At 38.9% G+C, this 57,671-nt stretch carries 49 protein-coding genes and 2 tRNA genes (2 of these 51 cut by a window edge); 30 read left to right on the plus strand and 21 right to left on the minus strand.

Annotated elements, in window-relative coordinates:
• The 3 genes in view from K0B81_00250 to K0B81_00260 are tightly spaced (at most 31 nt apart) and all read right to left on the minus strand, a layout consistent with a single transcriptional unit that may run on beyond the window.
• Window positions 1–124, minus strand: the 5' end (the start) of a protein-coding gene (locus K0B81_00250) for a dihydrofolate reductase (GenBank protein MBW6515030.1). It extends 398 nt beyond the left edge of the window; only the first 124 of its 522 coding nucleotides appear in the window; the start codon lies at window positions 122–124; the stop codon falls past the left edge of the window.
• The gene (locus K0B81_00255; protein ID MBW6515031.1) at window positions 117–722 is read right to left on the minus strand and encodes a molybdopterin-dependent oxidoreductase; all 606 of its coding nucleotides are present in this window, start codon (window positions 720–722) and stop codon (window positions 117–119) included. The genes K0B81_00250 and K0B81_00255 overlap by 8 nt, the downstream gene beginning before the upstream one ends.
• A 31-nt stretch (window positions 723–753) precedes the next feature.
• A complete protein-coding gene (locus tag K0B81_00260; protein MBW6515032.1) occupies window positions 754–3,231 on the minus strand; it encodes a HEAT repeat domain-containing protein in 2,478 nt (825 codons plus the stop codon).
• Window positions 3,232–3,551: 320 nt separating this feature from the next.
• Here K0B81_00260 and K0B81_00265 point away from each other — a divergent pair, with 320 nt between their 5' ends.
• The 7 genes from K0B81_00265 (at window position 3,552) to K0B81_00295 (ending at window position 9,676) form a co-directional block, all read left to right on the plus strand.
• The gene (locus K0B81_00265; protein MBW6515033.1) at window positions 3,552–4,280 is read left to right on the plus strand and encodes a hypothetical protein; all 729 of its coding nucleotides are present in this window, start codon (window positions 3,552–3,554) and stop codon (window positions 4,278–4,280) included.
• 115 nt (window positions 4,281–4,395) lie between these two features.
• Complete coding sequence (locus K0B81_00270; protein ID MBW6515034.1) at window positions 4,396–4,575, plus strand: hypothetical protein; 180 nt, start codon at window positions 4,396–4,398, stop codon at window positions 4,573–4,575.
• Between the two features lie 159 nt (window positions 4,576–4,734).
• Entirely contained in the window at window positions 4,735–4,962 is a 228-nt protein-coding gene (locus tag K0B81_00275; GenBank protein ID MBW6515035.1) for a hypothetical protein, read from the plus strand.
• 408 nt (window positions 4,963–5,370) lie between these two features.
• Window positions 5,371–6,192, plus strand: coding sequence for a 4Fe-4S binding protein (locus K0B81_00280; protein MBW6515036.1), 822 nt, complete (start codon window positions 5,371–5,373; stop codon window positions 6,190–6,192).
• 23 nt (window positions 6,193–6,215) lie between these two features.
• The gene (locus K0B81_00285; protein MBW6515037.1) at window positions 6,216–6,815 is read left to right on the plus strand and encodes a TetR/AcrR family transcriptional regulator; all 600 of its coding nucleotides are present in this window, start codon (window positions 6,216–6,218) and stop codon (window positions 6,813–6,815) included.
• Between the two features lie 21 nt (window positions 6,816–6,836).
• Entirely contained in the window at window positions 6,837–8,453 is a 1,617-nt protein-coding gene (gene hcp, locus K0B81_00290; protein MBW6515038.1) for a hydroxylamine reductase, read from the plus strand.
• Between the two features lie 32 nt (window positions 8,454–8,485).
• Window positions 8,486–9,676: an anaerobic nitric oxide reductase flavorubredoxin gene (locus tag K0B81_00295; GenBank protein ID MBW6515039.1), complete on the plus strand. Its 1,191-nt coding sequence runs from the start codon at window positions 8,486–8,488 to the stop codon at window positions 9,674–9,676.
• 108 nt (window positions 9,677–9,784) lie between these two features.
• Here K0B81_00295 and fetB read toward each other — a convergent pair whose 3' ends face one another.
• The 5 genes from fetB to K0B81_00320 form a co-directional block, all read right to left on the minus strand.
• Entirely contained in the window at window positions 9,785–10,573 is a 789-nt protein-coding gene (fetB, locus tag K0B81_00300; protein MBW6515040.1) for an iron export ABC transporter permease subunit FetB, read from the minus strand.
• Window positions 10,566–11,279 (minus strand): ATP-binding cassette domain-containing protein, encoded by a 714-nt coding sequence (locus K0B81_00305; protein ID MBW6515041.1) that lies wholly within the window; start codon window positions 11,277–11,279, stop codon window positions 10,566–10,568. Before K0B81_00305 ends, fetB begins: the two co-directional genes overlap by 8 nt.
• Window positions 11,280–11,326: 47 nt before the next feature.
• Window positions 11,327–13,081, minus strand: coding sequence for an ABC transporter ATP-binding protein/permease (locus K0B81_00310; GenBank protein ID MBW6515042.1), 1,755 nt, complete (start codon window positions 13,079–13,081; stop codon window positions 11,327–11,329).
• 26 nt (window positions 13,082–13,107) lie between these two features.
• Entirely contained in the window at window positions 13,108–14,868 is a 1,761-nt protein-coding gene (locus K0B81_00315) for an ABC transporter ATP-binding protein/permease (protein MBW6515043.1), read from the minus strand.
• A 248-nt stretch (window positions 14,869–15,116) separates the two neighbouring features.
• A complete protein-coding gene (locus K0B81_00320) occupies window positions 15,117–15,923 on the minus strand; it encodes a mechanosensitive ion channel (protein MBW6515044.1) in 807 nt (268 codons plus the stop codon).
• A gap of 301 nt (window positions 15,924–16,224) precedes the next feature.
• On the opposite strand from K0B81_00320, the gene K0B81_00325 reads away from it, so the two are divergent.
• The 3 genes from K0B81_00325 (at window position 16,225) to K0B81_00335 (ending at window position 20,065) form a co-directional block, all read left to right on the plus strand.
• A complete protein-coding gene (locus tag K0B81_00325) occupies window positions 16,225–16,908 on the plus strand; it encodes a GyrI-like domain-containing protein (GenBank protein MBW6515045.1) in 684 nt (227 codons plus the stop codon).
• A 90-nt stretch (window positions 16,909–16,998) separates the two neighbouring features.
• Window positions 16,999–17,871: a DUF3078 domain-containing protein gene (locus K0B81_00330; GenBank protein MBW6515046.1), complete on the plus strand. Its 873-nt coding sequence runs from the start codon at window positions 16,999–17,001 to the stop codon at window positions 17,869–17,871.
• Window positions 17,872–18,061: 190 nt separating this feature from the next.
• Window positions 18,062–20,065, plus strand: coding sequence for a T9SS type A sorting domain-containing protein (locus K0B81_00335; protein MBW6515047.1), 2,004 nt, complete (start codon window positions 18,062–18,064; stop codon window positions 20,063–20,065).
• 43 nt (window positions 20,066–20,108) lie between these two features.
• Here K0B81_00335 and K0B81_00340 read toward each other — a convergent pair whose 3' ends face one another.
• From K0B81_00340 to K0B81_00350, 3 genes are read right to left on the minus strand one after another with little or no spacing between them, the layout of a single operon-like run.
• A complete protein-coding gene (locus tag K0B81_00340; GenBank protein MBW6515048.1) occupies window positions 20,109–20,612 on the minus strand; it encodes an effector binding domain-containing protein in 504 nt (167 codons plus the stop codon).
• Window positions 20,613–20,643: 31 nt separating this feature from the next.
• Window positions 20,644–20,976, minus strand: coding sequence for a hypothetical protein (locus K0B81_00345; GenBank protein MBW6515049.1), 333 nt, complete (start codon window positions 20,974–20,976; stop codon window positions 20,644–20,646).
• Window positions 20,977–21,016: 40 nt separating this feature from the next.
• Window positions 21,017–21,298: a hypothetical protein gene (locus K0B81_00350; GenBank protein ID MBW6515050.1), complete on the minus strand. Its 282-nt coding sequence runs from the start codon at window positions 21,296–21,298 to the stop codon at window positions 21,017–21,019.
• A gap of 309 nt (window positions 21,299–21,607) precedes the next feature.
• Here K0B81_00350 and bamA point away from each other — a divergent pair, with 309 nt between their 5' ends.
• The 5 genes from bamA to K0B81_00375 all read left to right on the plus strand — a co-directional run bounded on the left by bamA (window position 21,608) and on the right by K0B81_00375 (window position 28,906).
• Complete coding sequence (gene bamA, locus K0B81_00355; GenBank protein ID MBW6515051.1) at window positions 21,608–23,863, plus strand: outer membrane protein assembly factor BamA; 2,256 nt, start codon at window positions 21,608–21,610, stop codon at window positions 23,861–23,863.
• A gap of 123 nt (window positions 23,864–23,986) precedes the next feature.
• A tRNA-Pro gene (locus K0B81_00360) sits at window positions 23,987–24,065 on the plus strand.
• A gap of 13 nt (window positions 24,066–24,078) precedes the next feature.
• Window positions 24,079–24,154 (plus strand) — tRNA-Val (locus K0B81_00365).
• Between the two features lie 303 nt (window positions 24,155–24,457).
• The gene (locus tag K0B81_00370) at window positions 24,458–26,557 is read left to right on the plus strand and encodes a T9SS type A sorting domain-containing protein (protein ID MBW6515052.1); all 2,100 of its coding nucleotides are present in this window, start codon (window positions 24,458–24,460) and stop codon (window positions 26,555–26,557) included.
• Window positions 26,558–26,854: 297 nt separating this feature from the next.
• Window positions 26,855–28,906 (plus strand): fibronectin type III domain-containing protein, encoded by a 2,052-nt coding sequence (locus tag K0B81_00375; GenBank protein MBW6515053.1) that lies wholly within the window; start codon window positions 26,855–26,857, stop codon window positions 28,904–28,906.
• Window positions 28,907–29,231: 325 nt separating this feature from the next.
• Here the strand turns inward: K0B81_00375 and K0B81_00380 are convergent, their stop codons facing one another.
• From K0B81_00380 to K0B81_00410, 7 genes are all read right to left on the minus strand, one after another.
• Window positions 29,232–30,215, minus strand: a complete 984-nt coding sequence (locus tag K0B81_00380) for a DUF3326 domain-containing protein (GenBank protein ID MBW6515054.1) — start codon at window positions 30,213–30,215, stop codon at window positions 29,232–29,234.
• 594 nt (window positions 30,216–30,809) lie between these two features.
• Window positions 30,810–31,262, minus strand: a complete 453-nt coding sequence (locus tag K0B81_00385; GenBank protein ID MBW6515055.1) for a hypothetical protein — start codon at window positions 31,260–31,262, stop codon at window positions 30,810–30,812.
• Between the two features lie 166 nt (window positions 31,263–31,428).
• Complete coding sequence (locus K0B81_00390) at window positions 31,429–32,526, minus strand: 2Fe-2S iron-sulfur cluster binding domain-containing protein (protein ID MBW6515056.1); 1,098 nt, start codon at window positions 32,524–32,526, stop codon at window positions 31,429–31,431.
• Window positions 32,527–32,552: 26 nt separating this feature from the next.
• Entirely contained in the window at window positions 32,553–33,140 is a 588-nt protein-coding gene (locus tag K0B81_00395; protein ID MBW6515057.1) for an NADH:ubiquinone reductase (Na(+)-transporting) subunit E, read from the minus strand.
• An 11-nt stretch (window positions 33,141–33,151) separates the two neighbouring features.
• Window positions 33,152–33,748: an NADH:ubiquinone reductase (Na(+)-transporting) subunit D gene (locus tag K0B81_00400; protein MBW6515058.1), complete on the minus strand. Its 597-nt coding sequence runs from the start codon at window positions 33,746–33,748 to the stop codon at window positions 33,152–33,154.
• Window positions 33,741–34,373, minus strand: coding sequence for an FMN-binding protein (locus K0B81_00405; GenBank protein MBW6515059.1), 633 nt, complete (start codon window positions 34,371–34,373; stop codon window positions 33,741–33,743). The genes K0B81_00400 and K0B81_00405 overlap by 8 nt, the downstream gene beginning before the upstream one ends.
• Before the next feature lie 3 nt (window positions 34,374–34,376).
• Entirely contained in the window at window positions 34,377–35,291 is a 915-nt protein-coding gene (locus K0B81_00410) for an RnfABCDGE type electron transport complex subunit D (protein ID MBW6515060.1), read from the minus strand.
• A 274-nt stretch (window positions 35,292–35,565) separates the two neighbouring features.
• Here K0B81_00410 and K0B81_00415 point away from each other — a divergent pair, with 274 nt between their 5' ends.
• The 9 genes from K0B81_00415 (at window position 35,566) to K0B81_00455 (ending at window position 46,586) form a co-directional block, all read left to right on the plus strand.
• Window positions 35,566–36,669, plus strand: coding sequence for a peptidoglycan DD-metalloendopeptidase family protein (locus tag K0B81_00415; GenBank protein ID MBW6515061.1), 1,104 nt, complete (start codon window positions 35,566–35,568; stop codon window positions 36,667–36,669).
• 89 nt (window positions 36,670–36,758) lie between these two features.
• Window positions 36,759–37,931: a Sua5/YciO/YrdC/YwlC family protein gene (locus tag K0B81_00420; protein ID MBW6515062.1), complete on the plus strand. Its 1,173-nt coding sequence runs from the start codon at window positions 36,759–36,761 to the stop codon at window positions 37,929–37,931.
• Entirely contained in the window at window positions 37,928–40,135 is a 2,208-nt protein-coding gene (gene purL, locus K0B81_00425; GenBank protein MBW6515063.1) for a phosphoribosylformylglycinamidine synthase subunit PurL, read from the plus strand. Before K0B81_00420 ends, purL begins: the two co-directional genes overlap by 4 nt.
• A gap of 326 nt (window positions 40,136–40,461) precedes the next feature.
• Entirely contained in the window at window positions 40,462–41,409 is a 948-nt protein-coding gene (locus K0B81_00430) for a ribonuclease HIII (GenBank protein MBW6515064.1), read from the plus strand.
• 11 nt (window positions 41,410–41,420) lie between these two features.
• Entirely contained in the window at window positions 41,421–41,840 is a 420-nt protein-coding gene (locus tag K0B81_00435; GenBank protein ID MBW6515065.1) for an EamA family transporter, read from the plus strand.
• 12 nt (window positions 41,841–41,852) lie between these two features.
• Window positions 41,853–42,785 carry a hypothetical protein gene (locus K0B81_00440; GenBank protein ID MBW6515066.1) on the plus strand — a complete coding sequence of 311 codons (933 nt, stop codon included), beginning with the start codon at window positions 41,853–41,855 and terminating at the stop codon, window positions 42,783–42,785.
• Between the two features lie 189 nt (window positions 42,786–42,974).
• Window positions 42,975–44,642 (plus strand): glutamate formimidoyltransferase, encoded by a 1,668-nt coding sequence (gene ftcD / locus K0B81_00445; GenBank protein MBW6515067.1) that lies wholly within the window; start codon window positions 42,975–42,977, stop codon window positions 44,640–44,642.
• A 44-nt stretch (window positions 44,643–44,686) separates the two neighbouring features.
• Window positions 44,687–45,418, plus strand: coding sequence for a TrmJ/YjtD family RNA methyltransferase (locus K0B81_00450; protein MBW6515068.1), 732 nt, complete (start codon window positions 44,687–44,689; stop codon window positions 45,416–45,418).
• A gap of 25 nt (window positions 45,419–45,443) precedes the next feature.
• Window positions 45,444–46,586: an acyl-CoA dehydrogenase family protein gene (locus K0B81_00455; GenBank protein MBW6515069.1), complete on the plus strand. Its 1,143-nt coding sequence runs from the start codon at window positions 45,444–45,446 to the stop codon at window positions 46,584–46,586.
• Between the two features lie 372 nt (window positions 46,587–46,958).
• On the opposite strand, the gene K0B81_00460 is transcribed toward K0B81_00455, so the two are convergent.
• A complete protein-coding gene (locus tag K0B81_00460; GenBank protein ID MBW6515070.1) occupies window positions 46,959–47,573 on the minus strand; it encodes a hypothetical protein in 615 nt (204 codons plus the stop codon).
• 241 nt (window positions 47,574–47,814) lie between these two features.
• On the opposite strand from K0B81_00460, the gene gdhA reads away from it, so the two are divergent.
• The 6 genes from gdhA to K0B81_00490 all read left to right on the plus strand — a co-directional run bounded on the left by gdhA (window position 47,815) and on the right by K0B81_00490 (window position 54,485).
• The gene (gdhA, locus tag K0B81_00465) at window positions 47,815–49,149 is read left to right on the plus strand and encodes an NADP-specific glutamate dehydrogenase (GenBank protein MBW6515071.1); all 1,335 of its coding nucleotides are present in this window, start codon (window positions 47,815–47,817) and stop codon (window positions 49,147–49,149) included.
• A gap of 161 nt (window positions 49,150–49,310) precedes the next feature.
• Window positions 49,311–50,072, plus strand: a complete 762-nt coding sequence (locus K0B81_00470) for an N-acetyltransferase (protein MBW6515072.1) — start codon at window positions 49,311–49,313, stop codon at window positions 50,070–50,072.
• 142 nt (window positions 50,073–50,214) lie between these two features.
• The gene (locus tag K0B81_00475; protein ID MBW6515073.1) at window positions 50,215–50,928 is read left to right on the plus strand and encodes a polyprenol monophosphomannose synthase; all 714 of its coding nucleotides are present in this window, start codon (window positions 50,215–50,217) and stop codon (window positions 50,926–50,928) included.
• On the plus strand, window positions 50,925–52,277 hold the full coding sequence (rlmD, locus tag K0B81_00480; protein MBW6515074.1) for a 23S rRNA (uracil(1939)-C(5))-methyltransferase RlmD: 1,353 nt from the start codon (window positions 50,925–50,927) through the stop codon (window positions 52,275–52,277). The genes K0B81_00475 and rlmD overlap by 4 nt, the downstream gene beginning before the upstream one ends.
• A gap of 14 nt (window positions 52,278–52,291) precedes the next feature.
• Window positions 52,292–52,918, plus strand: a complete 627-nt coding sequence (locus K0B81_00485) for a hypothetical protein (GenBank protein ID MBW6515075.1) — start codon at window positions 52,292–52,294, stop codon at window positions 52,916–52,918.
• 232 nt (window positions 52,919–53,150) lie between these two features.
• Window positions 53,151–54,485: a lysine 2,3-aminomutase gene (locus tag K0B81_00490; GenBank protein ID MBW6515076.1), complete on the plus strand. Its 1,335-nt coding sequence runs from the start codon at window positions 53,151–53,153 to the stop codon at window positions 54,483–54,485.
• A 19-nt stretch (window positions 54,486–54,504) separates the two neighbouring features.
• Here the strand turns inward: K0B81_00490 and K0B81_00495 are convergent, their stop codons facing one another.
• Window positions 54,505–55,143 (minus strand): hypothetical protein, encoded by a 639-nt coding sequence (locus K0B81_00495; protein MBW6515077.1) that lies wholly within the window; start codon window positions 55,141–55,143, stop codon window positions 54,505–54,507.
• Window positions 55,136–57,671 carry the 3' portion of a DNA gyrase subunit A gene (gene gyrA, locus K0B81_00500; GenBank protein MBW6515078.1) on the minus strand. It continues 56 nt past the right edge of the window, so 2,536 of the gene's 2,592 nt are visible here — the last part of the coding sequence; its start codon lies beyond the right edge, outside the window — the gene reads right to left on this strand; its stop codon occupies window positions 55,136–55,138. The genes K0B81_00495 and gyrA overlap by 8 nt, the downstream gene beginning before the upstream one ends.

Raw genomic sequence — 57,671 nt, forward strand, 5'->3', positions numbered from 1 at the left:
TACCCCAAGTTAAGTTCTTAAAGTGCTTTAAATCTTCCGGCAAAGACCACGGTATCCTGTTTGCCAAACCAATTACCCTGTTCTTCGCTACGGCTGCAACAATTGATATCTTTAACTCATTCATCTAAAAACCTCTTCACTTCTCCATCCGGTATCTGTCGAAGTTTGAAACCGGAATTAACATCTCTCATGAACCCGGCTGTAATATAGGCATCGTCGGGATATCCCCTTTTTTCCCAGAATCCGGAGACATATTTCTCGGAAAAGATAACTTCTACAACACTCTTTGCCGATTTATAACCCCAAAGATAGGGGCAGAATAATCTCACCGGACCGCCGTAATCCTCTTCCAGCCATTGATCATCAAATTCATAAGCCAACAGAGTTCTCTCCTGCATTGCAATATCGAGAGGTATAGATGTATCATAGAACTTGCCGACTGACCAAAACCTCACAAAGTTAGTCTCCTCATTGATCCCTGCAGCTTCTGCCACATCGGATAATTTAACTCCACCCCAACGACCAAAGACCGAAAAGCGGGTAACACTCGTCAATCTCGCTTCAGCTACTGTTTTTGGCATGTTCATGAGATAATCCCAGTTCAGGACCTGTGGATTTTGACAAGTACCACTGATCTTAATCTCCCACTTCTCTCTCTTTAATCTTCCAGGATGACCTTCAGCCCAGAATATCGGTGTATTAAGTTCTTTTAATCTGCTCATTAGACAGTCCTCTCTAAATAGCTATTTCTGTTTATTCACGCGTTAAAGCCAGTTTAACGGTTGTTCTCACTAAAAATGACCGATCGTTTGCCATGAGGTTCAGATAACTTCTGCTCAAAGGTGTATCGATCTTTTTCAAGCTTCTGGCAGTGATAAATCTCAGATGTTCCGATTTAGATTCGATGAAGGGTATGATCATAGCCAGAACAGTATCGTCAGAAAACTCACCTAACGCCCCAATCAGAGCAGGCAGATATTTTTTCTCTTGGATAAACTTTTCCAGCTTCGGAAGGTATTCTGCTAATTTTAATTCCCCAATCAAACTGATCGTATTTTTTACAGTGAGAGTGTCTTCAGCAGCTAACCCTTTGGCAAGATATTCCTGCATCAATTCCGATTTCTGAGCAAAATCCAGGATAGCCCGGTATTCTAATCCGCTTTTTGTATTCAATTTTTCTGTTAAGATATATTCTGCAGCCTCTTCCTCAAAATCAAGAATGCGAATTCTGGCTCGCCTGACTCGTTCTATGCTGCTTCCAACTTCCCATTCGGAAGCGATCTCAAAAATTTCCGAGACTGTCGTTAAGGTATCGATCTCTACCAAACTTTCATCATCTATCTTGATCTTAACTACTTCTTCCTCTTCTTTTAGCTGCTCGGTATCGATCCCGATCCCATAAACACCTCTTATCCAGAAATCATTGTTTCCCCATGTATCATCAGGGTAGATATCATCACCATCGAGATCCATGAAGATACCTATCCCGCCACTGTCACGAGCTTCATTGGCATAGCCGTAATTAGTAAGGCGGTTTCGTTCATAACGATCATTTCCCTCAACATCAAGAAATATACCGACCGAGTTGGTCAAACCGAGTCCGTTGCCGCCATCTATGGAATAGTGATCATCACCTGCCCTGTCAATAAAGAACCCGACGGCATAGTCGTGACCTGCTCCCTGACCGGGACCGAAACGAGAATAGTAGGTATCATCACCCTCTGCATTATATAGAAAACCGCCGGCAAGATGGATTCCGCTTCCCTGAGCATATTGAACGGCATTGAAGGTATCATTGCCACCACTATCAAGCAGAATACCCAAAGCATACCAGTAACCGACCCCTTGCGCATATACCGCACCTTCATAGCTGTCATTACCCGACTCATCATAAAGGATACCAATACCGCCACCCCAGTCAGGACGAACCCCAAAACCGAATCCTTGAGCCATCGAACGGTAATCATCAGGTCTCAAAGGAGCATGCAAGTATTTGCCACCGGCATAGTAGAGATCATTACCACTATGATCGATCAATAGTCCGGTTCCCAAAGTTCCGCCAAAACCGTGGCTATAACCGGTAGTATAGTAAATATCGTTTCCCTCTTCGTTGATATTGATGGAGAGACCGAAAGTAGCAGCACTGAGAGAATACCGCCCTAAACGGTAAATATCATCTCCGCCACCGTCATAGTGATATTGATAACCGAGGAAAGCAGAGAAAGCCAGATCGTCGCCATAATACCGGTCGTTACCCTCTAAGTCCATCATCCAACCGATACCACCCAAAACACGATTCATTGACCCGGGGGTATCATTCCGCCAGATATCGTCCCCTGCCATATCGATCACTAAGTAATACGGCTGCTTGAAATCCGTATATAGATCCGAATAATAGATATCATTACCTGCCGACTCGATCATAAAGACAAACGGTTCTCTATAAACATCATCTCCTTTAGTACCGATGATAAATCTGCCCCAAGCGGTATCTCTTGTTAGAGGAGATTTGTTAGTAAAATCAATTTTATGTAGGTTTTCTTTCAGTGTTAGTACCCCTTGATTGAATACTCTGACTGCCGTAAAGAGATGCCCCCAATCTATCTTGTCTAATATCTCCTTCAGGTCTTTCATCTCCAGATCTTCATATTCATCTCTGTAAACTTCAGGTTTCAGTTTCTGATATCTCTCTTTGTCTCCAGAGTCCGACCACATCGTATAAGACAACCAAGTTAAAACCCCCATGTCTTTTTCAGTCAAAGCGGCAAAAGCTCTTTTTCTGTAGTTCTCGGTTCGTGCAAAGAGCATTTCTCCATAACTAAAAAGGTCTTTTGGTTGCCTTACTTTTTGAGTAAAATATTGCTGGAAGAATTCATCTGTCTCTTCCACAGTTTTTTGGATAGGTAACGAATAGTCGTCATATTCGAAAATCTTAGGAACAAGAAAGTTTGTCAAACTGATGAGATCGCGGCTTTCTATCAGCGAGTTGAGATCATCTACAAAGCGGGGAAACTCCAGTGGAGTATTGATTACATCAATGATCTGCTTGATCTTAAACTCAGTAGAAAGAGACCAATCCTTCACAAAATTAAGCGAATTTGTCTCTAAATCTGCTCTCACTAACAGAGAGTCGATGAGGGTATATTCATGATCCTTCATTACACCGGCGGCAAGGAGAGTGAGCTGACCTAAGATTACCAATATGACTAACAAATTTTTGACTGATAACATGGTTTTTCCTCATCAGATATATTTCATTTTCACTTTTCGTTCGAGAAGATACGATGTAAAGTTTTTTCCGCAAGAAGATTTATAACCTTTATTCACCTTTCTTATACTTCTAAAAAATATGGTAAAAATGTCCAGTGACATCTTGGTACAGTGGAGCAGCATTACAATACTACTTAACGGTTCTTCAGTTAAAAAAGTGGAGTACTTTTCAATACTGTCGACCTTTCTATGAAAAACGAATGAAACAAGAAACATACCTTAACGTTTTAATTTTATCTGATTAAGTATTAATTCATTCAAAACAAAAGGAGGTTAAGACTATGAAACAAGTTGATTTATATACACCAATATTACATGATTTAGTAAGAAGAGTTTCACCGTGGCACATGTTTGTTGGTGGACCTAGTTTCCCCGAAAAACCCCTTTATAATCCGGACGAAAAATTTGATTCACTAACCAAAACAGAAGTAAAATATAATGATGGTGGACATATTAAATCAATAAGTGGTGTTAATAAAGATGGAGAAGAAGCTTTTATTGAATTTAAAGTTGATGATTCAAATTCAGAATTTATAAAAGTATCAGCGATTCTAAAAAAAAATGATTTAATCCAATTAGAAATTACTGAGTGGCTTATTGACGATACACTTAATCTTACCTTTAGAACTCCACAAAATACAGATTATGATATTGATTTTTATTTTAAACAGTTAGACAATAATCAAGGTAAATATGATATCAAGATAGTAGTTAATGGTAAGACTTTACAAGGTATAGATACAGGAACAACTAAAATTCCTGAAATTGCTTTAGAATTTGCAGAAGAGATATCAGCTATGGACTCTGATCTCACAATAGCTGCCTTAAATACTGTTTTCTCAGGGATACTTGTTATGCATGCATATAGTGAAGACATATTGTATCACACAAGAGATATCTTTAATCTAAATGTGAAAGCAGCCACATACTCAGACATCAAAGGGCCAGTAGTTACTATTGTAGTGTTTATTATAAGCTGTGTATTTATCTATTTTTATTTCAACAGATAATTAGAGGAGATAAAATAGATGAAGTATCTCAAAGTCACCTGAATAAATTAAAACAAAGGGATAAGAAATGGTCAAATTCTATCTGAAGAAGTATGTGTTTAATATAGCATCGACGATGCCATTTATGATAGGTGCACTACTATTATTTGAAGAGATTGGTTATTTAGCTACAATTGGTGTATGTTTGATTGGTCTCAGCGCTGCAACATTTGGATATTATGGAGAACAATTCAATAGCAATGCGATAAAATACTACAAAAAGGCGAAAGATGAGAAAAATGAAAAAGATAAATAGCCAGTTAATATCTTTCTAAGCATGTTCTTAGTTTTAAGAATGCCTCTGTTTTGGAATGGTAGGTGATTTTATGAATCAGAGACTTGTAATATTTTAACAAGAATATCTACCTTAATGCATATTCTACTATGGTCTAGTTGAAAATAATTGGGGGGAGAAATGGTAAAATTCTATTGGAAGAAAGCATTATTTAACATAACTACTGGTTTGATATTTGTAGGTGGGATTTGGATACTTCATCATTCCGGGATGAGTAAGATAGCAATTATAGGAATAGCTTTGATCGGAATAAGTGCTGCAATAGTTGGATATTATGGAAAGCAGTATGGTGGCGACGCACTAAAGTTCTATAAAAAGGATAATAAGGAAAATATAGAGGAAGATTAATACGGCATGTATCAAGAGATCTTGGACATTTACATCCCCCCGTTTTTTACTTACAAATTATGAAGGATGTTATACATGCTTGTATATTTATTAGCTCCTGTTGTTTATAAAGCGAACCAAGTTTTTAAGGAGATCTTTTTTTAAAAAAATAGTTCATCAACTGCTTATAAAGCATTATTCAGTATATCTCGAACAGATAAATTTTTACTTCTATTTTCATTACCTACTTATCGCTTCTAATTTGGCAGAGATCTTCTAAAATCGTATCCTAAGTAACGGTAGTAAGGTCATTCAAGCTCTTTTAATAGAAGCATGCAAAAAAAATGAAAAAAAAATTTTGCTTCGGGGAAAAAGTGTTTAGATTATGTTAGTAAGCGATAACTTAATCGATATTTTAAGGAGTAAAAAATGTTAAGAAAGATCATTGAGATTGATGAAGAAAAGTGTACCGGATGCGGGTTGTGTATTCCCGATTGTCCGGAAGGGGCATTACAGATCATTGATGGAAAGGCGAGATTGATCAGCGATCTATTTTGTGATGGATTGGGTGCCTGCGTCGGTGCTTGTCCCGAAGATGCCATGCATGTAGTCGAAAGAGAGGCAGAGCCGTATAATGAAGAGATCGTGATGGAGAATATCATCAAAGCGGGAGTTAACACTATAAAAGCCCATCTGCAACATCTTAAGGAACATGGTGAGCATGAACTATTTGAAGAGGCAGTAGCAGTGTTAAAGAAAAAGGGATTACCGATTCCTGAGTTGGAAGAAAAAGAGGAAAAGATGGCTTGTGGTTGTCCCGGCTCTCACGTTCGTGAGATCAAACCTCATGAAGAAAAAGAAAGATCAGCACCGGTAAGTACTAAGTCGGAATTACGACAATGGCCTGTACAATTGCATTTGATCAATCCTCAAGCCAAATATCTTGACAATGCCGATATTCTTTTAGCTGCTGATTGTACACCCTTTGCCTATGCTAATTTCCATCAGAGATTCATTAAAGGGAAGATCACCATAACCTTGTGTCCAAAACTCGATCACGGCATGGAGCAGTATTTGGAGAAGCTGGTGACTATCTTAAAAACACACGAGATCAAATCTCTAACTGTGGTTCACATGGAAGTACCTTGCTGTTCCGGGATAGTTCATTTAGCGGAAAGAGCGATCAGAGAATCGGGCAAGAATGTATTGTTTAGAGATTATACCATCTCAGTAGATGGTCAGATATTGTAAGCAGCAAGGAAATGGTTATGGGAATGAAACAGACAAGGTTGCCACAAGACGAAAGACGCGAACAGATCATTAAGACATCGATGCAGATCATAAATGAAGAGGGTTATGCGGCTTTTACTACGAGAAGATTGGCGGAGAAAATCGGGATCAGTGAACCGGCTCTCTACCGACATTTTAATAGTAAGGATGATATTATAATCAAGATACTTGAGAAAATGGGAGAGCTCTGGTCGGATATTAATGAAGAGCTTGATCGGGTTGATGATCTGGAGAAGAAGCTCTGTCACTTCGTTATGATGCACTTTCGATATATCGAAGAAAATCCTGATATATTAGCTGTATTATTTGCTGATGAATATCTTCGTTTAAATGATAATTTAAGAAAGATGCTGTTCCAAGTGACAGATCAAAGATACTATTTTCTCTATAAGCTGTTAAAAGGGGGGATCAAGTCAGGGGAGATCAGAGGTACTAACCCCATTGCTCTGGCGATCATAATCGTAGGAGCTATCAGAACAACTGCCTTGAACTGGCGGAATAGTAATTATAGTTATTCATTGAGTGAATTCGGAGAATATATCTGCACTAATTTAACCAATATGATATTAAGTAGTAAACAATAAAGGAAGAGGAGGATAAGAAAAGTGTTTTGTTATCAATGTCAAGAGACAGTAAAAAATGAGGGTTGTGTTCAGGTAGGTGTTTGTGGCAAGAAATCAGATACAGCAGATTTTCAGGATCTGTTGATTCATGCCTGTAAGAAGTTATCAGAAACTGCTTTAATTGCCGAAAAGAAAGGTGTTGCAACGGATAAAGCGGGGGAGATGTTAATCGAAGCGCTCTTCTATACAATTACCAATGCTAATTTTGATGATGAGAGCATTAAAAAGATGATCATTGATGTATGTGATGTACGTAAAGAACTGGCAGCGCAAGTACAACCGGATGCTAAATATAGAGATCATCCGACCCATGAAGAGATGCTTAAGAGGGCGAAAGAGGTGGGTGTGTTATCGATCAAGGATGACGATATACGATCTCTGACCGAGTTGTTGATCTACGGTTTGAAAGGAATAGCTGCCTATGCAGAGCATAGCTTAGTGTTAGGATATCGATTAGCAGAAGTAGAGAATTTCATGTTCAGAGCTTTAGCGAAAACTCTCGATGAGAACCGGCAACAGGAAGAGATGCTTACACTGGTTATGGAATGTGGTGAGATGGGGGTTAAGGTTATGGCTCTACTCGATGAAGCTAATACCAAGACCTACGGTAAACCGGAACCGACAGCAGTAGATATCGGAGTAGGGAATAATCCGGGAATTCTCATCAGCGGTCATGATTTAAGGGATCTCGCTGATCTACTGGAACAGACCAAGGGAACCGGGGTAGATGTCTATACTCATGGAGAAATGCTGCCGGCAAATGCTTATCCGTGTTTCAAGAAGTACCCGCATTTGAGAGGTAACTATGGTGGTTCTTGGTGGCTTCAGACCAAAGAATTTGCCTCATTCAACGGACCGATCTTGATGACCACAAATTGTCTTGTTCCACCATTCCCGTCGTATAAATCGAGATTATATACTACCGGAGTCGCTGGTTTTGCCGAAGTAAAGCATATTCCTGATAGGAAGAACGGAAAAATGAAAGACTTTTCAGAAATTGTTGAACTGGCAAAGACATGCCCACCCCCGGAAAAAATCGAAGATGGTCATATCTATACCGGCTTTGCTAAGGATGCCTTACTGGCAAACAAAGATCAGATCTTAGACGCAGTAAGTAAGGGTTTGGTGAAGAGATTCGTGGTAATGGCAGGTTGTGATGGCAGAATGAATGACCGTCAGTACTTTACCAATGTTGCTGAAAATCTGCCTGAAGATACGATCATCCTGACAGCCGGTTGTGCTAAATACAGATACAACAAACTTCCTCTCGGAAAGATCGGTGATTTTCCGAGAGTTTTAGATGCTGGACAATGTAACGACTCCTATTCGCTTGCCGTCTTGGCTCTCAATCTCAAGGATACCCTTCAATTAGAAGACATTAACCAGCTTCCCATATCTTTTGATATTGCTTGGTATGAGCAGAAGGCGGTTCTGGTACTTCTTGCTCTGTTGTATTTGGGTTTCAAAAATATTCGATTGGGACCGACTTTACCAGCGTTTCTGTCTCCTAATATAGCAAAATTCTTAGTTGAAAACTTCGATATTAAACCTATCAGTAGTCCTGAAACAGATGTATCAGCAATGATGCAGGGACTCTAAAATCTAAATAAAGACCAAACAAGGAGGTCATAATGAAAATCAAGATAAAGAATAATATCTATTGGGTAGGTAAAACCGATTGGGAATTGAGGAAATTCCATGGGTTTGAGTATTCTACTCATCGAGGTTCCAGTTATAATTCCTATCTGATCATGGAAGATAAGATAGCGCTCATCGATACTGTCTGGTCACCGTTCAGTAAGGAGTATGTTAAGAATCTGGCAAAAGAGATCGACTTGCAGAAGATCGATTATATCATTGCCAATCATGCCGAGATAGACCATAGTGGTGCTCTACCGGAATTAATGGAACGCATACCTGATAAACCGATTTATTGCACTGAAAACGGCATCAAATCTCTCAAGGGGCATTATCATAAGGATTGGAATTTTCAACCGATCAAGACCGGTATGAAATTGAGTCTCGGGAAAAAGGAACTTATCTTTATTGAAGCTCCGATGTTACATTGGCCTGATAGCATGTTTGAATATTTGACAGAAGATAATGTACTGTTTAGTAATGATGCCTTTGGTCAGCATTATGCGACTGAACATCTCTTTAATGATCTGGTAGATCAGAGTGAACTCTTTGCCGAAGCGATCAAATACTATGCAAATATTCTCACCCCATTCAGTCCATTAGTAAAAAAGAAAATAGAGGATTTTGTCGCTCTCAATCTGCCGTTGGATATAATCTGTACCAGCCATGGCGTGGTTTGGCGTGATAATCCTCTACAGATAGTTCAGAAATATCTCGCTTGGGCTCAAGATTATCAAGAAGATCAGATTACCTTGATCTATGACACCATGTGGAACGGAACGAAAAGGATGGCAGAGTATATTGCCAGAGGTATTCAACAGGTTGACCCGAAAGTTACGGTGAAACTCTATAACATCTCTATGACTGATAAGAATGATGTCATTACCGAGATCTTCAAATCAAAAGGGATATTGATGGGTTCTCCGACTATTAACAAAGGTATCTTATCTGCTTTAGCAGGTCTGTTAGAAGAGGCAAGGGGATTGAATTTCAAGAAGAAGAAAGCCGCTGCTTTCGGTACCTACGGATGGAGTGGAGAATCTGTTAAAATGCTGACCGATGGTTTGAAAAATTCCGGCTTTGAGGCAATCAATGACGGCATCAAGGCACTCTGGAATCCTGATGAAAAAGCTTTAGAGGAAGCGGTTCACTTCGGAAGAAGTTTCGCCGAAGCGTTTAAGTAAGATAATACTAATATAACGATATATTGGTATTGTATCAAGGAGAAAAGACGAAAGACTAGTAATAATTTATATTGTAGGGGCGACCGGTGGTCGCCCTTTTCTTAATCACTATTTAATCAGCTCATATCTTAGCTGTTCCCGGTTGTTAAAGACACCTTTTTCTACTAAGAATACGAGCAAAAAGAGTGAAATAGCCGCAGCCGACGAGATCATATACATGATCAGAAGTTGATATTTAACAGATTCAATAGGAGCTACTCCACCGAGGATCTGTCCTGTCATCATACCGGGTAGTTTAACTATTCCGAGAACCATTAAAGCATTTATTGTCGGTATTAAACCTGCCTTGATAGCACTCTTACGAATAACTTCCAAAGATTGACCTTTCTTAGCACCGAGTGAAAGTTTAGCTTCTACTTCATGCCTGCGGAGTCTTAATTCACTGCCAAAGGTATTAAGGCAGATCGAGATGGCGGTCATAGTATTGGAGATCACCATGGCACTTATAGGAATGACATATTGCGGGTTATACCAAGGGGTGATCTGCAATACTATATAGAACATAAAAGCCAGAGGTAGGGCAGTTCCGACAACCATCGAACTCAGACAGCAAAAGAAGGTCTTACTGGGACGGAAATCGATCCTTTTATAACTGTCGTAGGTAGCGAAGGTGATCATGATGCTGATCATTAAAACGGTGAAATACCATTTTTGTAGATCGAATATCCATTCCAGCACATAACCCATAATAGTCAATTGGGCAAAGGAACGAACAGTTCCCAACAGAACACTTTTAGTAATGCCCAGCTTGTTAACCAAGGCAATGATTGCTACTATCAGCATTAATGACACTGATATTATCAAGGAAGTGTTAGAAATAACTATATAATCATTCATATTCACCTGCCATAAATCTCTTTATAATGCTGTTATCGCTCTCTTGTATCCCTTCAGGGCTTCCTTCATAAACTATTGTGCCTTCCCAGATAAAGAATATCCGGTCAGAGACAGATAGAGCATCATTCATATTATGACTAACCATGATGACGGTCTTACCGAAATCTGTTTTTAAAGAGCGGATCAGTTTCAGAACCTTGTTAGCTCTTTGCGGATCAAGAGCAGAGACCGGCTCATCGAGCAGTATTGCTTCCGGGTCGAGGAGCAGAGAGCGAACTATACATATTCGTTGTTGTTCGCCAATTGAGAGCTCATTACCGGTCTTATCCAAATATTTGACCGGTATATCGACCTGCTGAAGTACTTTTATGATCTCATCTCGGCTATAGCTCTTTTTTCTGATCTTAAAACCGAAGACGAGATTATCATAAACGGTACCTTCAAAAATAGTCGGCTTTTGAAAGATCAAGCCAACCTGAGATCTGATCTCGTAAGGATGAAGTTCTGTATGAGGTTTACTATCATAATAGATGGTTCCTGCTTGTGGATCTTCCAGAGCAGCCAGTAGGCGTAACAGAGTTGATTTACCACTGCCGGAAGGTCCTATGATCGTATTAACTGATTTTACTGCAAAGTTAACACTCAAATCATCAAAAACAATATTGTCTTCATAAGCTGCTCTAAGCTTCTCACATCTGATCTCCATTCTTACTGCTCCTGTTCTCTATCTTTCTCAACTCCCCTAAATACTTTCTATTTTGCCTGATAATGCTCCTGTATAAAGCTGGAATATTCCGGATATTGCTGCATTATGTTTCTATGTTCACCTTTGGCGATCAAATAACCGCTGTCAAGGAAGATGACATTATCTACATAACGGAGAGTCGAAAGTCTATGTGAAACTATAAAGCATGTGATATCACCAAACCTTGCAGAGATATCATTCCAAAGACTCTCCTCATTGTCAGCATCTAAACTGGCAGTAATATCATCGAAAATCAAGATCTCCGGTTCTCTGATCAAGGCTCTGGCTATGGCTAATCTCTGCTTCTGACCTCCGGAGAGAGTCAATCCTCTTTGCCCTACTCTCGTCTCATCCCTTTCCTGAAAACTCATGATCTCTTTGTCCATCTGAACTATATCCAAAACAGAACGATAGAACTCTTCAGAGACGCTTTCCCTGCCGAAATGGACATTCTCTCTAATACTGCCGGAAAAAAGGATCGGTTCTTGCGGTACATACCCTATCTTATCACGGAAAGCGGGTAGATCTATCTCATCCAGTGGTATATCATTGATCTTGATCACTCCGCTTTGTGGTCTCAAGAGACCGGTCAAAAGCCCTAAGATCGTACTCTTTCCTGATCCTACCGGACCGATGATGATAACTCTTTCGCCTCGTTTGATGTGAAAAGAGACGTTGTTCAGGATATGTAACTCCTGCTTCTCGTAAGAGAAGTTGACGTTCTCGAAGGTGATCGAATCTACCTTCTCGATACGGTGTTTTAGTACTCTTGGATCTTCCGGTTCAGGGAACTCTCTTATCTCTTCCAGACGGTCAATATTAACAAATGCCTGTTTCCCTGAGACGAAAAGCTGTGGTAGATCGAGAATAGGGAAGATGATCATCGCCAGATAAGTGTAAAAGGCGAAGAAGGTTCCTATTGTTATCTGGTGACTGACCACCATAATCCCACCGAATATGATCACAGCGATCTGGCCAAAATAATCTATAAACTCATAGATCATTCGTAATCTTGTGTTGAGAGTTACTAACCTCATCTCTGTATTATATCGGTTCGTAAGAGCTCTGTCGAAGAATCTCTTGTATTTCTCTTCGCAAACAAACGCCTTGATTATCTTGATCCCTGAAAAGCTCATCTCAAGCTGATTATTGATCTCACTGACCGCCTCCTGATTATGCTTGAAAGAACGGTGTAATTTATTAGAAGTGAAATAGAAAATCACTATCATAAGTGGTAGTGGAATCAATGTCAACAGGGTCAATTGCCAGTTTAAGAGTAACATTGCCACAACACAAAAAGCGATCTTACTAAATGATTCTATAGCACGGAATATACCCGAACACATAAACCAAGCGATCTTAGGCCAATCTGTGATATCGCTTGTTAATCGTGTTACCAGATCACCGGTCCTGAATTTATTAAAGAATTTGAAATCCTTTCTGAGTATGTAAGCAAAATACCTGTTTCTTAATGTATATTCGAATGTCAGGTTCATTAATGCTCGAAAACCGGGGTACGTTGCCGCCAAAAGACGTACCAGTCCAATAACTATAAACACCCAAATTATTTTTTGTAACTCGGGAGTTATTCCGGTCAGTTCTGCTGGGTCACTGAGCATGTTTTGTATTGTATCAAGAAGCTGTTTTATTACATAAGGGTATATCACCGTCACTGCTGCCGAAATCAAAGTCAGAGAGAGCAGTAGCACTATATAGAAAGGGTGCTTTTTCCATTCTCGTAACAGCCATTTTATATTCTTCATTTCTTTTTCCTCAAAATACTACACGATTATCCCGCTTCTTCCTGATGCAGGAATTGTAATTCAACTAACTTTTTGTACTCAGGAGAACTAACTAGTAGTTCATTATGAGAACCCTGATCAATAATTCTTCCGTCTTGGAAGAGCAATATTTTATCGGCATTAACGACTGAAGATAGCCGATGTGCTACGATCACAGCCGTCTTATCGTGTAAGATCGTTTCTATTGCTTTCTGAATTCTCGCTTCAGTACGAATATCAACAGAGGCAGTAGCTTCATCGAGAATGATCAATTCCGGTGAAAAGACCATTGCCCGGGCGAAACTGAGAAGTTGTTTCTCTCCCACAGAAACATTCTGTCCCCGCTCTTTGATCTCCGAATAGATACCATCAGGTTGCTTCTTAAGGAAATCATCAGCCCTTACTATATGTAAGGATTTTTCGATTTCCTGCTCTGATATGTCATCATTATAGATACGGATGTTTTCTCTGATATCACCGGGGAAAAGATAGATATCCTGCAATACTAGACCAATCTTCTGACGCCATTTTTTCATCTCCAGTTCATTCAGATTGATTCCATCAACATAAATACCACCTTGCTGTACCTGGTAAAACTGACAGAGCAAGCTTACTGTTGTCGTTTTTCCGCTCCCGGATGCTCCGACTAAGGCAATTTTCTCACCTTTATTGATCGTGAAGCTTACATCTTTCAGAACCCATTCATCTTCTTTATACTGAAACCAAACATTGCGAAACTCTATTTTCTCATTGAAATGAGGAGTAATTGAGTTCTTTAAGCCATCTGTTTCAGGTAGTAAAGCGAGTATTCCAAAGATCCTCTGTAGCGAGGCAAAAGCACGCTGGATCTGATTAATGTTTTCCGAGATCATTAAGAGAGGCCAAAAGATCCTTTGAGAATACTGGACAAAGACAATCAATGTCCCGATTGTAACTGCACCGATTAGGATCTGTGGTACCATCAAATATACGAGTAGTACTACAATTACCGTTTCTAACAAGAAACCGTATAAACCCCAAAAACTGTATTCGGTAAACATTGCCCGAGCATCAATATTCTTCTTCTCTCGAGCTTTTTCATCTAAGATCTTTGCTACTTTATCCTGACGGTTAAATAACTGTATGATTGATATGCCTTGAATATATTCCGTCATAACACCTGTTATATCGGCGTTTAATTCTCTTACTCTCCTAAAAAAACGACTCAGATAGCGAGCTACGAAGAAAACGCTAACTACTATGATCGAGATAGGGATCATGAGAATGATAGTAATGTTCCAGTTCCTCAGAAACATTACAGTAACCATTCCGGAAAAGAAAAGAAGATTACCCAAGATCATGACAGATAGTTCGGAAAAGAGTTGTCTGACATTCTCACAATCACTTTCTACACGAGCTATTAATTCTCCTACAGGATTATAATCAAAGTACTTCACCGGTAGCTTGAGAAAGTGATCAAAGACCTGAAACTTCAAGCGGGTGATGATCTTTACTCCCATCTTAGCTAAAGTGATGATCTGAAAATAGGTCAAAAGACCGGAAACTACTACTATTCCTACAAATAGTCCGGCATAGAGATAGAGCTCAGATATATTCTTATCAGGAACAATATGATCCAATATATGAGCTATGATCAGCGGATCTAACAACCTGAGCACCGATGTGACTAGCATCATCGAGAGTCCGGCAATAAATAACCACTTCTCTTGCCAAATGTATGGAAATAGCTTCTTAACTATCTTAACATCGAACTTCTTTTTCTTCTCCATTGCTCATTTCTCCCTGTTCAGTGCAAAAAAAAACGCCGCAGGATGGTACCCGCGGCGCTACTAAGTTCTCTTTTCAATTTAATTGGCGATGGGACACCTATTCCTCTGATTAATGATCTTCTGAGTGACAATCAATAATGCTCTATCTTTTCCCATTTCCATCGCAATTAACTCCTCATAATTTTGCAACTAAAAAAAATATCAGGTGTTCAGATGTCAAATGTTTTTTATTTTTTCTTGCTATCTCTTTACTGATTCTTCACATGAACATCCATCTGTGGGAATGGAATGCTGATATTATTCTTATCAAATTCTTCTTTTACCTGTTCGGTAACATCAAAAAAAACTGTCCAATAATCTTCGGTATTTGCCCATGCTCTGACAGTAAAGTTCAAAGAGCTGTCAGCTAATTCTCCCAATCTGATAAATGGTTCGGGGTCTTTATGGATCATTTGATGTCTATCAATAACACCTTTGATGATGCCCTTTACTTTCTTGATGTCAGAATCATAACTTACACCAAATTTGAAATCAACACGTCGCTTCCCTTCGGTTGTGTAATTAGTTATCACACCGCTCATTATTTGTGAATTTGGGATGATGATGGTTTTATTATCAAAAGATTTAAAGACTGTACTAAACATACTAATGCTGTGAACTGCACCTAATACACCGGCAGCTTCTACTGCATCTCCAACTCTGAAGGGTTTAAAAAATATTATCAATAAACCTGCAGCAAAGTTCGCGAGAGTGCCCTGTAAGGCAAAACCAACAGCTAAACCAGCAGCACCAATAACTGCAATGAAAGATGTCGTTTCAATCCCTATCTGCGAAAGTGCTGCCAAGATGACAAACACCCAGAGTATAATATTGATCAAAGATGCAGTAAACGTTATTATAGCTTTTTCAATGAGTCTTTTACCCATGATTTTGATAATTAACTTTCTGATAAACTTGATTACAATACTTCCAACAATCAAGATCACTATTGCCGAAATAAGTCGAATACCGAATGTAGACCCCCACTCCATGATTTGTGGTACTAATTCTTCCATCTTAACCTCCAAATATATTTAATAAATAATTATATTAATTCTCTTTTCTTTTGAGCTATTATGTCAAGCTAATCAGAAAAATCTGTTCTAGATCAATATTACGAGGAAGTACAATTTTCCATGAACCATGAATTGACGCTATTGAATGCCTTTACTTTCAGCTATTCTTCCTAAATATAGGAGATCGATAATTACATCGTTGGTTGATCATTTCATTTTTACTTATAGAGATATTATATTCGTTGACAAATCACCATTTAAATGTTAAAATATACTTTGATAAAATCTTAAGGAGAGAGCTATGAAAATGTTATATGTATTCACAGTAATGGCTTTACTATTGTCGTCTTATGCTCTAATAGCAGAGCAAACATCCTTTACAAAAAGCCACGATAGTAGTCATGATATAATGACAAAAAAGGAAGATATATCAAGTACCAGCCAAATGGAGAAAGATTTTACTGAGCAAGTTGATGAAGCTAAGAAAGTGCGGCTTACTGAGCTTCGAATTAAAGAAATCGAAGAATGCATGATAGTAGGTAAAAGTAGACGGTTTGTTTTTGATCAAGAGAAGGTAAATCCCGTTCCAGCTTTTTGGGCAGAATGTCTTAAAGATGGAACAGTAGAGACTTTAATAGGGTTACCTCAAAACCTACATCCTGATGTGTTAGTTGGATGGTATGGTGATTTCAATTGGGAAGATGATAGTTTGACCTGTATTGTGGGTGTGATTACTGCCATTGATGCTCCTGTTCCTGAAGGGATGACCTCTTTTATGATCCCGACTTCCAGATTTGCAGTCGGAACTATTGTCGGAGTAGAACCTGATTTATATATGATGGCTCACGATCTAACAATGAATAAAATTGAAGAACTCGGAATCGAAATTGACGAGGAAAGATTGTACGAAATAGAGTGGTATGACACAAGATTTCATGTCAGTGCGAATGAAAAATTAATCGATCTATATATACCAGTAAAATAATCATCAAATAATAGTGATATCGATTATTCCTTGACAACTGACTTTAATAAAGTTTTCAATAATATCAGGTTAATAAGATATGGAGGTATTATGAACAAGGCGTTTTATTTGAATTTGATAGTGATTTTTATCACATCAAGCACCCTGATCGCAGAACCGTGGAAAATAACATCGGATGCTAGTATTTCTCTCAGCCAGAGTTCGTATAGTGATAATTGGGCAGGGACTGAATTAGGAAGTATTTCTTGGACAGCATCCAGCAACTCAGCTGCCGAGAAACAATTGTCTGATATTATGCATAATAGAACAACCCTCAAGCTCTCTTTCGGACAAACTCATCAACAGAGAATTACAGATGAGGGGGATAAGGATTGGAGCAAGCCGGAAAAATCAAATGATAAGATTGATTTAGAATCACTCTTAAGATTTACTCTGCAGGTATATGTTGATCCATTTATTGCTGCCCGCTGGGAAAGCCAATTTCTCGATTTAAGTGATCCGACAAAAACAAGGATAATCAACCCGAGCCGCTTTACAGAATCTGCAGGTATTATGCGTAACTTCATCAAAGAAGATGATCATTCACTCTCTGCTCGATTGGGTGCTGCTTTTAGGCAAAATGTGGACCGTGATGCTTTGGTTAATGATACACGAGAAACTGTAACAACGAACGATGGTGGTATTCAGTTTATTGCTGAGTACATGAGAAGATTCCTTCCTCAAGATATACTTTATAATAGCAGATTAGAGGTTTATCAGGCACTCTTCAATTCAGAAGAAGATGAACTGCCCAATGATAACTGGAAAGCTGTTGATGTTTTATGGCAACATTCACTATCTACGAAAATCTGGTCTATCATCAATGCCGGTCTTTTCTTTGAGATGGTCTATGATAAAGAGCAGGTTGATGAACTACAATTCAGACAAACTTTAGGATTAGGAGTATTCTTCCAACTATATTAATCCAAGAGTATTGTTCGAATAATCTTTCTACACAGGGGGAAGCCGAACTCGGTTACCCCTGTTTTTTATTTATAGTAATGAACATAGAAATCATTTGACATTATTTATTATCAATTATATAAGATACAATAAGTAGTAGGGACTAAAAAAAGATCAAGACTTTCATATAGCAATGCAAGGAGGTATATGTATGATATACAGAAGCATTCTTATTAAGGTGTTAATAATCACACTTTTCTTATCAATATCTTTGGTATATGCTCAGAATCAAGCTATAGTGGCGTGGGGGAGAGACAATTATGGTCAAATAACTGATGTTCCTGAAGGTAGCGATTTCATAGCCATAGCAGCTAAAGGTGACCACAGTCTGGCGTTACGACAAAATGGATCTTTAGTTGCTTGGGGACTAAACACCAATGGTCAATGTAATGTGCCTGCCGGAAACAATTATGTCTCTATAGCTACAGGCAATTTTCATAGTCTTGCAATAAGAGATGATGGAACTATTGCTGCTTGGGGACGAGATAATGAGAATCAAGTTTCAGGAGTTCCAACATTTAATGATTTTACTGAAGTTTCCGGAGGTTATTATCATTGTGCGGCTTTAAGGGGAAATGGTACTATAGTCGGATGGGGAGCAAACAGTTATGGTCAAAGCAATCCACCGGCAGGGAATGATTTTGTAGCTGTGGCTGCCGGAGGTTTTCATAATATAGCCCTCAGAGAGAATGGGACAATCATTGCTTGGGGTAGAAATTGGAACGGTGTTTTAAATGTTCCGGCAGGGAATGATTTTGTGCAGATCAGTGCCGGATATTATCAAAACATTGCGTTAAGAGACAACGGAACAGTTGTTGTTTGGGGCAGTAATGAGTACGGTCAGGTAGCCAATACACCGACAACTGACGATTTTATAGCAGTTTCTACAGGTCTAGGACATAGCATGGCTTTGAGAGATGATGGTAGTGTAACATGCTGGGGAGCAGGAGAAGAGGGACAAAGTGGTCTTTTTGATTACGGACAGAGTATAGACCCTGATGGTAATGATTTTGTTAGTATTGCTGCCGGTAGAGTTCATAGTGTTGCACTCATAATGACAGAACCCCCATCTGAGTATACACTCACTATGGAGGTTGAGGGTAATGGAACAACAGACCCTGAACCGGGAGATCATGTTTATGATGTCGGGTTAGAGGTGTTGATAACAGCCATCCCTGATGATGATTGGCTTTTCGGCAGGTGGTTTATCAATGGGGAAGAGTTTTTTGAGAATCCTTATACAGTAACAATGAATACAAATATCATCGCTCTTGCTGTCTTCGTGTATGAAGAACCATTTTTACCTCCTCCCTTGAATTTAACTGCTACTGCAGGGGATAGCGTAGTTCATTTGGAATGGGAATTTCCTGATCTACCGGTTAGTTACATCAGACAAGATCTACAGGGTTTTAATGTCTATCGTGATAGTGAACTACTAAATACAGAACCCATCTCAGAAATATTCTATGATGATCATGAAGTAGTCAATGGTATAACATATATCTATTATGTGACAGCAGTATATATTGAAGGGGAATCAGAACCGTCTAATACAGTCGAAGCAACTCCTCAAGAGCTGTTTTTGCCCCCTCCAAGTAACTTATCTTTCCAAGTTTTAGATTATAGCTCTGTAAGTCTTAATTGGAGTGAACCGGACTATGAGCCAAGTGAATTATCATTGCTGGGTTACAATATCTACCGAGACAATGTCATAGTAAATCCAGCCCCAGTAGTTGAGACTAATTATCTGGATTGCGGATTGGAACCGGATTTACCCTATACCTATTTTGTAACTGCTATCTATAATGAAGGGGAATCAGATCCGTCTGAAATGGTTGAAGTGTATGTTACCTCAGTGGGAGAAGATACGATCACTTATCATACTCGTCTTAATAGAAATTATCCCAATCCTTTTAATCCTGAAACTACAATATCTTTCTTCATTGCAGAACCGGGATATACCAAGATCGAAGTATTTAATCTTACCGGGCAGAAGATTACAACCTTGGTAGATAGTTTTTTAGAAGCAGGGGAACACTCTATTATCTGGGATGGGCGAAATTATAATAGTGAGATTGTTAGTAGCGGTATCTATATGTACAGAATGATCCAAGGGAATTACAGTACTACCAAGAAGATGCTCTTAATGAAGTGATAGTTAGTAAAAGAGACGCCTTGTTAGGTGTCTCTTTTCATCTTTATTTAATTGTTACGTAAAGGTCAATTACTCTCTTATTATCATCCTGACAGAACCGCTCATCATACCATTCAAATTCGAATCCTCTATCAGGATTATATTCTAATCCTTTTTCTTCAATCATTTTAAAAGTCAGGTCATGAGCCATCATGTATATATCTGGTTCTTGTCCTTCTATAGTGGCTGCAGCATATTTGGTAGTTGCAATTTCTATAGCAGTCAGATTTTCCGGAACTTCGGTACTGGACTCAACAAAGACACCTATCAGATAAGTAAAGAAATGATTTTCTGGATTATAATCTCCACACCATCCGATTAATACATCCTGATATAGAAGGTCAGATCGTTTTTCTAAACCGTCAATAGTTCCATCTGAGAAGCACTTATCCCAAAAAGCTGGGATGGGATTTTCTTGCCCTTTTCTCACGCTACATCGGATGCTCTTCCCAATGATCTTACATTTCTTAATTTCTATTACTTTAAAAGCAGTTAACTCAGCTTGCATTTTTCTCCAATAGATAGTTATAAGTAATTGTCTATTTCAATACTACTGTAGCTATTGCAGGAGGGATAGGTACTCGCATATCTGGTCGCCATTTTTTTATGGCTAGATTAATCCATTCTCTTGAGAAATCAATTTTCTTGACTATTAGATAATGTTGATTCCCTTTCTTCTCAAGTTCATACTTCAATATATTAATTTTGATTGGACTTGATTCACCTTTTAGATCAATCACTACAAGGAGCGATTTTGTATTGGAATCAAGTTTTATCTCCTTAAGCGTTCCAATATCAGATAAATATGAGTTAATAAATGGTTTTAACACTTTAACTAAAGTGTTATCTTTGATCTTTCTTAAAACTGACATTAAAACCTCCTTCGTAAGTAGCAATAAAGTTTTAAATACCTTAACTAATACTCATGTGTATCAATGCAAGAATACTTACTAACAAGCCAACAATAATGAAATTTAGTCCTGTCTGCATGAAATCATAATAGGCAGATATAGCTGTCCAAGCTCCAATTAAAGCGATAACTATACCCGGCCACTTAAGAGACCAGATACCGAGTACGAAGTATGCACACCCAATAACTATAACGGCATTTCTTCCGGCTGGGATTGAAATACCTGGTATTCCATGAAGAAATAACCACAACCCTAAAAATACATTAAACCATGCTTTCCACATTTTTCCTCCATTCGATCCTTACAAACGTTTATGGACGATACCTTCCATAGATACCCCAGACATGCGATTTTAATAAGATAATCACACCTATTTTATATCTCTTCTAATGACACATATGTCAAGATAAATTTTAAATGCAAGTTATTGGTTCATTTTGAGTACATTATGGTTTGAGTGTAAAAAATACCGGCATAATAATAAAAAGCTTTACGTCAGTTAAGTACTTCAATAAATGGTTATCAGAAAAACGGATATATTTTTAAGCTATGTCGGTTTAGAAATGAAGAGGAATAGGACGGAGGAACATAGATGTTAAAATATTCCCGGATAGTCATCCTCATCGGGATATTGCTTATAGCAGGTAATTTACTTAGTCAAACAGCTTCATCAAGTGATTTGATACTTGAGATCCAGGTCACTGGTAATGAAAATATCGAAACAGCACTTATTATAGCCACCATGAATGTCGAGATAGGCAGAGTTCTTGCAGAAGAAAGAATTGCCTTAGCGATCAGGAATCTCAATCAACTCGGTGTCTTTAACAACATCGAGATCAGAAAGACTGCTATTACAGGTGGTATTAGATTGATCGTAGATGTGGAAGAGTTTCCCATCGTCGAGTCTGTTCGGTATGAAGGTAACAGAAGGATCAGGAACAGTAAATTAGACGAAATAGTTACAATCAGAACGGGAACATATCTGGCACCTTTTCTCTTAGTTGAGAACCGCAATCGTATTATTGATGAGTATAAAAAGGTCGGTTATAATTTTGCTTCTGTTGATTATGAGGTGCTTGATCAACCTGATAATAGGGTGAATCTGGATATCGTTATTGATGAGGGCGAAAGGATAGCAGTCCGTAGCATTAATTTCTATGGTAACAGAGGAGTGACAGATCGTCAGTTATTGCGTCGTATGAAGACGAAGAGAGCTAGCTTACTCCGTTCTGGTAGGTTTCAACAGGATCAATTCGATGAGGATTTAAAGAATATCATTAAGTACTATAATGACAATGGTTTCATTGATGCTCGTATTGTTTCTTGGGAAACTAATGTTCCGGAAAGCCGCTACATGCAGATAGATATCTATCTGCATGAAGGAAGACAGTACTTCTTTGGTGATATTTATGTGCGAGGAAATAGACGCTTTACCGATGAAATCATCTTAGAAAAATTCCGCTTTAAAGAGGATGAGATTTTCAATCTGGAAAAGTTTAACAGACAGGTAGGCCAGGTCGCTTCCCTTTATTATGAAGAGGGTTATATTTATGCCGGTTTCGAACATGAGATGCAAAGGGTAGAGGATCGTATCAATATCTTTCTTGATATAACAGAAAATACCAGAGCAAAGATCCGAAAAATATTCATTACAGGTAATTACAGGACAAAAGAGAAAGTTATCAGAAGACAATTAGCAATCGCACCTGGTGACTATTTCCGCCAGTCTCGAGTTATCCGAACACAGCAAAATATTTATAATCTCGGTTTTTTTGAACCTAATATCCGTCTCGATTATCAACCAATAAATCGTGAAGGGGATATAGATCTGCTTATAGAACTGGAAGACAAACATTCCGGTTCTGCCAATGCCGGTGTCGGTTATAACAGTCAGGATGGTTTTATTGGGCAGTTGAGTCTTTCCCATAATAATCTTTTTGGAAATGCTTGGCAAAGTTCAGTATCTTGGGAATTTGGAGGTTCAACTCAAAACTTTACCTTCGATTTTACCAATCCTCACTTTCTCGATACTTTCACTCTCGTTGGTTTTAACATCTATCATGCCAGACGTGACTGGTCTTCATTTAATTACAAGGTCTTTACAACCGGTGGAAGCATTCGTGCCGGGCGTTCTCTCTTCTTTCTTGATAATTCAAGATTAGTGGGCAATTATTCATATTACAGGAAAAAGTATGAAGTTATCAATCCCGATGCCCCAAACACTTCGGCATATCTGCTCGAATTAGATCGTTTAGGTTGGAGAGACACCAGCTCATTCTCGCTCACTTTCAGCAGAGATAGTCGTGATAATATCTATTACCCCACTTCAGGTTCACATCTGATCTTCTTTTCCGAGTTAGCCGGTGGTCCTTTAGGTGGTGATTTCGACTATTTCAAGCAAATATTGCAATCAACTTGGTACACACGAACATTCTGGAGACTTGTACTTCGCTCTAAATGGCGTTTTGGCTATGTTACTGCCTACGGAAGATCTGATGAAGTACCACCTGATGAAAGATTCTATTTAGGTGGTACAGGACCTGACGGTCTGAGGGGCTATGTAGAAAGATCTATTCCGGGCAGAGGATCAGAAGGTGGATTGAGAGCGATTATTCACTCTACAGAGTTTACAGTACCAATTGCCGGTGACCAAATAACAGGACTCTTATTCTTTGATGCCGGAAATACTTTCAATCGTTTGGAAGATTTCAACTTCTACGATTTTAAGAAGGGAACTGGTTTAGGTATCAGGATTCACAGCCCGTTGGGGTTGATCGGATTTGATTATGGTTACAATTTAGAAACCAGAAAATGGGAACCACACTTCCAATTCGGCACTACATTCTAACTAAGCAGTCAATAGGCAGAAATAAAAAGAGCTCAGAATTAGCTTTCTGACGAGAAAATTACCAAGACTATAAAATTGTCTTGACCGATAAAGTGAGATAAAAAAGATTACCTTCGACTGGAGCGGGGTGTAGCGCAGCTCGGTTTAGCGCGCTTGATTTGGGATCAAGAAGTCGGAGGTTCAAATCCTCTCACCCCGACCAATTTATCGATTTTGGGCGTTTAGCTCAGTTGGGAGAGCGCTTGCCTTACAAGCAAGATGTCGGGGGTTCAAGTCCCTCAACGCCCACCATTTTTTTAAACCTTTCCTGTTTGTAACACTTGCTAATATAATATTATTACTCGCTTTCATATTGATTTACGATATTGAGCTTTGAGCTCAAAAGACTGGATCTGCAAAAAAGTTTGACAAAATATTAGTACTTTGATTATATTCTCTAGAATAGTAATGTTTGTCTTTTGGTTGGAATATCAGTTAATTTCATTGAGTTTCGATTAACAAGCATTTACTATATGCACATGATTTGGAAACAAGAATCATGGATGCCAAGTAAAAAAATAGGCTAGTTTAGCTTAAATAAATGAAGGAGGTTTTATGAAGAAGTATCTAATCCTATTTTGGATTATAGCTCTGGCTTCATCACTGTTAGCAACGCAGATATATGTAGTCGGAGAAGTATTCACGGCAACGTGGTGCGGATTCTGTCCTGTAGCGCGGTCGGCGTTGCGTCAGATGTACGAACAGAGTGATGAATTTGAGTTTTTAATTCCCCTATTATGGCAACAAGATGGTCCTTATCCTAGTCCTAATTATTCCCCAAGAACTGGATTATATGGAGTAAGCGGTATTCCTCATGGTCAGTGGGGAGGTTATTTAACTTATATTGGTGGTGGCGATGCTACTTATCCTAATTATGTTCAAAGATATAACCAAGTAGTAATCAATCAGAGTCCCATAGAGCTTGATCTCGACTTCGAAGTTACTGATCAAAATCAGTTGGTCATAACAGCTAATGCTGAGATGCTGGCTGGTATAACAACTACAAATAACAAGATTCTGTTTATTGTCTCTTATAATCTTGATGCCGAACAACCGGGAGATTATTTTGCTTCGGTTATCAGATATAATGAACAAACTTTCCCTCTAACCTCTGCTGGTCAAACAGGTGTGTATAACCATACCTTCAATATCGATACATGGTGGGATTTGGCAAAAGCACATGCAATTGTAATTATCCAAACATTTGATGGCAATAAGGTAATTCACCAAGCAGCAAGTGTTAGACTTTCTGAGCTAGTTGCACCGGCAAATCTGGTAGGGTATACCGGTAATAGTCAGGCAACACTATCATGGGATGCTCCCGATACTGCGTTGGATATTCTTGGTTATAATATTTATCGTGATGATGCTGTAATTAATGACCAACCACATGGAGAGACATCTTATATTGATACAGGTCTGGAGAACGAAGTAACTTATTCTTACTATATTACAGCAGTATATGATGAAGCAGAATCAGGACCTTCTAATATAGTAGCCGTTACCCCCTTTGATGGAGAACCGGGTCTGATTCAAATAGGTTCAGGCACAGCTATAAATGGTACTACAGCAGCTGCGCCGATCAATATCTATTACAGAAGCCAGAGAGGTCAGATGGTTTATACCGCTGACGAGATCAATTTAGCTGGATTTCAGGGTGAAGGTGAGTTGACTCACATCGGTTTTTATGTCCATGCAGCTCCGATTCATGCCCTACCATCTTTCCATATCAGGATCAAACACACTGCTGCTATTGACGCCGGTTCTCACGATAATGGACCGTTTGAAATGACTCAGGTGATAGCATCTTATGCTCCAACACCAGGTGGTTGGGATATAATCGAATTAACCGAACCTTTTCAATGGAACGGAGTAGATAATATCTTGATCGATACGGCATTTGATCTGGTTCCTAACTGGAATGCTTCCGGACAGCAAAGGGTCTTTAATATTCCGAATGGTTATAGATATTCCTGGAGTGATACTGTAAGCCAGGTAGATGTAGTAACTGCAAATGTAGTTGGTTATAAACCGCAGATCAGACTTCAGTTTATCGGTGAAGAACCGCCTCCTGAACTACCGGCTCCACAAAATCTGGTTGCCGAAGCAGGAGACGGTGTTGTTGATCTCTTATGGGATGTACCAGAGTATTCTGAAGAGGTACTGCTTTTAGGTTATCATGTTTACCGTGATGGTTCACAATTGGCTATCGGTATAATTGAACAGAACGAATATGCAGATACAGATGTTGAGAATGGAATAACCTACAGTTATTATGTGACTGCCGTATATGTTGAAGGAGAATCTGAACCATCCAACAGTGTAGAAGCAACACCGGAAGAGGAGACTGATGTTAGTGATGACACTCTGAACCCGTTAGTAACAATGCTTAGAACTAACTATCCTAATCCATTCAATCCGGAAACCACTATTCAATTCTCGCTGCAGGAAGCAGGTGAGGTGACTATCGAGATATTCAACATCTCAGGTCAAAAAATCAGAACTCTGGTCAATGGCAACTTTGAGAGTGGTTATCATAACGTTATTTGGAACGGTAGAGATGATTCAGGTCTGAATGTTGGCAGTGGTATATACTTCTATAGAATGGTTTCAGGCAAATATGTCTCCTCAAGGAAGATGATATTGCTAAAATAATCTAAGAACAATTAGACTGCAAACTATTGTCAAAATATCAAGGCAGGTGAATCGAAGTTTTCACCTGTCTTTTTTTTTACTAATGAGAGCAGTTAAAAAAAAGTTTGACAATAAATGCGAACATTGATTATTTCTGACTAAAATTTAATGATGTGTTTTTTATTGTCAGATAGGAAGTTTCATAGAGTTTGAATGACCTGACATTTATTGAATGTTATGATTCTCGAGGATCTTAACTTATTGTCAAAGCTATAAAAATAGTAGGTAAATTCAGTTTGAATAATTGCAGGAGGTTTTATGAAGAAGTATCTGATCCTATTTTGGATTATGGCTCTGGCTGCATCTCTGTTAGCAACGCAGATATATGTAGTCGGAGAAGTATTCACGGCAACGTGGTGCGTATATTGTCCTGCAGCGCGGTCGGCGTTGCGTCAGATGTACGAACAGAGTGATGAATTTGAGTTTTTAATTCCCCTATTATGGCAACAAGATGGTCCTTATCCTAGTCCTAATTATTCCCCAAGAACTGGATTATATGGAGTAAGCGGTATTCCTCATGGTCAGTGGGGAGGTTATTTAACTTATCTTGGTGGTGGGGCCGCCACTTATTCCAATTATGTTCAAAGGTATAACCAAGTAGTAATCAATCAGAGTCCCATAGAGCTTGATCTCGACTTCGAAGTTACTGATCAAAATCAGTTGGTCATAACAGCTAATGCTGAGATGTTGGCTGGTATAACAACTACTAATAACAAGATTCTGTTTATTGTCTCTTATAATCTTGATGCCGAACAACCTGGAGATTATTTTGCTTCGGTTATCAGATATAATGAACAAACTTTTCCTTTAACCTCTGTCGGTCAGACAGGAGAGTATAACCATACTTTCAATATCGATACATGGTGGGATCTGGCAAAGGCACACGCAATAGTAATTATCCAGACTTTCGATGGAAACAAAGTCATTCATCAAGCAGCCAGCATGAGACTATATGATGCTATCCCCCCAAAATATCTGGTAGGATATCCCGGAAATAGTCAGGTGACATTATCATGGAATGATCCTAATTCATCATGGAATGTTCTTGGCTATAACATTTATCGTAATAATGTTATTATTAATGACCAACCGTATGTTGAGACCTTTTATATTGATATGGGGTTGGTAAATAATGTAACATATACATATTATGTTACAGCAGTATATGATGAAGCAGAATCAGGACCCTCTAATACTATTATAGCTGCTCCTTTTGATGGAGAACCGGGTTTATTGCAGATAGGTTCCGGTATGTCAGTCAATGCAAATAATCAAGCAGCACCGATCAATATCTATTACAGAAGTCAGCGTGGACAGATGGTTTATACTGCCGAAGATATCAATCTGGCTGGATTTCAAGGTATAGGGGACTTAACAAGTATTGGCTTTTATGTACATGCTGCTCCAATCTATGCTCTACCCTCTTTTAATATTAGAATTAAACATACTGATGCTGTGAATGCCAGTTCTCACGATAATGGACCGTTTGAAATGACTCAGGTCATAGCTTCTTATACTCCAACACCAGGTGGTTGGGATATGATTGAATTAAATGAACCATTTCGCTGGAACGGAGTAGATAATATCTTGATTGATACAGCATTTGCTCTTGTTCCTAACTGGAATGCTTCCGGACAGCAAAGGGTCTTTAACATTCCGAATGGTTATAGATATTCCTGGAGTGATACTGTAAGTCAGGTAGATGTAGTAACTGCAAATGTAGTTGGTTATAAACCGCAGATAAGGCTACAGTTTATAGGACTTGAGTTACCTTCACCTGAAAATCTTGTCGCAGAAGCAGGAGACGGAATAGTAAATCTTTCGTGGGATGAACCTGACTTTTCAGGAGCAGTAAACCTCTTAGGGTATCATACCTACCGTGATGGTACACTTATGACTATCGGTATAGTTGAAGGTAATGAATTCTCTGATACAGATGTTGTGAATGGAACAATATATACATATTATGTTACTGCCGTATATTTAGAAGGGGAGTCTGATCCATCTAATATTGTTGAAGCTTTACCATTTATACAAGAAATAGCTGCACCAAATCTTGAGATAGAAATTGCAGAAGGATATGTTTTTATTAACTGGCAAGCTATAGCAGGAGCAAACTCATACTATGTGTATTCATCTAATGATCCTTATGCTGATGAGTGGGAAGAAATAGCTATTGTTGAAGAACCCGGATATTCAGAAATAGCAGCAGAAGAGAAAAAGTTTTATTTGGTTATAGCGACTACAACAGCAATACGATTTTTAAGAGATAGTTTCCCTATTGATTCCCCCCATAGAGAGAGTAGATGAAGAAAGTGATATAAACACTATAACACTTGATCTTAAATTGTTGTCAACCTGAGTTTTCTGCCGATAACTTCTTGTTTTCCTGCAGCAGAATGTATCGAGGAATAAGGTATTCTATCCGACTTATTGATCAATTCACCCTTCGATACAATTGACTACGTCAATCACTCAGGGTGACAGTGGTGTGGAACGTGCAAAACACCGAATTACTCAGGGTGGTAAGGTGCGGAAAATTATGAAATTCCCAATGCAATTCCGGTGACAATGTTATAAGTTATTTCACTTTATCAATTATGGATTTCTTCTAAGTAGAGGACAAATCATACTACTATGATAGGTTTTTTACTTTTGTTGGTGCTATGGGTCGTCTGATCGAGGAGGGTTGAACGCCGGCTTTCATACACATGATCAGACCTGCTGCCTCGAGATAGTTTTCCACATAGATAAACTTTTCCTGTTCAGGGATATCTAGACAACTTCTGTTCTCTCTGACCACTATTACCGGAATGCCGGCAGCCAAACAAGCTCTATGAGGTCGTCCAAAGCAGCCGTAGGGCGAAACCATGACATCTACATCTTTAACACTCATACCACGTTCTTTACTTATTCTGGGTGCTCTATGCAATCCTTTCAAGATACAATGAATAAAGTTTTCTGTTATGATCTCGACAGCCATGCGAGGATCTACGACCTCTTTGTGCCCTTCTAAGGCATAGTCAACGGGACCATGAGCGACAGGTTTGCCAATTGCCTCTGCTATTAGTTTGGAAGCAACCGCTTCAACACCACCGACAGGATTGACACCTCCATGTTCGAAATAGTGTTCAAGTGTCTCTCTATCGATGGTTATAGGAGTTGCAATAGCCAGAGCATCAAAGTCGTACCCTTTTACCTGAGCTACTAGTTCCTGCCAGTTTTCAACTTCACCGGTAGCTATGCCATCTTTCATTTGGGCGATCATGCGAAGAGGTTTATTTAGTTCAAGTATCTCTGCATCAATTCCCAGAGATGTACGAGCAGCGGAAACAGCATTGATTGACTGATAATCAGCTTTATTGACTACTACTAAAACCCGATTGGACATAACTTTTTGCAGAAAGACCTTCCCCTCCAAAAAGAGATCAAGCTGGCTTCCTTCAACATAAAGACTGTTGGGGGGCATTTCGTTTATATCCGAAGCATTGACGACATTCGGGTGTAGAATAAGATTATCACAACATGCTCCCAAAAGACGAGCTGCCGGTGCAGCATCACCACAATGACCACCGATCTCACAACCTATACCGGTTGGCACAATCATCACTATATTCATAAAAGATCTCCTTTGCTTGTTTCATAGTGAGATTCAGTAGAGAGCTTTAAACTGTCAAGAATAACATAGTGATGAGGAAGCAAATTAGTCATGAGATATGAGCGATGTAGTTATTTGTACTCAGGAGCGAGAAGCGAGTCTATCGGGAGGATAGCTTCGAAGAAGAAATTACCACGAAGACACAAAAGACAGGGAGATAAGATTGAAAACAGCAAAGTAAGTAATCTCCTAAAGACTCTGCATGTAATCTTTATACCATGAATAGTAGATACAACAAGTCTGGTAACTAATTTAAGAATAAATTATACTACCGGTTTGATAATGCGTTGTAGGGGCAATTCACGAATTGCCCCCCATGCACCAACTATTTAAGAAAGACAGGTATGACTGAGCAAACAGAGAGGATTTTGGCTATAAAAGAGAAACACTCATCATTCATAAAAAAAAGGCAATTCCTGAATTGCCCCTACATAGATATGAAGTCTGGTTCTGTCTATGATTAAACATATCTGTTTAATTGACTAAAAAGTTAAAAAAGAAAACAAAAGATTAATGATGAAAAGACTAATAGATTGATTATGGCTACAGTAAAGTTCAGAAGATCGCCTTAACGAGGATCTCCGGTTCTAAGCGGTGAGTTGCCCCTTTTCCTTCGAAGAAACCGTGGTTGCGGATCATAGAGATATTAAGGGGAGTCCAGCAAACCTTGAGGTCATTTTGCATGTTATGAAGGGTTATAGATCCTTTGGCAATTAAACCTCTATCCATAAAAGGAGAGACGATCTTTCCCCTTTCTGTGAGATAGTGTACTTTATATATATCATCGATAACTGCCTCTTCATCGTTATTCATCAGAGCTAAGTCGGTGAAGTATTGCATACGGTCAGCAATATCTTCTTTGGTTATATTGAGGGATTTGAGCTTTTCCATATCTTCGTTTATAATATCATGATAATGACGATTATCCTCTCCCAGAAAACCGTCGAGTGTAATAACACCCGGCTTGAGTCTCTCTTGAATTGTTTTTTCATTTGGTGTTTGTTTCATAAGATCTCCTTTTTCAATACCTGAATATCTCTTCAACTACCGGTTTACTATTTATCAAACATAACAATTAAGGTCATTGAGTAACAGCATAAGATGAATAACATTCATTTTGATATCTTCTTTTAAACGAATAGGTTACGCCGTTTAAAAAAAGAGGTGGTAATAATTAACCGAAGCTGTCGTAATAGACGTTTTCGATACCTAATTCTTTCATTTTCTTCTCTGTGGAAGCAATGAGTGCTGGGCTACCGCAGAGATAACCTTCAGTATTTTTGGGATCTCTGATATGTTTGTCCAACAGGGGAGGGATATATCCCGATTCTCCCTTCCAGTCCGGACTCTTTTCCGGTTGTGAAATAACAGGAATAAAAGTGAAATCCGCCATCTTCTTCTCATATTCTTTCATTTCATCCACCAAGAAGAGGTCTTCAGTAGTTCTAGCTCCAAAAAAGTAAACTATATGCTGCTTGCTTTCCTTTTTATAGAGATCTTCAATAATACCCTTGAAAGGAGCCATACCAGAACCACCGGCAACGAAGATCATATCAGTGTCAGTATCCCGAATAAAGAAATCTCCATAAGGTCCGGTTAAATAAAGTTCATCATCTTTCTTTAAATAATCGTGTACGAAAGTAGTCATTATCCCGTCTGGAACTCGGCGAATGATCAGTTCAACAACATTGTTGTTTTCCGGACAATTAGCCATAGAATAGGCACGACTGACAACCTGTTTTGATTTGGCATATTTTTTTGATTCTAATTGAATATACTGTCCCGCTTTGAAATCTATCTTGGCCGGCTCAATTAATTTAATAACAAGACCTTTCGTATCATAGGTATAATCTATGATTGTCTCTACAACCCCTTTGAATTTTCTGATCGAGAAGAGGGCTTCAGGAATAGAGATGATGATATCCTCTTTTACTTTGACCTGACAGGATAGACGTACTCCGTTCTTTAATTCATCCGCATCCAGATAGGGACGTTCGGTTGGTAGTAGCGGTCCGCCACCCTCTTTAACCTTGACTTTGCAAAGACCACAGGTGCCTCTTCCACCGCAGGCAGAGGGGATAAAGACGTTGTTTTCTGCCAGTGAGTTCAAAAGGGAACTTCCTCCTTTAACGGTTAGCTTTTTCTTGCCGTTGATATCGATCTGGCAGTCTCCGTAATTAGCGAGAAAATAGTCGGCTATGACGAGGAGTAAGGCAAGAAAACCACCGATACCGGCAAAGATCACGACATTGTTTATGATTAAGCTAAGCATTTATCCTCTACTCCGCAAAGACAGTATCATTGAATTATCGCCACACCGGAGAATCCGATAAAGGCAAGTGCCATAATACCTGTAATAATGAGACTAATAGCAGCATTATTCATGCCTTGGGGTAAATACTTCTCTTTTAAACGATTTCTGATCCCGGCTAAAGCAAGGATAGCGAGTAACCATCCTATACCGCTGCCGGCTCCATAAAGAACCGCTTGAATAAAGGAGTATTGACGAATGATCATGAAGAGAGAAACACCGAGTATAGCGCAGTTGACTGTGATCAAAGGGAGAAAGATCCCAAGTGTATAGTAAAGTACCGGTGAGAATCTTTCGATTATGAGCTCGGTAAGTTGCACAAAGGCAGCAATTACGATAATAAAAATTATGTACTGCAGATAAATCAGATCCATTGGCACAAGTATATAGTGGTAAACGATATAGTTAATTGCCGAAGTAAGGGTCAAAACAAAGAAAACTGCCATACCAAGTCCAGCAGAAGATTCAATCTCTTTCGAAACCGAAAGATAAGAACACATACCGAGAAAATTGGTCAGAAGAATATTACTGGTGAAGATAGCAGCCATAAAGATGACCAGCGGGTTTATATCCATAATGATTCTCCTTAGGCAGGTTTCTTATAATAACGGTAATTAATAAACCAGATCAGTAAGCCAAGAACAAAGAAGGCACTCGGAGCCATCACCATTATTGACCAAGAGACCCACCAATCACCCAGTATCTGTAAACCAAAGATCGAGCCGAAGCCCATCAGCTCTCTAACCAAAGCGATAAGAAGCAAGACCAGAGTATATCCGGCACCGGCAGCTACTCCGTCAATGAGGGAATTAAAGGGATTGTTCTTCTGGGCAAAAGCTTCAGCACGCCCCATTATGATACAATTGGTAATAATCAAGCCGACATAAGGTCCGAGAGCACGACTCATGTCAGGGTAATACGCTTTCAGGAAAATATCTACCATGATCACATAAGAGGCGATGATCAGTGTTTGCACCATCATTCTTACCCGCCGCGGGGTATAATCTCTGATTATCGAGATAGTGAAGCTGGAGAGTGCTAAAGTGAAAATAACACCCAACCCCATGACCAGACTATTGAGCATGAGATTAGTTACAGCCAGTGCAGAACAGATACCGAGAATCTGTCGCCAGATAGCATTGTCATTCAATGCACCGTTGATAAAGATCTCTTTCTTATTCATAAGATATTTCCAGTAATTGACTGATTTGCCTTAGATTACGATAGATCATTGATACTACTGCCTGGCTGGAAGCCGTTGCTCCCGTTATCTGATTAACCTCCCTTCTCTCTGTCGGTTCGTTCTCTGATACCAATCTGAACTCGATGATCCGATTTTCAATAATAAACTCCTTATCAGCAAACTGATTTTGAAAACTCTCTTCTGTGATCCTGCCACCTAAGCCGGGAGTTTCATTCTGATCAAGAATATGAAAAGCGATGATCTCATTAAAATCGTTATTGACAGCCAATAGAGCAGATATACCGCCCCAGAGACCGGTGCCTGATATCGGGAAGCAATATCCCAAAGTTAAGGTATCTGCTTGAGCTATGTAATAGAAAAGCTGAGCGGTTTCTTGTTCTATTATATATCTTTCATAAGATTCTTGAATATCATCGAGTGGGAGATCGAAGAGAGCAAGGATAGCAGATCTCAGTCTTAACTCACGCTGCTCTTGAATGCGTTCTGTGGTGCTATGATAAAATACAGCCAATATGCTCCCGAAAAAGAGAGCGACAATGATCATAAAGATGATCGGGTATACTCGTGTTTCCGAAAAACTCTTTTTCTCTTTTTTCTCAGCCATAAATTATCCCTTTTCTTTGACGGGAGCTTTCTTAGATGTCAATCCATATTCTATGATAGGCATAAAAGAGTTAGCCAAAAGCAGGGCAAACATAAAACCTTCACTCCAGAGTGAAAATTTACGGATAAAGACAGTCAGGAAACCGATCAAGAGTCCAAAGATCCAGATGGCATATTTATTCTTGGGCATAGAGACAGGATCGGTGACCATAAAGACCGTGCCGAAAAGTATGCCGCCACTAAAGAGATATTGTAGAGGGTTAACTCCAAAATTGAAGATGATCGTAAACAGTAAAAAACTGAGAAATGTAGAGAGCATTGCCTGCCATTTGGCTGTTTTAGTCAGCAATAAATATATACCGGCAAGGATGATCAGCAGGGCTGAAGTTTCGCCGATAGAGCCTGGGATCATTCCCGTAAATATTTGAGGTAAACTGAATACCTTGTCTGTAACTAAGGGGGTAGCTGAAGTGATGTTATCAAGATTAGAATAAGCAGCAAAACCACCCGGTAAAGAGGTAAAAGGGGTAACCCATCTGACAGTCATATAATTGGCGAAGGTTACATAAAGGAAAGTTCTGCCGACGATAGCAGGGTTAAAAAGATTCATGCCGAAACCACCGAAGATCATTTTGCCGAAAACTATTGCTACGATCCCGCCTACTGCTGCCATCCATAATGGAATAGTGGGTGGTAAGATGAGACCGAGAAGAGTTCCGGTGACAAAGACCGCAGAAGTTACTTTACCGTTCGGTTTATTGCGGACAAAGACGTATTCACTCAGGAAAGCAGCGAGATTGGTAGTTATTACGACTGCTAAGACCCGCCAACCAAAAAGAAAGACAGAATATAATGTGATAGGAATTAAGGCATAAAGAACCCTGAACATAACAGGTTGTTTCAATATCTGCACTTTCATATTCCGTCTCCAGCTCCAATATTGTAAGTTCAAACTTTGTAACAGGATATGTATATCCGAACCTTTCGTTAGTTGTCAATCTTTTTGTAGAATATCAACTGAATTTGCGGGTTTGTTGGTTTTGCTGATCTAAGATGTCACCATAAGAATGATTTAGCATAATTGCTTAATTATAAAACATTTGCTACCAAGTCAGCATCTTTCTTCTTGACAATTATGCTATTATTCTAAACAAAATCATAGCAATAAATAATTGAAACTAAGCAGGGATCTAATGATAAAGAGATTTATAGTCATAATTGTCTTAATGAGTCTGATTTTTTCTTTATTGGCTCAGGGTTTGGATCTCAAAATTAAGCGGTTAGAGTATATACAACAACAGATAGATCAGAAAAGAAATGAGATAGAGAGGACTCAGGAAGAGATAGATCATTTGAGTCGTGACAAAGAGAATTACGAGCAACAATATCAAACAACTCAAAGGAAGTTGGATAATTTATCAGCTCAAGAAAGAGAGCTAAGTAGAGAACTACAAGCTTCTCGAAGAAGAATGGAGCAATCTGAGTCTAAGTTAAACGAAACCCGCGAATTATGGGAGAAACAGATCTACTATTTCTACTTAACTCATCAAAAAAATGGTCATTCTAAGGATAACATTGTTGATAGGCAGTACTTTCCGATAATGATCAACCAAACGAAAGAAGTTATTGATGAAAATAGTGATCTCTTGGCACATATAAAACAAAATGTAGAACAGACTCAAAGATCACAGAAGAGAGTACAGACAGAAAGAAATCGGGAAAATCAGACAGTAAGTGGTTATAGAAATGAGATCAGTAATTTGAATAATCAAATAGTAATTTTGGAACAACAAGAGCAGGAAATAAATAGAGAATTTCAAGAGCTATTACAGAGCCGGCAGAGCTTAGAGAATCTCATAACTCATTTCCAGTCTGAGCAGTTAGATACGCAATTCAGTTATCAATTTACCACCAGCAAACTTCTTTGGCCTGTCAAAGGAAAGGTAATAAACAATTTCGGAGAGATTCGTGACGAATATTACAATGTAATACTGCTTAACAATGGTATAGATATTGAGGTTGATAAACCACTGGAGGTTAAAGCTGTAGATTTTGGAGTAGTAGTCTTTGCTGAATTATTCAGAAATTATGGCAGATTAGTTATTATTGATCACCATAATGGTTACTTTTCTTTATATGCCAATAACGGAAATCTTTTAGTAGCAAAAGATGATGTAGTATCTTTAGGGCAACCAATAGCCATAACAGGAAGGAAGAATAATTCTGACAGCTACATGCTTCATTTCGAATTGAGGAGAGAAAGAACTCCTGTAGATCCTCTAACATATTTAGAGTAATATAAATACTTTTCAATTGTTTTTTTGTTTACACATAAGCAGCTTTTGAATTTATGCTGCTGATAAAACAGGCAAGTCGGTGACATCAAATGGATATGTATCATGACAATACTCGTAAAGAACTGGTAGAAGTAGCAGAAAAGTACAAAGATCTGAGTTTTTCTTTTCTGCACCATACCGGTTATATGTACGGTATTGGTTGCAAAGCAGATGATAAGAATACTATTGAGAGAATAAAGCAATACAAAGAACGCCCTGATAATAAGGGTTTTATAGTGCTTTTACCCAGTGTTTCAGCTCTTTCTTTGACCGATGGAGAAAGAGAGGTCAGAATTCCGGGCAATAATTTTAAACCGATTCAATTAAAGATAGATCTTAAATCACTTTTCTTATTAGAGCAATATCAACCTGGTAATTTAACCCTTTGCCTGCAAGTTATTGATAGTAAAGATTATGAACATTTAATGCTAAATGGTAAATTAGCTATCCGAGTGCCAGAAAGTCAGTATCTTCGCTATTTTATCAGATTGCTTAACAGACCGGTTGTCAGCACAAGTGTTAATAGACCGGGAGAAGAGCCGTTAAAGAACTTTAAAGTTATCCGCAAATTAGATTGGTTTGATTTTGCTATCCTCTCTTCTAAAGATATGAAACATAGATCAGCTCCTTCAACAATAGTTGAATCGGATAATAACAATTTGACCTGCCACAGAGAAGGATTTATACCTTTTAAAGAAGTGGAGGAGTCTTATCATAAACCGTTGGTACTCTTTGTCTGTACCGGGAATATTTGTCGCAGTCCTTTAGCCGAGTATTATGCTCGCCATATTTTTAAACAAAGAGGGTTGTCTTTCCGAACTGCATCTGCTGGTTTTATTCCCGTTACCGTAGCAATTTCATCTCACTCTTTTTCTGTATTAAATAATGATGGTATTCATGCCGGAGAGCATTATTCTCAACATTTACATGAGGATCTGATTCGTAAAGCTTGGCTCATTCTCACAATGGAAAAAGATCATCGTAACCTGATACTAAAGGCATATCCTGCCTGTAAACATAAGGTTTTCACACTATCCGGTTTCTGCGGTTCTAAAGGTGATGTGGAAGACCCTTTCAGACAGGATATGGAAAAATATGTCAATACCTACCAGTTAATCAAGAAATATATAGATATATTAGCGGATAAGCTTATTTTACGAAGCAAGAAGTTAGTTACCCTGTATGAATTAGCAAAAATAAAACCTGAAGATGTGGAGATATGAACGAACCTCAAATCACTCCTGAATTGATCAAATCGCATGGTATTAATCAAGAAGAATACAAACTGATCCTGCAAAAGATCGGCAGAGAACCTACTTTTACTGAATTAGGGATTATTTCGGTAATGTGGTCAGAACACGCCAGTTACAAGAATTCCATTCAATATTTAAAGAAACTGCCTCGAGAAGGTAAACATCTGATGACCAAGACCGGTGAAGAGAATGCCGGAGTTATTGATATCGGAAATGGTTTAGGAGTTTCTTTCAAAATTGAGAGCCATAATCATCCTTCCGCTTTAGAACCATATCATGGTGCTGCTACAGGAGTAGGGGGGATCTTGAGAGACATTTTTACTATGGGTGCTCGTCCTATAGCTGTTTTAGATTCTCTTCGTTTTGGTAATATAAACAATCCGCAGGTAAAGTATCTTCTCAAAGGGGTTGTCTCTGGTATAGCTGATTATGGTAATTGTTTTGGGGTACCGACAGTAGGCGGAGAAATCTATTTTGAAGATTCTTATGAAGGTAATCCACTCGTTAATGCTATGGCAATAGGGATCCTTAAGCATAGTAATTTGATGAAGGCAAGTGCCAAAGGGGTCGGTAATTATGTCGTCTATGTCGGTTCAGATACAGGCAGGGACGGTATTCATGGTGCTACTTTTGCCTCCGTGGAATTAACTGAAGAATCCGAAGAGAGTCGAACTGCAGTACAGGTTGGAGACCCTTTCATGGAGAAATTGCTCCTTGAAGCGACATTAGAAGTCATAGAACTCGGGTTAGTGGAGAGTATTCAGGATATGGGTGCTGCCGGGTTGACCTGTTCGTCAAGTGAAATGGCTGGTAAGGCGGGTACAGGGATTGAATTGGAAATCTCTTTAGTACCTCGTCGGGAAGAGGGAATGACCCCTTATGAAGTAATGCTCTCCGAATCACAGGAAAGGATGCTTCTCATAGTTAAACCGGAGAAATTTGCTAAAGTAGAACAAGTTTTTCAGAAATGGGATCTACATGCCGTTAAGGTTGGTGTAGTCACTTCAGACGGGATGTTGCGTGTCAAAGAGCATGGTGATATTAAAGCAGAATTGCCTGCTAAAATGCTTGTATTAGGAGGCGATGCCCCAGTATATAATAGAGAAACTAAATATCCCGCTTATTTAGAACAAGTTAATAAATTCCATGAAGATGAGATTGAAATACCACAGGATCTGAACAATGCAATGAAGAAACTCATCTCATCTCCCAATATCTGCTCCAAGAGAGATATTTACAGACAATATGACTATATGGTGCAGATCAATACGGTAGTGGAGCCCGGTTCTGATGCTGCAGTAGTCAGAATAAAAGAGACCGGACAGGGAATAGCTGCCACAGTTGATTGTAACGGGAAATATTGTTATTTAAATCCTTATGAAGGGGCAAAGGGAGCAGTAGCAGAAGCAGCCCGAAATATTGTCTGTTCCGGTGCCAGACCACTTGCTATCACTAATTGTTTAAACTTTGGTAATCCCTATAAACAGGAGATGTATTGGACTTTTACTGAAGTTATCAGAGGGATGAGTGATGCTTGTTTAGTTTTTGAAACTCCGGTTACGGGTGGGAATGTCTCTTTCTATAATGAAAATCCGAAAGGTGCCGTCTATCCAACTCCAACAATAGGTATGATCGGACTGCTTGATGATTATCACAATGCTATCAAGTGCGGTTTTCAGGATGAAGGGGATCTCATTATACTTTTGGGAGATAATTGTCGTCATTTAGGTGGTACGGAATATCTGAAGGTCTGTCATGATCTCATTCGGGGCAATCCCCCCTCTGTTGATCTGGAAAAAGAAAAACTCCTGTATAAGACATTTCTGGAATTAGCAAGTTTGAAGGTCATCAAATCTGCTCATGACTGTTCTGATGGCGGTTTAGCAATAGCTATAGCCGAATCATGTTTTAATGCAGAAAAACTATTAGGTGCAGAAATAAAAATGAATTTTAAGTTCCGTCCCGATGCTGAACTATTTGGTGAGGAACATTCCAGAATAATTTGCTCGATCTCTCCTGTTAGTCTGGATACATTAAAAAGCATTTGTGAAAAGAACGGTTTTCCTTATCAGATCATTGGCACTGTTGGCGGCGGTAATTTAGTCATCAATGATCTGATCAATGTCGAAATTCTGGAACTAAAGAAAGAATGGGAAAACGCACTTTGTCTATAATTGCTAAGCTAAAATAGTTAATAAAAAACTCATAAAGATAATATATAGTGAGAATTAGTATCAATTTTCATCCTGAGTGTCCTTCACCAAAATGGAAAACTCTGCTCAATGAGGCAATCCGTTTTGGTGAAGGATGTATCGAAGGATGGATAGTGCATAAACAAGTTTTACATACATCTACCCTTCGATACAACACTTGGTTAGTAAAAGCAGGAAGAAGTTCCAAGTGCCACTCAGGGTGACACGGTGAGGGAAATATGAACTTAAAAAGTGATATTTGAATACTTAAGATCAATAGTTGGAGCGAATAAAAGAAGACAAGTATTATGAGTCAAAAACCAGATCAAAGATTAGAAGAGTATAGAAATAAGCTTATCCAAGCCGCCAATGAAGATGGTTTGGAACTAATTTCCGAGAAAACAATTCCTTATGGTGTGCAGCTTGTGTTTTCAGATAATAATGAACAATTGCCCCTGAATGTTTACTATTCCGAAAAGAAAGGTATTTCTACTGTTATTGGTGGTAATGATAATAAGAGAATAAAGAGATCACTTGCTGAGATCATACACAAGTTAAATGATGGTTTTTCTGACGGGAATATTCATTCATGGCAGAGCTGGCTCGGAACAGATGAAGCAGGGAAGGGTGACTTCTTCGGAGCTTTAGTAGTAGCCGGTTTTTATGCAGATCAAGATATTGTGGACGGATTACGGAAAATGGGAGTTAAAGATAGTAAACTGATCAGTCGCAACATGTTAGAACCTATAGCCCTCAAACTTTACAAGAGCTTCAAAGAGCGGATCTGTGTAGTTGTACTTCATCCTGTGACCTATAATAAGTTATACCTTGAATTTAAAGGTCAGAACAAGAAACTTAATGAGCTAATGGCTTGGATGCATGGCAGAGTTATTCTTAATTTATTAGAGAAAACAGGTGAAAACAAAGTTGTGGTTGATAAATTCACAACGGATAAGAAATTGATCAAGACCTTGAAGGATCTGAATAAAATAGAGCTGCTGCAAGTACCGAAAGCAGAAAAGGATTTAGCTGTTGCTGCCGCTTCCATTATTGCTCGCTATCACTACTTAGAATCCTTAAAGCAAATACAGAAAAAGTACCGTATAGATTTTAAAGCCGGTTCCGGAGAGCAGAGTTTGGAGACAGGAGTTCTTTTTGTTCAGAAGTATTCTCTGGACAAATTGCAGGAAGTTGCCAAGATCCACTTTAAAAACTATGATAAAATAAAAGAAAAGTTAACTCATAAGAAGACTTGATCGGGGGTTATATGACCTTTTTACCTGCTTGGTTGATCTATGCTTTGATCACAATGTTTTTTTACGGACTTTGGGCTTTCTTTCCCAAATTAGCTACCCTCTACCTGCCGACTAAGGAAATACTCATCTATCAGATCATAGGTATCCTTGCTGTCGGTTTCATAGCTCTTCTCTCTTCCAAACAAAGACTGCAATTCAATAGTCTTGGTCTCCTTTTCGCTATTTTAGGGGGAGCTGCCGGATTGATCGGAACACTCTTCTTTCTTAAATCCTTAGCAATAGGGAAGACCTATGTAGTAGTCACCCTGACTGCTCTCTATCCTATAATAACGATAATTCTCGCCTTTATATTCCTCAGAGAGAGTTTAACACTAAAGAATGCTATCGGTGTAGTTTTTGCTTTTATTGCAATGTATCTTTTCGCTTCCTAACAGGTCAAGAAGATGAAAACTCTCATTATTGATCCTTTAGCCCCTAAGTTTGATGAGCTGGTAAGGCAAAAAGGGCTGGAGAATTACTTTTTAAAAGAAACTGTAGATCCACTTGAAATTGAGATTGTCATCGTGAAAACATTCACGATCGCTGATCAGGAATTCTTAGAAAAATATCAACATCTTAAAATGGTGATCAGAGCAGGTTCGGGTTATGATAATATTGATCTCAAAGCAGCAAAGAAGAGAGAAATTATAGTCTGTAACACTCCTGAAGCCAATGTCATTCCCGCCTTTGAACATACTACTTTTTTTATCCTATCATTACTCAAGCACTACCAGCTGGGGAGAAAAAACATCATAAAGTGTAAATGGAAAGAGGATCTCCCGAGAAATTGGGAGGTAAAAGACCTGAAAGCTCTCATTATCGGGGTAGGCAGAATAGGAAGCAGGATAGCTAAGTATCTCCAAGAGCACAATGCTGAAGTATTAGGAGTTGATCCCTATCTAAATGAAGAGGAGTGGCAGCAGCGAGGAGTCAAAAATACTTCCTACCAAGAAGGGCTTAAATGGTGTAACCTTATCACTTATCACTGTCCCTTGACCAAGGAAACCGAGAACTACTTCTCTTATGAAACATTAAAACTATTAAACCAGCCTGTATGGTTGATCAATACTGCCCGTGGTGGTATCGTAAATGAAGCAGCTCTCCTCCAAGGTATCAACGAAGGGAAGATCCTTGGAGCCGGTTTAGATGTCTTTGTTGATGAACCGAGCCCTTCTTTACCATTTCAGGATTATGATAATGTCTATCTTACACCGCATACTGGTGCCTATACTAAGAATGCTCAAAATACGATGGCAGAGGAGATCTTGCAGGTCTGGGAATCTTTTGTTTTCCAGAACCTAATCCTCAACGAAGTCATTGATTATAACCACATATAACACTAATAAACCACTTGTTATAAAAAAACTTTATCTCCTTATACCAATTAAGATTCACTTTCATCAGTTCGTGTTAATTAGTGTAATATTTGTGGTTATTCGTGGATGCATCATTCTTTTAAAAAAGGTTGACGAATAACCCTTGAACTAAAGAGAGTAACAACAAATTGTTATTATGGAGGTAAAACGATGAAGTTAGTGGAATGTGTTCCGAACTTCAGTGAAGGAAGAGATCAGAAGGTTCTGGATGCAATATCGAATGTCATCAAAGAGGTCAAGAATGTTACATTGCTCGATGTCGATCCCGGAGCTGATACGAATAGAACAGTTTTTACTTTAGTCGGAGAACCGGAAGCTGTAATAGAAGCTGCGTTTCAAGCTATCAAGAAGGGTGCAGAATTGATCGATATGTCAAAGCATCAGGGTGCTCATCCCCGTATGGGAGCAACAGATGTTTGCCCTTTCATTCCCGTCAGTGATGTAACTATGGAGGAAGCAGTCGAATATGCTAAACAGCTTGCTCAGCGAGTGGGAGAAGAGCTGGAGATCCCGGTTTATCTCTATGAATACGCAGCTACTAAGGAAGAGTGGCGCAATCTGGCAGAAGTTCGCAAGGGAGAATATGAAGCTCTACCAGAAAAGATGAAAGATCCCTATTGGAAACCCGATTTTGGTCCGATGAAATTCAATAGCAGAGCCGGAGCTACAGCTATTGGTGCCAGAGAGTTCCTGATTGCCTATAATATAAATCTCAATACCCGCGATAAAAAGAAAGCTACTGAAATAGCCAAAAAAATTCGTGAAAGAGGTTATCCTCAGCGAGATGATAACGGTAAATTGCTGAAGGATGAAGTGGGTAACAAGATAATGGTATCCGGTCTTTTTTCACACTGTAAGGCAGTTGGATGGTATATAGACGAGTATAACCGTGCCCAGATCAGTATGAACCTGACCAATTATAAGATCACCCCTCCGCATTTGGTATTAGAAAAAGTTCGTGAACTGGCACAAGCCGATGGAGTGATAATAACCGGTAGTGAATTGGTCGGCTTGATCCCTAAAGATGCCATGTTGATGGCGGGTAAGTATTATCTCGAAAAATTGGGAGAGACAGACGGTATTCCTGATGAAATGATCATCGAGACGGCGATTCAGTCAATGGGATTAGCTGAGTTAGCCCCCTTCGATATAGATAAAAAGATCATTGAATATAGCATAGCCAGAAAAGACAACCTGGTCAATCTGACCATTAAGGATTTTGTTGATATCTTATCAACAGATGCGCCTGCTCCGGGAGGAGGTAGTGTGGCAGCTCTCTGCACTACTATGTCGGGAGCTTTAACGGCTATGGTCAGCAACCTTACATTTGGTAAGAAAGGTTATGAAAAACACTGGCAGAAGTGCAAGGATTTAGCAGTCAAAGGGCAGGAGATCAAGAATAAAGCACTCGTAGCCATTGATAAAGATACAGATAGTTTCAATTTGTTGATGGATGCCATGAGATTACCTAAGAAAACAGATGAAGAGATCGCTGTAAGAGACAAAGCGATTCAAGAAGCGACTAAACAAGCGATCCTTGTTCCTCTGGAAACTCTTGAGCTTTCTCTGGAAGCTGTGGAACTGGCAGCTCAGATTGTTCAGATCGGCAATAAAAATGCCCTGTCAGATGCAGGGGTAGCAGCCATTACAGCCAATGCAGCAGCTAAAGGGGCGTTTTATAATATTAAGATAAATATGCCGGGAATTACAGACGATACTTTCCGTGATGAAGTAACAACAAAAGCTGAAAGGTTAGTTGAGAAGATCGAAGCTATTTCCAATGAGACAGAAAAGACAGTAAAAGCTGCTATCAAGTAACTCTTCTGCTTAATACTATTTTGGTCTGATATTGTTGTTTTAAGATGCATAATAATAGTGAAATTATTTTCATTCTTGTAGAACCGGTCTATCGCGGTAATGTGGGAGCTGCAGCTAGAGTGATCAATAACTTCGGTTTTTCGCATCTACGATTGGTGGGAGCTGTACCTCAGAAAGAAGATTATTATCTGGCTGTTCATTCGGAAGAGATCATGCATAATATTGAGGTCTTTGATGACTTATCTTCCGCTATCCAAGATATCGACAATGTGATCGCCGTTACCAGAAGGTTTGGGAGAAAAAAGAAGACCGATCTTGATGTTGCTGAGATAGGTAATTTTACCCAAGAACTCTATCGGGGTAAGACTGCTTTTGTTTTTGGCAGAGAGACTTACGGATTAAAGGATGAAGAGATAGAGCTTTGTCCGATCCGCTGTCTGATCCCAACTAATCCCGAGTTTCCATCTCTCAATCTTGCTCAGGCAGTAGCAATTGTTTGTTATGAACTGTTCAATGGTTTGAATGACCAGAAGCCTTTATCAAAGCTTGCTAAGACAGAAAAAGTTGACAAAACAATCGAACAGATTATTGATAGTTTATTGGAAATCGGCTATTTTGAAAATGGTGATCCGAGAATGACCAAGAAGAAGCTGCAGAATATCTTGCTGAGAAGCTATACTTCAGATGAAAATCTGCTATTCTTGACTAAGATGTTTCACCGTATCTCGATACTTGTCAAGAGTTTGAGCAGATGCGGCAAAGCTGATAAAAAATAACGTAATAAGGGATATGGGAGGTTTTATGGATTATTTTTTTACAGAAGAGCAATTGGAAATTAGGGAGATTACCCGAAAAGTTGCTGAAGAGAAGATCAAACCGGTAAGAGAAAAATACGATGAAGAGGGAATTTTTCCTTGGGATATTGTTGAAGTTTTTGCTCAGACAGATCTGTTTGCGATCTTAATTCCGGAAGAGTATGGTGGGATAAGCGGCAAAGTAGTCGATCTCTGCATAGTCACTGAAGAGTTATGCCGAGTCTGTGCCGGTATTTCATTATCTTTAGGAGCTTCAGGATTAGGGCTCTATCCGATCCTGTTATCAGGTTCAGAAGAGCAAAAACAGAAATTCCTGCCTGCTATTGCTGAAGGTAAAAGACTTGCTGCCTTTGCCTTAACCGAAGCTAATGCCGGTTCTGACGCAGGTGCTATTGAAACTACTGCCACTCTTGATGGTGACCATTATGTTCTTAACGGAACAAAGCAGTGGATTACCAATGGGGGAGAAGCTGAGGTTTATACTGTCTTTGCTATGACCGATAAGACCAAAGGTGCTCGTGGTGCTTCCTGCTTTATTGTTGAGAAAGATACACCCGGATTCTCCTTTGGTAAAAAAGAGAACAAAATGGGTATCAGAGCTTCTGCTACCAGTGAGTTGATCTTTGAAGACTGTCGTGTCCCCAAAGAAAACCTCATCGGAAAAGAGGGTTTTGGTTTTATGATCGCCATGAAGACCTTTGATAAATCTCGTCCGATGGTAGCTGCCCAAGCAATCGGAATAGCTCAGGGTGCTTACGAAGAAGCGGTAAAATACTCCAAAGAGAGAAATCAATTCGGTAAACCTATCTCCTCATTTCAGGCAATACAGTTTATGTTAGCCGATATGGCAACTCAGATTGAAGCTGCAAGAGCTTTGGTCTTTGCTACAGCCAAAATGATTGACGAAGGTAGTAAAAAATACAGCAAAGAATCGGCAATGTGTAAATACTTCGCTTCCGATATGGCGATGAAGGTCACAACTGATGCCGTGCAAATTTTAGGCGGTTATGGTTATATGAAGGAGTATCCGGTTGAGAAGATGATGCGTGATGCCAAGATTACCCAGATCTACGAAGGTACAAACCAGATCCAACGCTCTATTGTCGCATCACATCTCTTGAAAGAGTAAAATCAGCCTAATAGTTCTTATTTAAATAAATACACATAAATCTTAATAACACATTGTAGGGGCGGTTCAAGAACCGCCCTTTTCCCCTACAACCTCTGTTTTGTATGATTCTCATCCTGATAATCCTGAATCTATTACTTCGGGATTACAAACTATATTCCTGTGATAAAATATTCTTTATCCTTTAATACATTCTGCACCAAAATGGTAAGTTCCATCAAACGAGAAAAATGCCTTGCGCCAGCAATTTCCGATCCATCGACAAGCTCAGGAAAGGATTGAGGAAGTCAATGAAGAATTCTATTTTGGTGCAGAACACTCAGGATGACATTTATATTGATTATTTAGCTACTATTTATTCATCTGTTTTTATCAACCCTTAAACTCCTCATGTACTATTTCTTCCTGCCAGACAAATCTCAAGACATTAGAGATATCCCCATTTCTCTGATTGACTACGTAATAATACTCTTCATCACGATCCTCATATTGAAACAAGATCTCTTTCTTCGGTGCATACTTTTTCTCAACATACAAATGATCAGTATCTGGATCTGGGTTCTGCGGATCATTAGCCCGATAAATTCTGATCAGATCATTATCCCTCACAGCACGGTCAAAGTAGAAATTTTTCATCCTCAATTTCACCGGTTCCGATTTCAGCAGATAATAAGGATAATTGCGAAACAGATATCTTAATCTCTCATCAATATTAGGTTCCGGATTTTGCCAGGCTAATTTGACTATCTTTCTCGTTCTGATACGTAATGGAGTATTTCTGTCGTTCTTATACTTATGCGGTTCATAGAGTTTGATCTGCTGCGTGCCACGTGATAACTGAAAGACATATTTTCCATATCTCCCTTGTATCGAGTCGGTCATTCTGACTAATCTCTGAACACTCTCCGGTGCTTCCAGATAGTGTTTTATCGTTTTATTATGCAGATGCTCTAAATGATTGGGTATCTTTATCTTCTTTGTTTTCAAAACATTACCCCCTTTTTACCTTTAGGTTATTATATAGTCGGATATATCCGACTATATAATAACCTAAAGGTAAATCGAAAGCAAATTGTTTTTTTGATATTTATTCCGAACTCTGTCGCTAGAGTTAAATCTGGGGGTTTTTAGATCCTATTATCTATTATTTTTATTTTAAGCGACTTAACTTGACAATAAAGCTTTAGAATTAAAAAGGGGTATATTAAATAACAAACCGGAGGAAGTAATGACTTTTCAGGATTTTATGAACAAAGTTGCTGCTCGTAATCAGGGGGAGCCTGAATTTTTACAGGCAGTCAAGGAAGTAGTTGAGACGATATGGGATGTTTACATTTCAGAACCGAGACTTGTAAAAGCGAATATTATGGAAAGAATAGTAGAGCCGGAGCGAGTTATAATGTTCCGTGTACCTTGGGTTAATGACAAGGGTGAAGTCCATGTCAACCGCGGTTTCCGTGTGCAGTTTAATAGTGCTATCGGTCCATATAAAGGTGGATGCCGTTTCCATCCAAGTGTAAACCTTTCCAGTCTGAAATTTCTCGGATTCGAGCAGATATTCAAGAACAGCTTGACTACCCTACCAATGGGTGGCGGTAAAGGTGGAGCTGATTTTGATGCCAAGGGTAAATCAGAATATGAGATCATGCGTTTCTGTCAGGCATTTATGAGTGAATTATTCCGTCATATCGGACCCGATCTGGATGTTCCAGCTGGCGATATCGGTGTTGGTGGCAGAGAAGTTGGTTTTATGTTCGGTATGTATAAAAAGCTGAAAAACGAATTTACAGGAGTTTTCACAGGTAAAGGTCAAAACTGGGGTGGCAGTTTGATCAGACCTGAAGCTACAGGTTATGGTGCTGTCTATTTCACTGAAGAGATGTTGAAAACAAAGGGAGAGTCTTTAGAAGGCAAGACAGTCGCTCTTTCCGGCTTTGGTAATGTATCTTGGGGTGCTTGTCAAAAGATCAATGATCTCGGCGGCAAGGTAGTAACCCTATCCGGTCCTGACGGCTATATCTATGATAAAGACGGTGTTACGGGAGAGAAAATCGAATACATGCTGGAACTAAGAGCTTCCAACAACGACCGTGTTTCTGATTATGCTGAAAAATTCAATTGTGAATTCTTTCCCGGCAAACGACCATGGGAAGTTCCAGTTGATATTGCTATGCCCTGTGCTATCCAAAATGAGCTTAATCTGGAAGATGCTAAGAATCTGGTCAAGAATGGTGCTAAAGTTCTTACAGAAGGTGCTAATATGCCGTGTACTCCTGAAGCGATTGAATTGTTACAAGAGAATAAAGTTATGTTTGCTCCCGGTAAAGCTGCCAATGCAGGTGGGGTTGCTACATCAGGTTTAGAAATGACCCAGAACAGTATGCGTCTGAAGTGGTCACGAGAAGAAGTAGATGAGAAACTACACAGAATCATGGTCTCTATCCATGATCAGTGTAAAGAATACGGTACCAGACCTGATGGATATATTGACTATATCAAAGGTGCCAATATAGCTGGCTTTATTAAAGTAGCCAATGCGATGGTAGATCAGGGAGTGATTTAATAATAGTGATTGGTCTTAGGTTTTAGGAAGTAGCGAAATAAAACTTAATACGAGAAAGAATAAAAAAAAGGCTGTCGAAGGACAGCCTTTTTTATTGCTAAAAAGTAGAAGATGTGAAAAATTGGTTTACAAAAGATCACTTGATAGATAAGGATGTGATTATGAACCAATATATAGCAAAATCAGCAAAGATCGGAGATAATTCTCAAACAGGCATCAATTCCATTGTTCTCGATAATGTGACAATAGGAGAGAACTGTCAGATAGGACATCATGTCATAATCTACGAAGGTACAGTAATTGGAAATAATGTAAGGATTGATGATAATACAATAATCGGGAAAAAACCGATGCACTCTCCCAGAAGTATTTTCAAAGAAGAGAAAGATTATAGACCAGCAAGAATTGGTGATGGATGCCTTATCGGTGCTAATGTGATCATTTATGTCCAAGCAGAAATGGGGGAGAACAATCTCATAGCAGATCTGGCAACGATCAGGGAGAATACTGAAATCGGTGATTTTAATATTATCGGTCGTAACGTCACTATCGAGAACTTTGTGAAAATCGGTAGTCGTAATAAAATTGAGACCAATTCCTATATTACTGCCTATTCTGAATTAGGTGATTATTGTTTTATAGCACCCTGTGTGGCGACGAGTAATGATAATTATATGGGTCGAGATAAAGAACGTTTTCATCATTTCAAGGGGGTAACTGTCAAATCTGGGGGTAGGATCGGAGTCAATGCTACAATATTGCCGGGTAAAACCATCGAAGAGGATGGTGTAGTTTCCGGGGGAGCAGTATTGACGAAAGATCTACCTGCTCAAGAGATCTGGGTCGGTAATCCGGCCAAGTACTTTAAAGAGGTTGATAAGAAACAGTTAAAAAAGAATAATCTGGATGAAGAGAAAAAATAGGTTTTAGGTGTTAGGTTTTAGGGATTAGGTGTCTGTAGAAGGGATAACAAAAAGAAATCACAGATTTACACTGATAAAAATAAGATAAACACAGATTAAAAAATGCAATGTAAAAAAAACGGGAAGTAGCAGAGGTAATTATATGAAGGCATTAGTAATTGTTCCGACCTATAATGAAGCAGAAAATATACAGAGACTCATACAAGAAATCCTCTCGAAAGACGAACGTATCGAGTTGTTGATCATTGATGATAATTCTCCGGATGGAACTGCAGCTCTTGTTGAGGGATTAATGCCGGAAAACTCGAGACTTCACCTCATGAAAAGAGAATCTAAACTTGGTCTCGGTTCTGCCTATATTGCCGGATTTAAATATGCTTTAGAAAGAGATTACAGCTATATATTTGAAATGGACGGTGATTTCTCGCATGATCCTAACGTTTTACCGATTATGCTCCAAGAAATAGAAAATAATGATCTCGTGATTGGGTCACGATATGTTCCCGGTGGTTCTGTTATCAATTGGCCAATCAGAAGATTGTTGCTTAGTTACATTGCTTCACAATATGTGAGAGTAATAACCGGGATGCAGATCAAGGACACTACAAGCGGTTTTAAATGCTATCGCAGAGAAGTTATACAGGATCTGGATCTCAATAAAATAATGTCTGACGGCTATGCCTTTCAGGTTGAGATAAAATACCGTATCTGGTTAAGAAAAAAGCGGATCAAAGAAATCCCGATCATCTTTAATGATAGGATCAACGGACATTCCAAGATGTCACGCAAGATCGTCTATGAAGCGATCTGGATGGTTTGGCGTCTAAGGTTTTTGGCTTTATTCAAGAAATTATGACTCTCGTTCATCATGAAATACTTCCCAGTCTGAAGATTGAAAAGATCGTCTATAAGGGTTTGGGATTAGGTTTTTATAAAAAATCCCCCATCTTTGTCTATCAAGGCATTCCCGGTGATGATCTGAAGGTAAGATTAGTTCATAAAAGGGGAGATGTTTATTTTGGAGAGATAGTATCATATAACAAAAGGTCTGATCTTCATATTCCTGTAAGGTGTGAAGCGTTTAAAGATTGTGGCGGGTGTGATTGGTTGCCCCTCAAATATGAAGATCAATTGAGATTCAAACAACAGATCTTCAATGAATTCTTTGAACAATATGGTAACAAAGAAGCAATATTTCAGGATATTGAGCCGTCACCGAAAATCGATTATTATAGGAATAAGATCTTTCTTCCCGTATCATCGACTAATGATGGGCTGATAGCGGGAATGTATACCAGACGAAGTCATACAGTCATTCCTCATCAGAGATGTTATTTACAACCAGAAGACTCGGATAGAATAGTTGAACTATGCTTGAAACTGCTAAACAAAGCACATGTTTCTGCATATAATGAAAAGACCAACAAAGGAACGATCCGATACATCGGGCTACGATATAGCGAAGCAAATGATAAGTATCTGGTGATCTTAGTAACTAATACCAGAAAACTTCCCTTCTTCAATACAATAGTTAAAGGATTAGTAACCGAGTTTCCCGAAATAATCGGAGTTGTACAAAATATCAATGAAGGAAAAACGAACAGAATTCTCGGAGAGGAGACCAAATCGCTTTATGGAAGCGAATATCTGGAAGAGAAGGTCGGTGAAATAACCTTTAGGACTCATTATTCATCTTTTTTTCAGGTCAATACCGGACAAACAGCCAAGATTCTGGAGTTCATCAAGCAAGAACTCTCCTCGGAAGATATTGTAGTAGACGCCTATAGCGGTATTGGAACGATAGGGGTCTATATTGCCGATAGAGTAGAAAAAGTAATCTGTCTGGAAGAGCATAGTTTATCTGTCAAAGATGGAATAGAAAATGCTCAAATGAATAACGCAGCAAACTGCAAGTTTTATAAGAGCAAAGTTGAAAAGGAGATCAAACGGCTTCTGGAAAAGTCTTCTGCTAATGTAATAGTTCTTGATCCACCCCGTAAAGGGGTAGATAAGAAAGTTATCGATGCTATTACAGAGAGTAGAGTTGAAAAGATCATCTACTTGAGTTGTGATATAGCAACTCAGAAACGCGATCTGGAATTGTTACTGAAGGGTGGCTTTAAGGTCAACAAGATCAAACCCTTTGATATGTTCCCTCATACCTATCACATTGAAAATGCAGTCATCATGACTCGTTCTTTATAGTAACTATTTCAAATATGAAAGCTCGATACATTTTATCATTCTTATTAATCATTATTCTAACAGGTTGTTCAGGTCCTCAGCTATCTTATAATGAATATACAAACATAGATACCACTTATCCTCAACAAGAAAAGCTAACAGAACCTGATGTTATGATTATAACGCGAGGAAATAGTAGTTTTACCCTACACCCGAAAGCACATTATAGGGTAGGAGCAGTTGTCAGAAGCAAAAGAGGGTACCGTTTTGATGCAATGTCAAAGATCTCTCCTTATGATTTTGCTCTTGTCTGGGGAGTCTTAGCTGATAAACACTTCTATCAACAGGTCAGAATAAGCCAAGGGAGAAGAAGGTACTTCTTCAAGCCCAAAAGAAGTTCCCATTTATCTCTCGATTGGGTTTATGTAAATTCCAGCAATCACCATGTTATACCGGCAAATGTTAATATTAAAAGAGCATTGAGAAGAGTTAAAAAGAACGATATTATTGAGTTAGAAGGTTATCTGGTCGATATTCATGCCGTTATCAAAGGTAGGACTCACACTTGGAATACCAGTCTGACCAGAGATGATCGAGGGGACGGTTCTTGTGAGATCATGTATGTCCGAAAAGTGAAGATAAATTATAATGTTTATGAATAGATCATAGTTTATTACCATTTTGATAGAGGTTAATATTAAGAGAAACAACTTTTTAAATTCACTAAAAGATTCCAAAAGTAAAGTCACAGAGCAAGGAAGCAGCCAATAAAAGTTTGACAAATAACGTTTCATCGGGGAATTGTAATTTATTGCTAATTAGACAATTATAACCTGTAGTATGGTTATCGCCAAGTTACTTGGGGGAGGGATTTAATACCAGTAGAGGAGATATATGTATAAAGCATATTTTCTACATAATTATCGAGATATTGAACAGGTCAAGAATCTAACAACAGAGGAGAGATTTGATATAGAGGTAGTTGGTAATGTTCTCCCTTTCAAGGTGAATAGCTATGTTATAGATGAGTTAATCAATTGGGATAAGGTACCTAACGATCCTGTATATACTCTAACTTTTCCACGTCGAGAGATGTTGCTACCTGAGCATTATGACAAAATTGCTCAACTTCTGAGGAATAAAGCTTCCCGAGAATTGGTTATTCAAACTGCTAATGAAATCAGGAATCAGTTGAATCCTCATCCTGCCGGACAGACCGACCTTAATGTTCCAAGATTAGATAGAAAGAAGATCTATGGGATCCAGCATAAATATCGAGAAACAGCCCTCTTTTTCCCCAGTGAAGGGCAAACCTGTCATGCTTACTGCACTTTCTGTTTCCGTTGGCCACAGTTTGTTGGATGGAAAGATCTTCGTTTTGCCTCCAAAGAAGCTGCGCAGTTGGTGGCTTACCTTAAAAAGCATGAAGAGATATCCGATCTGCTCTTTACCGGTGGTGATCCAATGGTAATGAAAGCCGAAGATCTGGAATATTATATTGATCATCTGCTGACTGATGAGTTATCGCATATCAAACATATCCGTATAGGAACCAAAGTCCTCTCTTACTGGCCTTACAGGTTCTTGTCCGATCCTGACAGCGATGATCTGTTACGGACTTTAGAGAAAGTAGTTAAAGCCGGTAAACATCTCGCTTTGATGGTGCATTTCAATCATTATCGAGAACTAGAGACAGAAGCGGTAGAGAAGGCAACGAAACGATTGCATAATATCGGCGCTATCTTAAGAACGCAAGCACCTATTTTGAGAAATATCAATGCTGAAACCGAAACATGGAAAAAGATGTGGGAAAAGCAAGTAGATATGGGGATGATCCCTTACTACATGTTCGTTGTACGAGATACCGGTGCTCAGCATTATTTTGGTGTTCCTTTAGTAGAGTCATGGGAGATATTCCGGCATGCTTATAATAGCGTGAGTGGTCTTTGCAGAACGGTCAGAGGACCGAGTATGTCCTGTATTCCCGGTAAAGTACAGGTATTAGGTGTAGCCGAAGTGAAAGGTGAAAAAGTAATCGTTATGAGAATGCTGCAAGGTAGAAATCCGGATTGGGTTCACCGGCCATTCTTTGCCCAATATGACGAAAAGGCAGCTTGGATAGATTGTTTGAAACCTGCTTTTGGTGAAGAAAAATTCTTCTTTGAAGATCAATTGAAGAAGATCTATAAGCAAAAAATAGAAGACGACAGTTCCAGCAGTTACGAATAAATATTTGCATATAATTTAACTATCTGCGAATAAAAACAATCTCCTCACCTTTAAATATCACAGTACTCTGTTGATTACGTGCCGGTAATTTACGAAAAAATATAAAACCAGATTTTCTTGCTCCGGGTAGAATATCGCCATAGTGAAAAGCTTCCTGCATAAAACTGACTCGAGAAGCAAGTCTATCGCCGGTGAATGTATCAGTTCTATCAGGAAACGGACTGAATTTATCCAACAAGAAATCATCATAAAAAAGAATCTCCGATACTTCTGATACCGTTATAGCATCATATTGATTTGTCTCCTGATCCAACAGGATTATATCAGAGGGAGAAATAGTTATTGTTTGTAGAGATTGATTTTTTACTATAACGTGATAAGTAGTAAAAAAATCAGATAGTCTCTGTGGATCTCTGGTCCAAGTTCTGGCACTGATAGCGAAGGCAATATTCTCTACCTCTATGAGCGCATAGTTGTCAACCACACTTATTCTATCGGTAGCTTGAGGATAGTATCTGGTAGTACAACTATTTAGCAGAATTGAAGACAGTACTATTAGAAGCAGAGTCGATATTTTTATGACAGGGAAGGGAAATTTCCCTTCCTTGTCATTACTGAAACCTATTACATAGATTGTATCTATGATTAGTTTACTCATCCTCATTTTTTTTGTTATTATTAAACTTAAGCGTTACTTGCTCTTCTTTGGTGACCTCTTCTTCTTCATTTACTTCTGGAGCAGGTTTTTTCTCTTTTTTAGGTAGTGGGGTTGCTTTAACCGGTTTATCTTCTGCTATGACCTCATTGTTATCTTCGTTGTCGTTAGCAGTAATACAGGCAACATCAAAAACTTTGTCATCTTTCTTCAAAGAAACCAGCCGTACACCCTGCGTGTTTCTACCGATTATTGACATCTCTTTAACTGAGTGTCGTAAAATCATTCCCTCTTTTGTTACGATCATCAGATCATCTGTATCGAGTACTTCCAAGAGAGCAACCAGATAACCATTTCTGGTCGTTGTCTTGATTGTTATGACCCCCTTAGTGCCACGATTTTTGACCGGATAGGAATCTTCTTTCGTTCTTTTCCCATAACCATTTTCACAGATAGCTAAGAGAGTACCGTTTCTTTTAGCAACTACCATTGATACTACGTAATCTCCTTCACGAGGTCGGATTCCTCTTACACCTTGAGAATTTCTTCCAACTGTTCGCACCTTTGTCTCATTAAAACGGTTGGCATAACCATTTCGAGTAGCAAGAATGATATCATTCGTACCTTCGGTGATTTGAGCATCTATCAACTCATCTTGTGCGATGAGCTTAATAGCAATAATACCAGAAGAACGAGGACGAGAATACGCTTCTAACGGTGTCTTTTTTATGATTCCGTTTTTTGTGACCATTATTAAGTAATGTGGTTGTTTGAAATCACGAGCAATGACGTGAGCTTTCACTGATTCTCCGGGTTCCATAGGGATTAGATTTACTATCGCCTTTCCCCGTGCTAATCTACCTACTTGAGGTATTTCGTAAACCTTGAGCCAATAACATTTTCCGTAGTTGGTAAAGAAAAGAATATAGTCATGAGTTGAAGCGACAAATAACTTCTCAGTGAAATCGGTATCTTTCAGATTAGTACCGGAGAGACCTTTACCACCACGTCGTTGCTGACGATACGTATCAATAGGCAATCTCTTTATATATCCTTCGTGAGATATTGTAACTACCATCTCTTCGTCGGCAATGAGGTCTTCTATCTCAAAATCGCTAACATGTTCGACTATTTCGGATCTTCGCGGATCAGAGTATTTTTTCTTTATCTCTTTTATCTCGTCCTTGATGATCTTCATTCTTAGTGACTCATTTGCTAAGATCTCTTTCAAGTGCTTTACCAGTTTTACCAATTCTTTATACTCATCTTCTACTTTTTCTCTTTCTAAACCGGTCAATTTCTGCAATCTCATATCTAAGATCGCTTTTGCTTGAATTTCAGTGAGAGAAAATTCGGTTTGTAGTCTTTCGTTAGCTTCTTGTACATTACCCGATTCTTTGATTGTTTTTATTATAGCATCTATATTCTCGAGTGCTATACGAAGACCTTCCAAGATATGTAATCTCTTTTCGGCATTCTCTAATTCATATTGAATCCGACGTGTGACTACCTCATGCCGGAAATCTATAAATTTACTAAGTAGTTCAGAGATATTGAGTACTTTTGGAACTCCGTCAACAAGTGTAAGATTGATCACTCCAAAAGATTCCTGTAATTGTGAGAACTTATATAATTGATTTAAGACTATCTGCGGATCTTCATTTCTTTTTACTTCGATTACCAGTCGCATTCCATCTCGGCCGGACTCATCTCTGATATCACTGATCCCTTCAATCTTCTTATCTTTAACAAGGTTAACAATTCTCTCTATCATAGAGGTCTTATTAACCTGATAGGGGATTTCGGATATAATGATCGATTCGCCACCGGAAGATCTCTTTTCTACGTCTGCTTTACCACGAATTCTGATCTTTCCGTAACCGGTCTGGAAATAGTCAATAATTCCGGCTTTGCCAAGAATAGAACCACCAGTCGGGAAATCGGGACCTTTGATATAATCCATCAATTCCAAAGGTGTCATATCACGCTTATCTATTAAGGCAATAAGCGCATCACAAACCTCACCGAGATTGTGTGGTGGCATATTGGTTGCCATACCGACAGCAATACCGGAGCATCCATTAACTAATAGATTAGGTATTCTGGTAGGAAAGATTATCGGTTCTTCTCGTGTTTCATCATAATTAGGTCTAAAATCAACAGTATTTTTATCTAAATCGGCGAGCAGATCAGTAGCGATCTTCTCTAATTTGGCTTCCGTATATCGCATAGCTGCAGGCGGGTCACCATCTATCGACCCGAAATTACCCTGTCCGTTGATGATAGGATATCGCATATTCCACGGTTGTGCTAGTCGTACAAGAGTAGGGTAAATAACCTGTTCACCGTGTGGGTGGTAGTTACCGGAAGTATCACCAGCTATTTTAGCACACTTTCTAAATCCTTTATCAGGAGTTAAATTTAACTCGTGCATTGCATATAATATTCGTCTCTGTGATGGTTTTAGACCGTCACGAATATCGGGCAAAGCGCGTGAGACTATAACACTCATTGAGTATTCAAGATAAGCC

The organism is Candidatus Cloacimonadota bacterium (assembly GCA_019429305.1).
GTDB lineage: Bacteria > Cloacimonadota > Cloacimonadia > Cloacimonadales > JAJBBL01 > JAHYIR01.

Bases quoted from the DNA above. Each gene is read 5' to 3' on its own strand.
- K0B81_00330 (MBW6515046.1), top strand. From the start codon at position 16,999: ATGAACAAGGCGTTTTATTTGAATTTGATAGTGATTTTTATCACATCA.
- K0B81_00260 (MBW6515032.1), bottom strand. From the start codon at position 3,231: ATGTTATCAGTCAAAAATTTGTTAGTCATATTGGTAATCTTAGGTCAG.
- fetB (MBW6515040.1), bottom strand. From the start codon at position 10,573: ATGAATGATTATATAGTTATTTCTAACACTTCCTTGATAATATCAGTG.
- K0B81_00350 (MBW6515050.1), bottom strand. From the start codon at position 21,298: ATGTGGAAAGCATGGTTTAATGTATTTTTAGGGTTGTGGTTATTTCTT.
- K0B81_00485 (MBW6515075.1), top strand. From the start codon at position 52,292: ATGAAAGCTCGATACATTTTATCATTCTTATTAATCATTATTCTAACA.
- K0B81_00385 (MBW6515055.1), bottom strand. From the start codon at position 31,262: ATGAAACAAACACCAAATGAAAAAACAATTCAAGAGAGACTCAAGCCG.
- K0B81_00490 (MBW6515076.1), top strand. From the start codon at position 53,151: ATGTATAAAGCATATTTTCTACATAATTATCGAGATATTGAACAGGTC.
- K0B81_00440 (MBW6515066.1), top strand. From the start codon at position 41,853: ATGAAAACTCTCATTATTGATCCTTTAGCCCCTAAGTTTGATGAGCTG.
- K0B81_00340 (MBW6515048.1), bottom strand. From the start codon at position 20,612: ATGCAAGCTGAGTTAACTGCTTTTAAAGTAATAGAAATTAAGAAATGT.
- K0B81_00370 (MBW6515052.1), top strand. From the start codon at position 24,458: ATGAAGAAGTATCTAATCCTATTTTGGATTATAGCTCTGGCTTCATCA.
- K0B81_00380 (MBW6515054.1), bottom strand. From the start codon at position 30,215: ATGAATATAGTGATGATTGTGCCAACCGGTATAGGTTGTGAGATCGGT.
- K0B81_00395 (MBW6515057.1), bottom strand. From the start codon at position 33,140: ATGGATATAAACCCGCTGGTCATCTTTATGGCTGCTATCTTCACCAGT.
- K0B81_00455 (MBW6515069.1), top strand. From the start codon at position 45,444: ATGGATTATTTTTTTACAGAAGAGCAATTGGAAATTAGGGAGATTACC.
- K0B81_00495 (MBW6515077.1), bottom strand. From the start codon at position 55,143: ATGAGTAAACTAATCATAGATACAATCTATGTAATAGGTTTCAGTAAT.
- rlmD (MBW6515074.1), top strand. From the start codon at position 50,925: ATGACTCTCGTTCATCATGAAATACTTCCCAGTCTGAAGATTGAAAAG.
- K0B81_00275 (MBW6515035.1), top strand. From the start codon at position 4,735: ATGGTAAAATTCTATTGGAAGAAAGCATTATTTAACATAACTACTGGT.
- K0B81_00270 (MBW6515034.1), top strand. From the start codon at position 4,396: ATGCCATTTATGATAGGTGCACTACTATTATTTGAAGAGATTGGTTAT.
- K0B81_00345 (MBW6515049.1), bottom strand. From the start codon at position 20,976: ATGTCAGTTTTAAGAAAGATCAAAGATAACACTTTAGTTAAAGTGTTA.
- K0B81_00430 (MBW6515064.1), top strand. From the start codon at position 40,462: ATGAGTCAAAAACCAGATCAAAGATTAGAAGAGTATAGAAATAAGCTT.
- K0B81_00255 (MBW6515031.1), bottom strand. From the start codon at position 722: ATGAGCAGATTAAAAGAACTTAATACACCGATATTCTGGGCTGAAGGT.
- gdhA (MBW6515071.1), top strand. From the start codon at position 47,815: ATGACTTTTCAGGATTTTATGAACAAAGTTGCTGCTCGTAATCAGGGG.
- K0B81_00415 (MBW6515061.1), top strand. From the start codon at position 35,566: ATGATAAAGAGATTTATAGTCATAATTGTCTTAATGAGTCTGATTTTT.
- K0B81_00335 (MBW6515047.1), top strand. From the start codon at position 18,062: ATGATATACAGAAGCATTCTTATTAAGGTGTTAATAATCACACTTTTC.
- K0B81_00325 (MBW6515045.1), top strand. From the start codon at position 16,225: ATGAAAATGTTATATGTATTCACAGTAATGGCTTTACTATTGTCGTCT.
- K0B81_00450 (MBW6515068.1), top strand. From the start codon at position 44,687: ATGCATAATAATAGTGAAATTATTTTCATTCTTGTAGAACCGGTCTAT.
- K0B81_00435 (MBW6515065.1), top strand. From the start codon at position 41,421: ATGACCTTTTTACCTGCTTGGTTGATCTATGCTTTGATCACAATGTTT.
- K0B81_00405 (MBW6515059.1), bottom strand. From the start codon at position 34,373: ATGGCTGAGAAAAAAGAGAAAAAGAGTTTTTCGGAAACACGAGTATAC.
- K0B81_00310 (MBW6515042.1), bottom strand. From the start codon at position 13,081: ATGAAGAATATAAAATGGCTGTTACGAGAATGGAAAAAGCACCCTTTC.
- K0B81_00305 (MBW6515041.1), bottom strand. From the start codon at position 11,279: ATGGAGATCAGATGTGAGAAGCTTAGAGCAGCTTATGAAGACAATATT.
- K0B81_00390 (MBW6515056.1), bottom strand. From the start codon at position 32,526: ATGCTTAGCTTAATCATAAACAATGTCGTGATCTTTGCCGGTATCGGT.
- K0B81_00470 (MBW6515072.1), top strand. From the start codon at position 49,311: ATGAACCAATATATAGCAAAATCAGCAAAGATCGGAGATAATTCTCAA.
- bamA (MBW6515051.1), top strand. From the start codon at position 21,608: ATGTTAAAATATTCCCGGATAGTCATCCTCATCGGGATATTGCTTATA.
- K0B81_00420 (MBW6515062.1), top strand. From the start codon at position 36,759: ATGGATATGTATCATGACAATACTCGTAAAGAACTGGTAGAAGTAGCA.
- K0B81_00265 (MBW6515033.1), top strand. From the start codon at position 3,552: ATGAAACAAGTTGATTTATATACACCAATATTACATGATTTAGTAAGA.
- K0B81_00295 (MBW6515039.1), top strand. From the start codon at position 8,486: ATGAAAATCAAGATAAAGAATAATATCTATTGGGTAGGTAAAACCGAT.
- ftcD (MBW6515067.1), top strand. From the start codon at position 42,975: ATGAAGTTAGTGGAATGTGTTCCGAACTTCAGTGAAGGAAGAGATCAG.
- K0B81_00475 (MBW6515073.1), top strand. From the start codon at position 50,215: ATGAAGGCATTAGTAATTGTTCCGACCTATAATGAAGCAGAAAATATA.
- K0B81_00315 (MBW6515043.1), bottom strand. From the start codon at position 14,868: ATGGAGAAGAAAAAGAAGTTCGATGTTAAGATAGTTAAGAAGCTATTT.
- K0B81_00410 (MBW6515060.1), bottom strand. From the start codon at position 35,291: ATGAAAGTGCAGATATTGAAACAACCTGTTATGTTCAGGGTTCTTTAT.
- K0B81_00320 (MBW6515044.1), bottom strand. From the start codon at position 15,923: ATGGAAGAATTAGTACCACAAATCATGGAGTGGGGGTCTACATTCGGT.
- purL (MBW6515063.1), top strand. From the start codon at position 37,928: ATGAACGAACCTCAAATCACTCCTGAATTGATCAAATCGCATGGTATT.
- K0B81_00285 (MBW6515037.1), top strand. From the start codon at position 6,216: ATGAAACAGACAAGGTTGCCACAAGACGAAAGACGCGAACAGATCATT.
- K0B81_00280 (MBW6515036.1), top strand. From the start codon at position 5,371: ATGTTAAGAAAGATCATTGAGATTGATGAAGAAAAGTGTACCGGATGC.
- K0B81_00400 (MBW6515058.1), bottom strand. From the start codon at position 33,748: ATGAATAAGAAAGAGATCTTTATCAACGGTGCATTGAATGACAATGCT.
- K0B81_00375 (MBW6515053.1), top strand. From the start codon at position 26,855: ATGAAGAAGTATCTGATCCTATTTTGGATTATGGCTCTGGCTGCATCT.